Origin of the sequence: Klebsiella sp. 141161 (assembly GCF_050600815.1) — a bacterium.
GTDB classification, from domain to species: Bacteria; Pseudomonadota; Gammaproteobacteria; order Enterobacterales; family Enterobacteriaceae; genus Klebsiella; species Klebsiella aerogenes.
In genome coordinates, this window is record NZ_JAQIRN010000006.1 from 112,959 (window position 1) to 170,629 (window position 57,671).

The following is a 57,671-nucleotide window of genomic DNA, read 5'->3' on the forward strand; positions in this document are numbered from 1 at the left end:
GGCGCAGGCCTTTCAGTCGCTTAATCAGCAGCCCATCAACGCCAACATCAGCGGCATCAGGAAAATGCGCAATGAGTATCGCGTCTATCTGACGGATGCGCAGGGGAAAGTGGTGTTCGATTCCAGCGGGCAGGCGGTGGGCCAGGATTATTCACGCTGGAATGACGTCTGGCTAACCCTGCGAGGCCAGTACGGCGCCCGTAGCTCGCGCAGCGACCCCGAGGATGATAATAGCTCAGTCATGTACATTGCCGCGCCGGTGATGGATAACGGCCGTATCATCGGCGTGGTGAGCGTCGGTAAACCTAATCTGGCGATGACGCCGGTGATTAATCGCAGCGAACGGCGGATCCTGTGGGCCGGTGGCGCGCTGCTGGGGATTGCTTTACTGATTGGCGGCGGGATTGTCTGGTGGATTAACTTCTCCATTGGCAAACTGGTACGTTACGCCGATTCGGTGACTGCCGATCGTCCGCTACCTCTGCCGAACGTCGGCAGTAGCGAGTTAAGCAAGCTGGCGCAGGCACTGGAGAGCATGCGCGTGAAGCTAGAAGGTAAAAACGCGATCGAAAACTATGTCTACGATCTCACCCATGAACTCAAAAGCCCGCTGGCGGCAATTCGCGGCGCGGCGGAGATCCTGCGCGAGGGGCCGCCGCCTGAGATCGCTGCGCGTTTCACCGCAAATATTCTTGCGCAGAATACGCGCATGCAGCTGTTGGTGGAAAAGTTGCTGCTGCAGGCGCGGCTGGAAAATCGGCTGGAGATAACGCCGCAGTTGGTTTCGGTTGATGCGCTTTTCCAACGTCTGGCGGAAGACCGGGACATTGCGCTGGCGGCGAAAGCCATCACCCTGCGCTGGCAGAAGAGCGGAGTAACGGTGAATGGCGATGGCGAACTACTGGCGCAGGCGCTGGGCAATCTTATCGACAATGCGATTGACTTTACCCCTCATGGCGGTGAAATCGCTCTGGCGGTGGAGATGTGCCACGAAGAAGCGCTGCTAAGCGTGACGGACAACGGTCGCGGTATTCCTGACTTTGCGCTGACGCGCGTCTTTGAACGCTTTTACTCGCTGCCGCGGGAAGACGGCCACAAGAGCAGCGGTCTGGGACTGGCGTTTGTTCGTGAGGTGGCGCGCCTGCATCAGGGCGATATCAGCCTGCGTAATCGCCCTGAAGGCGGCGTTGTCGCGACGCTACAACTTCACCGTCCCTTCACATAGCTTCAAATACACTGCACATAGCCACCCTACAGTGAACCCATCACCATTGGGAGAAGAAGGCTATGATGAAATCACCGTTATTCTGGAAAATTAGTACGCTGTTGGGCTGTATTTTGCTGTTGTCCGTACCGCTGATGATGGTCAGAGTGCTTATCGCCGAGCGCGCGGACTATCGCAGCGATGTAGTGGATGCGATAGAGCGCAGCACCAGCGGTTCACAAAAGCTGACCGGGCCGCTGGTTGCCATCCCGGTGACCGAGACGCTGACCCGCATGGAGAATCAAAAAGAGGTCGAATATCAGCGTAGTTGGATCTACTACTGGCTACCGGAATCGCTGGCGGTCAACGGCGTGCAAAATGTGGAGTCGAGAAAAGTCGGCATATACAGTGGGCAGGTCTGGCATAACGCTCTGCAAATTCAGGCGCAGTTCGATCCCGCGCGGCTTAAGGAACTGAAAAAGGCGAATACCGCTTTAGGGAAACCTTTTTTAGTCCTTAGCGTGAGCGATGCCCGCGGCATAGGCGTCATCAACGCGCCGGTAATTGATGGTACGACGCTGACCGTTGAACCAGGGGTGGGGTTGAACGGCGGCGGTATGGGCATTCATATGCCGATGCCCGCGTTAACCGCAGACAATAAACCGCTGAATATTGCATTTTCCCTCGGCCTTAACGGTACCGGCGACTTCTCCGTTGTACCGCTGGGACGTAACAGCGAGCTGCAGTTAACCAGTAACTGGCCGCATCCTGGTTTCCTTGGCAACTTCCTGCCCACGAAACGCGAAGTGAGCGCTTCGGGTTATATCGCCCACTGGCAAAGCAGTTGGTTTGCCAACAATATGGGCAACTATTTCACCGATGACACCGATATTGAGTGGTCGCGTTTACCCGCTTTTAGCGTGGAGGTGATGTCGCAGGCCGATCAATATCAGCTGACTGACCGGGCGACCAAATATGCCATCCTGCTAATCGCATTGACTTTTATGGCCTTTTTCGTCTTCGAAAGCCTGACGCATCGTCGTCTGCATCCGATGCAGTATCTGCTGATAGGGTTATCACTGGTGATGTTCTACCTGGTGTTGCTGGCGCTCTCTGAGCATATTGGCTTTACCCAAGCCTGGACAGTGGCCAGCTTGATTGGCGCGGTGATTAACGGTGTTTATTTACAGGCGGTATTGAAAGGATGGCGTAATAGCCTGCTGTTCGTAATGGCGTTACTGCTGCTGGACGGCGTGATGTGGCTGTTACTGCGCTCAGAAGATAGCGCGCTGCTGCTTGGCTCCGGGGTGTTACTGCTGGCGTTGTGCGCGCTAATGTTCCTGACTCGCCGCGTGGACTGGTACGCCTTATCACTACCGCAGAGCAAGCCGGAAAAGCCGCAAAGCAAGGATGACGACACGTTTCGTATCTGGAAGTAAAATAGCTATAAAAAAACGGCGCCAGAAGGCGCCGTTTTGCATTATGACAGCAGGAAAAGCGAAATTATTCCTGCAGATCGCCACAGAAACGGTAACCTTCACCGTGAATTGTAGCGATGATTTCCGGGGTATCCGGCGTGGATTCGAAATGCTTACGAATGCGACGAATGGTCACGTCCACGGTACGGTCATGCGGCTTCAGCTCGCGACCGGTCATTTTCTTCAGCAGCTCTGCGCGTGACTGGATTTTGCCCGGGTTTTCGCAGAAGTGCAGCATCGCGCGGAATTCACTGCGCGGCAGCTTGTACTGCTCGCCGTTTGGGCTCACCAGCGAACGGCTGTTGATATCCAGTTCCCAACCGTTGAACTTGTAGCTCTCAACGCTGCGACGCTCTTCGCTCACGGTACCGAGGTTCATGGTACGGGAGAGCAGGTTGCGCGCGCGGATAGTCAGTTCACGCGGGTTAAACGGTTTAGTGATATAGTCATCGGCGCCGATTTCGAGGCCAAGAATTTTATCAACTTCGTTGTCGCGGCCGGTAAGGAACATCAGCGCGACGTCAGCCTGTTCACGCAGTTCACGCGCGAGCAGAAGACCATTTTTACCTGGCAGGTTGATATCCATGATCACCAGGTTGATATCATTTTCAGACAGGATCTGATGCATTTCCGCGCCATCGGTCGCTTCGAATACATCATAACCTTCTGCTTCGAAAATACTTTTTAACGTGTTGCGTGTTACCAACTCGTCTTCAACGATAAGAATGTGCGGGGTCTGCATGTTTGCTACCTAAATTGCCAACTAAATCGAAACAGGAAGTACCAAAGTCCCTGACCTGCCTGGTACATGCCACAAATTAACATGTCCGGCGTAACATGACTAAAGTACGTAATTGCGTTCTTGATGCACTTTCCATCAACGTCAACAACATCATTAGCTTGGTCGTGGGTACTTTCCCTCTGGACCCGACGGTGTCAAAAACGGCTGTCATCCTAACCATTTTAACAGCAACATAACAGGCTAAGAGAGGCCGAACACCCAATAAAACTACGCTTCGTTGACATATATCAAGTTCAATTGTAGCACGTTAACAGTCTTGTGAAATCATTGCATCGATTTGCGAATTATCGTCACATTTCTTACACAGCTCAATTAGTTGCAGCTATGAATTAATAAATGCAATGAATCCAAAGTCTGTGGACGAATGAAAACTGAAATATCATTGCCAAACATATGGATAAATGCGTTCTGTTAACATACTCCGTATTGGTGTCCAATGTGAACAGTTTAGTTTTTTTTAAGAGTAATAAAGCCCATTTTTAGTGATTTTTGTTGCAAATTTGTAAATTTTCGCCGCGTAAAATGAGGGCGACCGCAGATTAGCGCCGCGTAAGAGGATAAGAGAAGCACAATGCGTTTATCGATTATTTTGGTGGCCCCCGCGAGGGCGGAAAACGTCGGCGCGGCGGCGCGGGCGATGAAAACCATGGGATTCAGCGAATTGCGGATTGTCGATAGCGAGGCGCATCTGCAGCCCGCCGCGCGCTGGGTGGCGCATGGTTCGGGAGATATTTTAGATAATATAAAAACCTACCCGACGCTTGAGCAGGCTTTGCACGATGTCGACTTTACCATCGCTACCACCGCCCGTAACCGCGCGCGTTTTCACTACTACGCCACGCCGCAGGAGTTACTGCCGCTGCTGGAAGAAAAAGCACAATGGATGAAGCATACGGCGCTGGTCTTTGGCCGTGAGGATTCCGGATTAACTAACGATGAACTGGCGCTGGCCGATGTGCTTACCGGCGTGCCGATGGTTGCCGATTATCCCTCCCTGAATCTTGGGCAATCGGTGATGGTGTATTGCTATCAACTGAGCTCACTACAGCAGCAGAGTGCTGTTCAGGCGCCTGAAACCGACGAAAAACAATTGCAGGCGCTACGCCAGCGGACGCTTTCGCTACTTGGACGGTTGGGGGTGGAGGACGACATCAAACTGGCCGACTGGCTACAGCAGCGTATTGGCCTCTTACAGCAGCGCGACACCGCCATGTTGCATCGATTGCTGCATGATATTGAAAAAAATCTACCTGAATAAAATCCTGCGATAAGTTTTTTTTATAGTTGAATATACTAATTTCAACGGCAACCGTCCGGCAATGCGGCGGAATTATCGGGGCGTTGTGGCGTAATGACGGTGTTGGCTAAAAAGTCGCCATTTTAGAAATTCGTTGACTTAAGCAGGCAGATACTTTAACCAATATAGACAGGACACAAGACAGATAAAAATACAGAGTACACAACATCCATGAATCGCATCGGCATGATTACCACCATTATCACCACCACCATTACCACAGGTAACGGTGCGGGCTGACGCGTACAGGAAACAACAGAAAAAAGCCCGCACCTGAACAGTGCGGGCTTTTTTTTTGACAAGAGATCAAGGGGTAAGAACCATGCGAGTGTTGAAGTTCGGCGGTACATCAGTGGCAAATGCAGAACGTTTTCTGCGGGTTGCCGATATCCTGGAGAGCAATGCCAGGCAGGGGCAGGTTGCGACCGTGCTGTCTGCCCCGGCGAAAATCACCAACCATCTGGTCGCGATGATTGAAAAAACCATCAGCGGTCAGGACGCTCTGACCAATATCGCCGACGCCGAACGTATCTTTGCCGACCTGCTGCAGGGGCTGGCCGACATTCAGCCTGGCTTTCCGCTCGCACAACTGAAAACTTTCGTAGACCAGGAATTCGCGCAGATTAAACACGTGCTGCACGGTATCAGTCTGTTGGGCCAGTGCCCGGACGGCGTTAACGCCTCGCTGATCTGCCGCGGTGAAAAGCTCTCTATCGCTATCATGGCGGCGCTGCTGGAAGCGCGCGGTCACAAGGTCAGCGTGATTAATCCGGTCGAAAAACTGCTGGCCGTCGGCCACTACCTTGAATCCACTGTCGATATTGCTGAATCTACTCGCCGTATCGCCGCCAGCCAAATCCCGGCAGACCACATGGTGCTGATGGCCGGCTTTACCGCCGGCAACGAAAAGGGTGAACTGGTGGTGCTGGGGCGTAATGGCTCTGATTACTCCGCTGCCGTGCTGGCCGCCTGTATGCGCGCCGACTGCTGCGAAATCTGGACCGACGTCGATGGCGTCTATACCTGCGACCCGCGTCAGGTACCGGATGCGCGGCTGCTGAAATCCATGTCGTATCAGGAAGCGATGGAACTCTCCTATTTCGGCGCTAAAGTGCTGCATCCGCGCACTATCGCCCCTATCGCCCAGTTCCAGATCCCATGCCTGATTAAAAATACCGGTAATCCGCAGGCGCCGGGGACGCTCATCGGCGCCAGCCTTGATGAAGACGGCCTGCCGGTAAAAGGGATCTCGAATCTCAACAATATGGCTATGTTCAACGTTTCCGGTCCGGGAATGAAAGGCATGGTCGGCATGGCTGCGCGCGTTTTCGCCACCATGTCTCGCGCCGGTATCTCTGTGGTGTTGATTACCCAATCTTCATCGGAATACAGCATCAGCTTCTGCGTGCCGCAAAGTGATTGCGCGCGGGCGAAGCGGGTGATGGAAGAAGAATTCTATCTCGAATTGAAAGAAGGACTGCTGGAGCCGCTGTCAATCATGGAGCGCCTGGCAATCATTTCCGTCGTGGGAGATGGGATGCGCACGCTGCGCGGCATCTCGGCGAAATTTTTCGCCGCGCTGGCGCGCGCCAATATTAATATCGTGGCGATTGCCCAAGGTTCTTCCGAGCGTTCAATCTCGGTGGTCGTCAGCAATGATGACGCGACCACTGGCGTGCGCGTCACGCATCAAATGCTGTTTAACACCGACCAGGTCATTGAAGTCTTCGTGATCGGCGTCGGCGGCGTGGGCGGCGCGTTAATCGAACAGATTAAACGCCAGCAGAGCTGGTTAAAGGGCAAGCATATCGATCTGCGCGTATGCGGCGTCGCCAATTCGCAGGCGCTGCTGACCAACGTCCATGGCTTGAATCTGGAAAACTGGCGTAGCGAACTCGCGGAAGCGAAAGAGCCCTTTAATCTGGGCCGTTTAATCCGCCTGGTGAAAGAGTATCACCTGCTGAACCCGGTTATCGTCGATTGTACCTCCAGCCAGGCGGTGGCCGATCAGTACGCTGACTTCCTGCGTGAAGGTTTCCATGTGGTGACGCCGAATAAAAAGGCCAACACCTCTTCGCTGGATTACTACCACCAGTTACGCCACGCCGCCAGCAGCTCACGACGTAAGTTTCTCTATGACACCAACGTTGGCGCGGGTCTGCCGGTCATTGAAAACCTGCAGAACCTGCTGAATGCCGGCGATGAACTGCTGCACTTCTCCGGTATCCTGTCTGGTTCGCTTTCATTCATTTTTGGTAAGCTGGATGAGGGTATGAGCCTCTCCGAAGCCACTAAACTGGCGCGCGAGATGGGCTATACCGAACCGGATCCGCGCGACGATCTTTCCGGCGTGGATGTGGCGCGCAAGCTGCTGATCCTTGCCCGCGAAACCGGGCGCGAACTGGAGCTCTCGGATATTATCGTTGAGCCTGCGCTGCCTGCCGACTTCGACGCCAGCGGCGATGTCGAAAGCTTTATGGCGCGCCTGCCGACGCTTGACGATCAATTCGCCTCGCGGGTTGCTAAAGCGCGCGACGAGGGTAAAGTCTTACGTTACGTCGGCAATATTGAAGAAGATGGCGTCTGCCGGGTGAAAATCGCTGAAGTGGACGGTAACGATCCGCTGTATAAGGTGAAAAACGGCGAGAACGCGCTGGCGTTTTACAGCCACTATTATCAGCCGCTGCCGCTGGTGCTGCGCGGCTATGGCGCGGGTAACGACGTCACCGCGGCTGGCGTGTTCGCCGACCTGTTGCGTACCCTGTCATGGAAGTTAGGAGTTTAAGATGGTCAAAGTATACGCCCCGGCTTCCAGTGCCAATATGAGCGTCGGGTTTGATGTGCTGGGAGCCGCGGTGACGCCGGTCGACGGCACGTTGCTGGGGGATAACGTCTCGGTAGAGGCGGCGGCGGAGTTCAGCCTGCGTAACGTAGGCCGCTTCGCCGGCAAATTACCCTCGGCGCCGCAGGAAAATATCGTTTATCAATGCTGGGAAGCCTTTTGCCGCGAGATCGGTAAAACGGTTCCGGTGGCGATGACCCTGGAAAAAAATATGCCGATTGGCTCGGGTCTTGGCTCCAGCGCCTGTTCGGTGGTCGCCGCGCTGGTGGCGATGAACGAACACTGCGGTAAGCCGCTGAATGAAAATCGGATGCTGGCGCTGATGGGCGAGATGGAAGGGCGCATTTCCGGCAGCGTTCACTATGATAACGTGGCGCCATGCTATCTTGGCGGTATGCAACTGATGATTGAAGAGCAAGGCATCATCAGCCAGCAGATCCCGGGCTTTGATGAATGGTTGTGGGTGCTGGCCTATCCGGGCATTAAGGTCTCTACCGCCGAAGCGCGCGCGATTCTTCCGGCGCAGTATCGCCGTCAGGATTGCATCGCCCACGGTCGCCATCTGGCAGGGTTTATTCACGCCTGCTATAGCCGTCAGCCGCAGCTGGCGGCAAAGTTAATGAAAGATGTTATTGCCGAACCGTACCGTACCAAACTGCTGCCGGGCTTCAGCGAAGCGCGTCAGGCGGCGATGGAAATCGGCGCGCAGGCTTGCGGTATTTCCGGCTCCGGCCCGACGCTATTCGCGTTGTGCGATAAACCGGACACCGCGCAGCGCGTCGCCGACTGGCTGGCCGCGCATTATCTGCAAAATCAGGAAGGCTTCGTTCATATTTGCCGGCTGGACACGGCGGGCGCTCGAGTAGTGGGATAAGTGATGAAACTGTATAACTTAAAAGATCATAACGAACAGGTCAGCTTTGCGCAGGCCGTGACGCAAGGGCTTGGCAAACAACAGGGGCTGTTCTTTCCGCACGATCTGCCGGAATTCAACCTGATCGAAATCGACGAAATGCTGGAACAGGATTTCGTAACCCGCAGCGCGAAAATCCTGTCGGCCTTTATTGGCGACGAGATCCCGCAGAATGAACTGCAATCCCGCGTTGCCGCGGCGTTCGCCTTCCCGGCGCCGGTCACTCAAGTACAGGATGATATCGGCTGTCTGGAGCTGTTCCATGGCCCTACGCTGGCGTTTAAAGACTTTGGTGGCCGTTTTATGGCTCAGATGCTGACGCATATTGCGGGCGATAAGCCGGTGACGATTCTGACCGCTACCTCCGGCGACACCGGCGCTGCCGTGGCGCACGCCTTCTACGGTCTGCCAAACGTCAAAGTGGTGATTCTCTACCCGCGCGGTAAGATCAGCCCGCTGCAGGAGAAGCTGTTCTGTACCCTGGGCGGCAACATCGAAACCGTGGCGATTGACGGCGATTTCGACGCCTGTCAGGCGCTGGTTAAGCAGGCGTTTGATGATGAAGAGCTGAAGGTTGCGCTCGGTCTCAACTCCGCCAACTCTATTAACATCAGCCGCTTGTTGGCGCAGATCTGCTACTACTTCGAGGCGGTCGCGCAGCTGCCGCAGGAAGCCCGTAATCAGCTGGTGGTGTCGGTGCCAAGCGGCAACTTCGGCGATCTTACCGCCGGCCTGCTGGCGAAATCGCTGGGGCTGCCGATTAAGCGTTTTATTGCCGCTACCAACGCCAATGACACCGTGCCGCGCTTCCTGCAGGATGGCAACTGGGCGCCGAAGGCGACGCAGGCGACCCTGTCTAACGCGATGGACGTCAGCCAACCGAACAACTGGCCGCGCGTGGAAGAGCTGTTCCGCCGCAAAATCTGGCGTCTTAATGAGCTGGGATACGCCGCGGTTGATGATGAAACCACCAAAGCAACCATGCGTGAACTGAAGTCCATCGGCTACACCTCTGAACCGCATGCGGCAATTGCTTATCGCGCGCTGCGCGACCAACTGCAGCCGGGCGAGTACGGGTTGTTCCTTGGTACCGCGCATCCGGCTAAATTCAAAGAGAGCGTAGAAGAGATTCTGCAGGAGACGCTGCCGTTGCCGAAAGAACTGGCCGACCGCGCCGACCTGCCGCTGCTGTCGCATAATCTACCGGCCGATTTCGCCGCGCTGCGTAAGCTGATGATGGGCTAGTATTGCTATTCTACCGTTCGTTGAACCGGGCTCCGCGCCCGGTTTTTTTACGCCCGAAAATGGAGAAATTGTGTATAACCGACCAATAAATGCGGAAGAGAATAAATTCGGATTGCGGAGAATAAACAGGATAGTTTTGCGGGGTTAATATTTCGTTATCGACCCATAATGGGGGCGAATAGAAGAGGTTACTTATGACGATGCTGAAACCTGTTTTGCTGGCGCTTTCTCTGCTGCTGGTCGCTCCTGCGTTGGTTCATGCAGATGAAATTACCCTGATCCCGGCGGTGAAGCTGCAAATCGGCGACCGGGATGATTATGGCCGCTACTGGGACGGCGATCGCTGGCGCGATCATGGCTGGTGGGCGAGCCATTATGACTGGCGCGACGATCGCTGGCGCCCGCATGATGATTATCGCCGCCACGATCGTGATGACGATGACGATCAAGGCCATCATGGTCATGGCCACGAGCGGCATCACCACGACGACTGATCGTTCTTGCCCCCGGCGCCAGGCTGGGGGCATTCAGGCTTACTGCTCGTGGCGTTTAAACACCAGTTCACCTTTCTCCGATGCCTGCGCATCAAAGAAATAGCCTTCGCTATCAAACTTCTGCAGCTGTTCCGGACGGGTTAAACGATTTTCTATGATGTAGCGGCTCATCAGGCCGCGCGCTTTTTTGGCATAGAAGCTGATCACCTTGAATTTGCCGTTTTTCTCATCGAGGAATACCGGCTTAATCAACTGTCCCTGCAATTTCTTCGGTTTTACCGATTTAAAATACTCATCGGATGCCAGATTGATAACGATATCGTCGCCCTGCGCCTGCAGCGCCTGATTGATCTTATCGGTAATGACATCGCCCCAGAAATGATACAAATCCTTGCCCTGCGAATTTTCCAGCTTAATGCCCATCTCCAGACGGTAGGGCTGCATCAGATCCAGCGGGCGCAATACGCCGTAAAGCCCGGAAAGCATACGCAGATGCTGCTGGGCGAAATCGAAATCCGCTTCGCTAAAGGTTTCGGCCTGCAGGCCGGTATAAACGTCGCCTTTGAACGCCAGTATCGCCTGACGGGCATTCTGCGGGGTAAAGTCCGGATGCCAGTCGTGAAAACGGGTGGCATTGAGGTCGGCCAGCTTATCGCTGATGCTCATCAGCTTACCGATTTGCGGCGCCGTCAGCTGACGGGCGATACCGATAAGCTGTTGAGAATACTCCAGGAGTTCGGGCTGGGTATAGCGAGTCGTTGCCAGCGGGCTTTGATAATCGAGCGTTTTTGCAGGTGAAATCAGAATCAGCATATCCAGTCCTTGCAGGGAATTTCGACGAATTTTAACAAAAAAAGCGCATGGTGGGATCGATTGCTGCGATTACCGCGCTATTCGCGCGGTATCTCATCCCAGGCGCCGGGCGCCAGATGTTGCTGAATTTCCGGATAGCGAGCGGGATCGAAGACCGGCTGCACGCCGAGTTTACGCTGGCGCAGATAATCGCTGGCGAGGATGCGTACCGTTGGCGAAAGCAGCAAAATCGCCGTTAAGTTAGTGATGGCCATTAACGCCATAATAATATCCGCCAGCTGCCAGACCACCGGCAAACTCACCAGGGTGCCTGCCATCACCATTAATACGGTGATAACCCGGAGCGTCCAGATATGCAGCGGCTTATTGAGCCGCAGGAAGATCAGATTATTTTCGGCATAAATATAATTGGCGACAATCGAACTGAAAGCGAAAAGCAGCAGCACCGTGGCGACCAGACCCGGCCCCCAGCTACCAATGAGATCGCCCATCGCGTGCTGCATGGTTTGAATACCGCTGACCACATTATCGCGGTTTTCGCGCGGCGCCAGCAGGATAATTACCGCGCTGGCCGTACAGATAACAATGGTATCTATAAAGACGCCAATCATCTGTACGATGCCCTGCGCCGCCGGATGCGGAGGCCATGAGGCCGCGGCTGCGGCGGCGTTTGGCGTTGAACCCATCCCCGCTTCGTTGGAAAACATCCCGCGCTGAAACCCGCCGGTAAGCGCCTGGCTAATGGTATAGCCCACCGCGCCCGCCGCCGCTTCCTGCCAGCCGAAAGCGCAGCGGAAGATGGTTTCAAAAACCGCCGGCAGGGCAGCGAAGTGCCAGAGGCCAATCAACAGGCTGGCGCCGACCCACAGCAGGGCCATCAGCGGGACAAACCACTGCATCAATCGCGCCACGCCGCGTAAACCGCGGACGATAATCAACAGCGTCGCGGCTGCCAGCGCGGCGCCGACGGCGACCATCGGTAAATCGAAAGCATAGGCCATGGCGTGCGCCACCGAGTTAGCCTGCACGGTATTGAAGATAACCCCATAGGCCAGCAGCAGCAGGATCGAGAAGACCACGCCCATCCAGCGCATCTCAAGTCCGCGGGCCATATACCACGCCGGGCCGCCGCGGAACTGGCCTGCGCTATCGCGCTCTTTGTACAGCTGGGCAAGCGAGCATTCGGCGAAGCTACTGGCCATGCCGAGTAGTGCGGAGACCCACATCCAGAACACGGCGCCGGGTCCGCCAGCGGCAATCGCTAACGCCACGCCCGCCAGGTTACCGCTGCCGACGCGAGCCGCCAGGCTGGTGCACAGCGCCTGAAAAGACGTTAATCCGCCGGGCTGCGGACGAAGGCTTTTTTTAAGACTTTTGCCAAACTGGCGAATATAACGGAACTGAATAAACTCCGTTCGCCAGGTGAACCAAATACCGGCGCCCAGTAACAGATAAATCATTACCGAGCCCCAAAGTATTTCATTGATAAACGAGAGAAAATCAGGCATTAAACGTCCTCTTGTCCATGCCGGCGCGCGGTGTAAGCGCTACCACTCCGGTGACAATCCTTTAGCATTCAGATAATTAATATGTCGAGTTTATCACACTCTGCGCTCTTGCATTGTCGGCGGTTGCGCTGACCCTATGGCGTGTTATCATCTTGGCAGACCGGTTACATCCCCTTAACTGCTGTTTAAGAGAAACACTATCATGACGGATAAATTGACTTCTCTGCGTCAGTACACCACTGTCGTAGCTGACACCGGAGATATCGCGGCAATGAAGCTGTATCAGCCTCAGGATGCCACCACCAACCCTTCTTTGATCCTCGGCGCGGCTCAGATCCCTGAGTACCGTAAGCTGATTGACGACGCTGTTGCCTGGGCTCGCGGCCAGAGCAGCGATCGCGCGCAGCAGATTATCGATGCTTCCGACAAACTGGCGGTGAACATCGGTCTCGAAATCCTTAAACTGATCCCGGGCCGTATTTCTACCGAAGTTGATGCCCGTCTGTCCTACGACACCGACGCCTCTATCGCGAAAGCGAAACGCCTGATCAAACTGTATAACGATGCCGGTATCGGCAACGATCGTATCCTGATCAAACTGGCTTCGACCTGGCAGGGCATTCGCGCCGCTGAGCAGCTGGAAAAAGAAGGCATCAACTGTAACCTGACCCTGCTGTTCTCCTTCGCTCAGGCTCGCGCTTGCGCTGAAGCGGGCGTCTTCCTGATTTCTCCGTTCGTTGGCCGTATCCTCGACTGGTACAAAGCGAACACGGATAAGAAAGAGTACGCGCCGGCAGAAGATCCGGGCGTGGTTTCCGTTAGCGAAATCTACGAGTACTACAAGCAGCACGGTTATGAAACCGTCGTGATGGGCGCAAGCTTCCGTAACGTTGGCGAAATCCTTGAGCTGGCCGGTTGTGACCGTCTGACCATCGCCCCTGCGCTGCTGAAAGAGCTGGCAGAAAGCGAAGGCGCTGTCGAACGTAAACTGGCGTTCAGCGGCGAAGTGAAAGCGCGTCCGGAACGCATTACTGAATCCCAGTTCCTGTGGCAGCACAACCAGGATCCGATGGCGGTAGACAAACTGGCGGAAGGTATCCGTAAGTTTGCCATCGACCAGGAAAAACTGGAAAAAATGATCGGCGACCTGCTGTAATCATCCCAGCGTGACCGGGCTACCGGTCACGCTACTTCTTTTGAATCCTGTCTGTAATTCTCTCCAGCGTGTATCATTCCGCTTAATTGCACTATTTGAACGGAATGAATATGAATAAATTACGCATCGGCTTAGTTTCTATTTCTGACCGCGCCTCCAGCGGCGTTTACCAGGACAAAGGTATTCCTGCGTTGGAAGAGTGGCTGTCGCGTGCGCTGACAACGCCCTTTGAACTACAGACACGCCTGATCCCTGATGAACAGCCCATCATTGAACAAACGTTGTGCGAGCTGGTTGACGAGATGGGCTGTCATCTGGTGTTAACCACCGGCGGCACCGGCCCGGCGCGCCGTGATGTGACTCCGGACGCAACTTTAGCGATTGCCGATCGCGTCATGCCCGGTTTCGGCGAGCAAATGCGTCAGGTTAGCCTACACTTTGTGCCGACGGCTATCCTATCCCGGCAGGTTGGCGTCATCCGCAAGCAGGCGCTGATCCTCAATCTGCCTGGCCAACCGAAAGCGATTCAGGAGACTCTTGAAGGAGTTAAAGACGCGGAAGGTAAGGTGCTGGTGCATGGTGTTTTTGCAAGTGTACCTTATTGTGTACAGTTGCTTGAGGGGCCGTATGTGGAGACGGAAGCCAGCGTTGTAGCAGCTTTTCGCCCGAAAAGCGCACGACGTGAAACTTTATCCTGAATTTAATGCATTGCTGATATAACCTGCATTGCCGGTGGTGTGCTGTTTTATTTACGGTATAGTGTTTTTTACTTTACACATTGCGTAATATTACTGCGGACGAAGCGCCAGTTATGTCACAACACACCCGAGCACTGAATCGACAGGATTATAAAACTCTGACGCTGGCCGCCCTCGGCGGGGCGCTGGAGTTTTATGACTTCATTATCTTTGTCTTCTTCGCCGCCGTCGTCGGCGAACTGTTCTTCCCCGCCGATATTCCGGAATGGCTACGTCAGGTACAGACCTTCGGTATTTTCGCCGCGGGTTATCTGGCGCGTCCTCTTGGCGGCATTATCATGGCCCATTTTGGCGACCTGGTCGGTCGCAAGAAAATGTTTACGCTTAGCATTCTGCTCATGGCGCTGCCGACGCTGGCGATCGGTCTGCTGCCGACTTATGCCTCGATGGGCATCGTTGCGCCGCTGCTATTACTGCTCATGCGTATTTTACAAGGGGCGGCGATTGGCGGCGAAGTGCCGGGCGCCTGGGTCTTTGTAGCCGAACATGTCCCGGAAAAACGCATCGGTATCGCCTGCGGCACCCTGACCGCGGGGTTGACCGTTGGGATCCTATTAGGTTCGGTGGTGGCGACGCTTATCAACACCAGCATGACGCCGCAGGGTATCCACGACGGCGGCTGGCGTATTCCTTTCCTGCTGGGCGGCGTTTTTGGCCTGGTGGCGATGTACCTGCGTCGTTGGCTACAGGAGACGCCGATATTTCTTGAGATGCAACAGCGCAAAGCGCTGGCGCAGGAGTTGCCGGTGAAGGCGGTGGCGCTTAAGCACCAGAAGGCCGTCATCGTTTCGATGTTGCTCACCTGGCTGCTTTCCGCCGGCGTGGTGGTAGTGATCCTGATGTCGCCGGTCTGGCTGCAAAAACATTATGGCTTTGCGCCGGCGATTACCCTGCAGGCCAATAGCATCGCCACGATTATGCTGTGTATCGGCTGTTTACTCGCCGGTCTGGCGGCAGACCGATTCGGCGCCAGCCGCACTTTTATTGTCGGTAGTCTGCTGTTGGCGGCCGCCAGTTGGGCCTTTTACCACCTTTCCGGCGCCAGCCCGCAGCGGCTGTTCCTGCTGTATGGCACGGTTGGATTGTGCGTCGGCGTGGTGGGGGCGGTACCTTACGTAATGGTGCGAGCCTTCCCGGCGGAAGTGCGTTTCACCGGCATCTCGTTTTCCTACAATCTGTCATACGCCATTTTCGGCGGCCTGACGCCGATTGCCGTCACCATGTTGATGGGGGTCTCGCCGATGGCGCCGGCCTGGTACGTACTGGCGCTGTCTCTGATGGGGCTGGGTTTAGGTATCTGGCTGCGTCAGGGGTTGACGACGCAGGCGGTTTTACCGCAAGGAGAACTGCAGCGTTAAATTTAACGCCGCCGCCCGGTTTGCGGGCGGCGGCAGGCCATTAGCGTGGTTCGCCAATCGGCAGAACGGTGCGCCCGAACTGCTCGTTCAACACTTCGCCCATCGCCAGGTAAATAGCGCTCGCGCCGCATACCAGGCCAATCCAGCCGGCAATTTTAACAATGCCTTCGTTATCGACCAGGTGGCCAATCGCCAGCAGCGCGAACAGCACCGTGAGGCTCAGGAAGACGAACTGCAGCATGCGCGCGGCTTTCAGCGTGCCGAAGAACATGAACAACGTAAAGATACCCCACAGGCCAAGATACATGCCCAGGAAATGCGGGTTCGGCGCATCAGCCAGACCCATTTTCGGCATCAGGAGGATCGCGACCAACGTCAGCCAGAAGGAGCCGTAGGACGTAAAAGCGGTTAAACCAAAGGTGTTGCCTTTTTTATACTCGAGCAGGCCGGCAAAAATTTGCGCAATGCCGCCGTAAAAAATGCCCATCGCCAGGATAGCTACATCGAATGCGAAAAGGCCGCTATTCGCCAGGTTAAGCAGAATAGTGGTCATGCCAAAGCCCATAAGGCCCAGCGGTGCCGGATTAGCCAACTTAGTGTTGCCCATAATTCCTCAAAATAATGATTAGAAAGGGAAGCATTACCCCGCCGCTTGCGGTGGGGCGCGGCATAATAATGAGGCGCGTGGTTACTGTCTATGATCTGGCGGGGTATTTTTCAGCAATTTACCTTACGCCGCGATAATCGCGAACTCTTCGCCGAACATGTGCGATATCCGATGAATATGTTCTTATTTACTATTTATGTTTTGTATGAGTTATGGCGACTATTTTGCCCGGCTGGCGTGTTGTTTACTCTCGCGTCTGTGTTTTGCCATAAAAATTTTTTTTGGCTTGCCCCTTGATGAAAACCAGGGCGACCCCATCTTGTAGTCAACCGCAGTGAAGAACCTGAAAAAAAATGATGTCAGGGCAGTTGAAACCGCACGTTTCGCCCTTATTACAGGTTCACAACCACATGTTGATCGAATTTTTAGTGGAGACGTTTAGATGGGTAAAATTATTGGTATCGACCTGGGTACTACCAACTCTTGTGTAGCGATTATGGATGGCACTACCGCTCGCGTGCTGGAGAACGCCGAAGGCGATCGCACCACGCCTTCTATTATTGCCTATACCCAGGATGGTGAAACTCTGGTTGGTCAGCCGGCTAAACGTCAGGCAGTGACAAACCCGCAAAACACCCTGTTTGCGATTAAACGCCTGATTGGTCGCCGCTTCCAGGATGAAGAAGTTCAGCGTGACGTTTCCATCATGCCGTACAAAATCGTTGCCGCAGATAATGGCGACGCGTGGCTTGATGTGAAAGGCACCAAAACCGCACCGCCGCAGATTTCTGCTGAAGTGCTGAAGAAAATGAAGAAAACCGCTGAAGATTACCTGGGTGAGCCGGTAACTGAAGCTGTTATCACCGTACCTGCGTACTTCAACGATGCTCAGCGTCAGGCAACCAAAGATGCCGGCCGTATCGCGGGTCTGGAAGTCAAACGTATCATCAACGAACCGACTGCCGCTGCGCTGGCTTACGGTCTGGATAAAGAAGTCGGCAACCGTACTATCGCGGTATACGACCTCGGTGGCGGTACCTTCGATATCTCTATTATCGAAATCGACGAAGTTGACGGCGAAAAAACCTTCGAAGTTCTGGCAACCAACGGTGATACACACCTGGGTGGTGAAGACTTCGATACTCGTCTGATCAACTACCTCGTTGACGAGTTTAAGAAAGAGCAGGGCATTGACCTGCGCAACGACCCGCTGGCGATGCAGCGTCTGAAAGAAGCCGCAGAAAAAGCGAAAATTGAGCTGTCTTCCGCTCAGCAGACCGACGTTAACCTGCCGTATATCACCGCAGACGCGACCGGTCCGAAACACATGAACATTAAAGTGACTCGCGCGAAACTGGAAAGCCTGGTTGAAGATCTGGTTAACCGTTCCATCGAGCCGCTGAAAGTTGCCCTGCAGGATGCCGGTCTGTCCGTTTCCGATATCAACGACGTGATCCTCGTTGGTGGTCAGACTCGTATGCCGATGGTGCAGAAGAAAGTTGCTGAGTTCTTTGGTAAAGAACCGCGTAAAGACGTTAACCCGGATGAAGCTGTGGCTATCGGCGCAGCGGTTCAGGGTGGTGTACTGACTGGTGAAGTTAAAGACGTTCTGCTGCTGGACGTTACCCCGCTGTCGCTGGGTATTGAAACCATGGGCGGCGTGATGACCGCGCTTATCAGCAAAAACACCACGATCCCGACCAAGCACAGCCAGGTGTTCTCTACTGCGGAAGACAACCAGTCCGCGGTAACCATCCATGTGCTGCAGGGTGAGCGTAAACGCGCTTCTGATAACAAATCTCTGGGTCAGTTCAACCTGGATGGTATTAACCCAGCGCCGCGCGGTATGCCGCAGATCGAAGTAACCTTCGATATCGATGCTGACGGTATCCTGCACGTTTCCGCGAAAGATAAAAACAGCGGTAAAGAGCAGAAGATCACCATCAAGGCTTCTTCCGGTCTGAATGAAGAAGAAATTCAGAAAATGGTTCGCGAAGCGGAAGCTAACGCTGAATCTGACCGTAAGTTCGAAGAGCTGGTTCAGACCCGTAACCAGGGCGACCATCTGCTGCACAGCACTCGTAAGCAGGTTGAAGAAGCAGGCGACAAACTGCCGGCTGATGACAAAACTGCAATCGAGTCTGCGCTGACCGCACTGGAAGCTTCCCTGAAAGGTGAAGACAAAGCGGACATCGAAGCGAAGATGCAGGCGCTGGCCCAGGCTTCCCAGAAGCTGATGGAAATCGCTCAGCAGCAGCACGCTCAGCAGCAGGCTGGCGGCGCTGACGCTCAAGAGAACAGCGCGAAGGACGACGATGTTGTCGACGCTGAGTTCGAAGAAGTGAAAGACAAAAAATAATCGCCCTTTGAACGGGTAAAACACTGGCACGGGCGAAGAGGTTTCCTCTCCGCCCGTGCACGCATGTTAAGGGGCTGAAAAACACCAATGGCAAAGCAAGATTATTACGAGATTTTGGGCGTTTCCAAAACAGCGGAAGAGCGTGAAATCAAAAAGGCGTATAAGCGCCTGGCCATGAAGTATCACCCGGACCGTAACCAGGGTGACAAAGAGGCCGAAGCCAAATTTAAAGAAATCAAAGAAGCGTATGAAGTCCTGACTGATGCCCAGAAACGTGCAGCCTACGATCAGTACGGCCACGCCGCGTTTGAACAAGGCGGCATGGGCGGCGGCGGTTTCGGCGGCGGCTTCGGCGGCGGCGCGGATTTCAGCGATATCTTTGGCGACGTGTTCGGCGATATCTTCGGCGGCGGTCGTGGCCGTCAACGCGCGGCGCGCGGCGCAGATTTACGTTACAACATGGAATTAACGCTGGAAGAAGCGGTCCGTGGCGTCACTAAAGAAATCCGCATCCCGACGCTGGAAGAGTGCGATGTTTGCCACGGCAGCGGCGCCAAATCCGGCACTCAGCCGCAGACCTGTCCGACCTGTCATGGTTCCGGTCAGGTCCAGATGCGTCAGGGATTCTTTGCCGTTCAGCAAACCTGTCCGCACTGTCAGGGGCGCGGTACGCTTATCAAAGATCCATGCAACAAGTGTCACGGTCACGGTCGCGTTGAAAAAACCAAAACACTGTCGGTGAAAATCCCGGCTGGCGTCGATACCGGCGATCGCATTCGTCTGGCTGGCGAAGGTGAAGCCGGCGAGCATGGCGCTCCGGCGGGCGATCTGTACGTTCAGGTTCAGGTCAAACAGCACGCGATCTTCGAGCGTGAAGGGAATAATCTGTACTGCGAAGTACCGATCAACTTCACCATGGCTGCGCTTGGCGGCGAGATTGAAGTACCGACGCTGGATGGCCGCGTTAACCTGAAAGTGCCTGGCGAAACGCAAACCGGCAAACTGTTCCGCATGCGCGGCAAGGGCGTGAAGTCCGTACGCGGCGGCGCTCAGGGCGATCTGCTGTGTCGCGTGGTGGTGGAAACGCCGGTGGGTCTTAACGATAAGCAGAAGCAATTGTTGAAAGAGCTGCAGGAAACTTTCGGTGGTCCGACGGGTGAGAAAAACAGCCCGCGTTCCAAAAGCTTCTTCGATGGCGTAAAAAAATTCTTCGATGATTTAACGCGTTAATTGCGTTAAATTACGTTATTAGCACAAGCCTGAACATCCTGTTCAGGCTTTTTTCTGCCCTAGCCTCAGCCTTGAATAGAGACGCTATACTTTGTTTAGCATGTCCGGGTTTGATTTATTTTGAGTATTATCTATATTGCTTTTTTCGATAAAAGAGGCTGACAGTGGATGGGATCGAAAGGTGCCAATAAGGGCTTTGATTATAATTTAATCAAGGTTCTTGACGCTGTCATTTCGGCAGGTAATGCCGCGAAGGCGGCGAAAAAATTGGCCATTACTCCTGCCGCGGTCTCTCTGGCATTAAGACGACTACAAAACTTCTATCATCAGGAGCTGTTTGTCAGAAGTAAAGATGGTTTACTGCCAACAGCGAAAGCACTCGAGATCCACCATAGTTTTCGCCAGGCCATGTTGCTTGTCGATAATACCTTTCTGACAGAAAACAAGGATGATGATACCCGGATTACGATCCTTGGTAGCGACTTCATCGAAAGTTATTACCTTTCCCAACTGTACGGCAGCGCGCTTTTTGAACAGGGCGTGATCAATCATTTTTCATCCCGCAATATTAGCCGCGATAAAGCTAAAGAGCTTCTACTGACGGCACAATGCGATTTATCGATTGGTTCTGAGCCGTTGGTTGAACCTGGGCTCGATAATCAAATGATTGATAGCTTCAGAAATTTCGTCTGTATTTGTGCCAAGGGTCATTTGTTCAGCGAACTGTCGCAGCTTTCTTTACATCAGTTCTACTCTTCCCGCCATGCCATGTATCAACCCGGCATTTCTTCTCCTTCCATCATCACTGATAACGGATTATTTAAAGATGATGTTTATTATGACGGTTCACGTACCATGGGCTATTGCAGCGATTCTATCACCGGACTGGTTGGCATGGTAGAAAGAACCGCGTTGATTGCATTATTGCCTTTAAAGCTGGCGCTATTTTATAAAAATCAGCGTAAATACGATATAAATTTTATCCAACCACCACCTGAATTGATGTTTAAGTCCGTGCAGGTTTATGCTTCATGGAACAAAAATAGTAGAAATATATCAGCGATAAATGAAACAGTTTCCATGTTACATACGCTGTCATCATTCAGACGGTAAGTTCCATCATCTTACCGTCATTAATATGATGTGGTTAGTCTTGATATTCTTTGATTACCTTTCCCCAGTTACGCCACTTACACTCCTGATGAATCTTTTTTTACTTTAGTTATGCAGGAGCGATTATGTCTATACCTAATCATTTAGAAACAACGGAAGTTGTATTACTGGAAGTAGAGATACTTCTGACCATTATTTCTATCGGCGCCTGGGGGGGATTCGTCAGTTTCCTTCTCCGTAAAAATAAGGAGGACAGTGGCGAAGCACATCAGGGAATTATGAACTGCCTGACCCAGGTGGTGATATCTTGTTTTACCAGTTTTCTCCTTAGCGCTATCGCTATCGAAAAAGGATTTAGCTTTAATATGGTGCTGTTAGCCGCAGGGTTAGGCGGTGTTTTTGCCGGTCCAATTTTAAAAATACTGGGTGAGAAAGTAAAAAATACGCTTGGCGGTACTAAGCTCAAGTAGTATTACTACGTAATAAAAGGCTCATCCTTGAGTCTTTTATTACAGATTAGTGCGCCTCAACTATGTCACCCGGTTTTTAAGCCAGCCGTAAATGAACTCTTCATTTTGTCGATGATTCTCGCTGATCTCCAGGTAATAAGCCCCCTGGCTGCAGTTTAGCGCTTTGACTAACACCTGTTCTCCTTCTTTACCTCGTCGCGTTAAATAGCAATTCAGCGCATTCAGGGTTCGCGGGCCAATGTTGCCATCTGTTTTTATATCCGGGTAGTATTGCTGCTCGCGATTCATCACGTTAAGCCAGCGCTGTAGCCACATACAGGGGTGGTGAGGACCAATATTCACTGCCGCGTCGCACAGCTCAAATGCTACTGACCAGGAGAGTTGCGATACCTGCTCAAAGCCGGGTTTGATCCAGTAATCGGTCTCCAGAATCGCATAGGCCTCATTGTGAGAAAGTTCGCTCATCTTTCCCTGGTAACCGTGCGCTCGCGCCGTTGCTTCTGTGATGCCCCAGTTAGTCTCGCCGCCTTTATCCTTAGGATTGGCGCTATAGCCGCCTTCCAGTCCGAGGATTCCATCAATAATTGGATTCATTTTATTCTCCCTGAATTAATGAATGTGCATGTACATCATTGTACCCAGCGTGACGGAAAAGACGGTGGTTAGCGCCGCCAGCGTTTTACGGAAAAACTGCTTTCTGACTTTTGGTTTCCTGGGCTCGACTTTTTCAATGGTAATGTCTTTGTTGACCTGCAGCCCCTGGCGCGGGATGGTAATGAAAAGATCGTTTATACCGAGTGCTTTGAGATCTCGTCTGATTAAATACAGTATCTGCGTTAGATTGGCATCATTCACAAAATGACTTCTGCTACCCCATAACTCATTGGTGATTTTCTGCCGTTCGATAATCTCCAGATGAGCGTTTTCAATAATGAAACTAAGACATTTAGAACGCATTGCCGTCATTCGAATAACTTGCGAATTTGAGCTCGTTCTTAGTTCATATTTCTGTTCGTTGTAGATGCAGTTGTTATTGATGAGATAAGTTTTCATAACGTCTTCCTTTAGATTTGCACATCCTGATTGTCGTCGATGAATATATTGCACAAGAAATGGCTTAATCCATTTTTTGTCATCGGTTTTATTGTAGTGTTGTTTGTTGGGGAGACCTCTGTCACATAATCTCATGTAAGTTAAATGACAATTAATTACTATCTAAATTATATTTAATATGCTGTTTGTTTTTTATCCTTCAGGTAGGTTTGATGGCCTCTCTGACCCGATGATGTCGTGCTGATGTTCCTCATTGAGGTCTCAGTGAAATAATTATTTGGCGTTGATTAATTGCTGATGCTTTGTGATTAGCCAATTTTTCATGAGTCATGGATTATTGGTCTCGCAGAACGAACTGCGATAATTTTTAAACTTAAAAGGAAATTTAAAATGGCTACCAGCAAACTGATTAAAGGCGATACTCTTACCGAAACCAGCAACGCCGCTGATGGTTTTAATCCAGCAACTGAAGTGAGCAACTATAGCTATACTTCAGCGCGTGTCGCAAAGCCGGTCTATAACAAATATAAAGCAGCAACCACGAAGCCGAAGGTATTTGGCTATTATACCGACTGGTCTCAGTATGATGGTCGTCTGGAAGGGGATGACTCTAAAGATAACCGCGGTCGCGGCTATGACCTGACCAATATCTCACCGACCGCTTACGATAAAATTATTGTCGGCTTCGTTGGCGTGACTGGTTTCCATAAAATTGATGGCCAGTATCGCGACGTGGTGGCCGAAGGCGCTGAGAAGTGCGGCAAAGTCAAATATGAACCAACCTTCCTGGATCCGTGGGGCGACTTCCAGTCCTACATTAACGTTGGTCACAGCGTCAGCGGCTGGGATGTCGATCCGAAAACCGTAACCCAGGAGAACACCAAAGGCCTGCTCGGTGGCCTGCGTGACCTGCAGGCGAAAGCCAAACAGCAGGGCCACAACCTGGTGCTGTCCATGAGCATCGGCGGCTGGACCATGAGTAACGGCTTCCATGAAACCGCGGCATCTGATTCCGCACGTAAAACCTTCGCTAAAGGCGTGGTGAAGCTGTTCAAACAGTTCCCGATGTTCAGCGAAGTGGATATCGACTGGGAATACCCGAATGCCGAAGGCGCGGGCAACCCTTGCGGCCCGGAAGATGGCGAAAACTACGCCCTGCTGATTGGCGAACTGCGTAAGCAGCTGGATTCCGCCAACCTGAGCAACGTGAAAATCTCCATTGCCAGCTCCGCGGTGGTGAAGACTTTCGATTATTCCAACGTCAAAGCGCTGATTAAAGCTGGCCTGTACGGCATCAACCTGATGACCTATGACTTCTTCGGCACCCCGTGGGCGGAAACCGTTGCTCATCACACTAACCTAAAGGCGCTGGAAGAGGGCGGCTGGGGTGTAAACACTATTGTGGAACATCTGCTGTCTGAAGGTTTCCCGGCCGAAAATATCAACATTGGTTATGCCGGCTATACCCGTAACGGCCGTAACGTTGAGCTGGAGTCGCTGTCTCCGCTGAAAGGTACCTATAACCCGGGTAACGGGGATACCACGGGTACTTTCGAGTCCGGCACTAATGAATGGTATGACGTGATCTACAACTACCTGGATCTGGAAAACCAGAAGGGCCGTAACGGCTTCAACGTTTATACCGATCAGGTTGCTGACGCTGACTATCTCTACAACCCAGAATCCAAACTGTTTATGTCGCTGGATACGCCGCGCACCGTGAAAGCCAAAGGCGAATACGCGGCGAAGCTGGGTCTGGGCGGCATGTTCACCTGGACTATCGACCAGGACAACGGCGTGTTGGTCAATGCGGCGCGTGAAGGGCTGGGTTATGAAATTGAGTCAGAAACTATCGATATGGATCCGTTCTACTTCGACGGCATCAACGTTGAAAAAGATGAATCTGCTGAAGACGATAAGAAAACGGACGTCAACCATGCGCCGAAAGCGGCTATTGAGCTGCTGGTAGTGGGCGGTTCTACCGTTCAGCTGTCCGGCGCCGGTTCTTCCGATGAAGATAAAGACGAGTTGACCTTTAGCTGGGGCGTACCGTCTGAAATTAACGTCGCGGATAAAACGGCGGAAGTGATTGAGTTCGTCGTGCCTGAGGTAAGTGCGAAGACGGCGTTCCAGTTCACTCTTTTCGTACGTGACTGCTACAACGAACCTTCAACTCAACAGCGTTTTGTACTGACTGCGGTTCCGGCTGCTGCCCAGGTTGAACCAACACCGGCTGATGAAGAAGATGAAACCGACGTGATTCCGGTTCCCGACGAGGATACCAAACCGGCTGAAGATGACTCCTCTTCCGATGAGGCGGCTGACCATGATGCGCCATATGCGCTGTGGGATGCTAACACCGTATACGGCGCAAGCTGGGGTACCTTCGAAATTGTTAGCTGGAATGGTCACAACTACCAGGTGAAATGGTGGTCCCAGGGCGAACAGCCTGACCTGAACTGCGGTCAGAGCGGCACATGGACTGACTTAGGCGCCTACTAATACATCTCTCTTTTAATGGCGTATTGGGCTCTATAGCAAAGCCCCGGTTTACCGGGGCTTTTTTCCACCAGGGAATGAGGAATCGAGTTGATGACCGTTGTAATTAAAAATAGCCAGATTGATGTGAATAGTTGGTACCAGAAAGTCACGTTAACCTTCACAAACGAAAGTAATCGAACTGTTGATCTGAACCAGGCGGCGATTAGCTTTACTGCCTCCGGACATCCGGATCCGTGGGGGAATACGGGAGGCACGCTGAAAGGGGATCGTTCATTAACGTTGCGTGACACCGCCCAGGGAACCCTGGAATTCAATGAAATCATTATAAACAACAGCAGCGAGCTGCTACTGCCGGCTGGGGAAAGCGGTACTCTATTCTTTAGCCTGGCAGCCACCCAGGTACCGGTAAAATTATCTACCTTCGCTCTGACTCTGGCGGCTTCCGATAGCGATGACGCCGCTGATGAGCTTGAACCAGTCCCTGAAGCGCCCGCCGATGATTCAGCTGATGAGGTTGAACCAGAACCTGAAACGCCCGCCGATGATTCAGCTGATAAGGTTGAACCAGTACCTGAAGCGCCTGCGGATGATTCAGCTGATGAGGGTGAACCAGAACCTGAAACGCCCGCCGCCGACGCGATTACCGGTACAGGACTGACCCTGGTTTCCGGAGAGGTGAACGCGTCCAGCTGGTATCAACGCATGGCCCTGACGTTGACGAATCAGTATTCGCAGTCTGTCGATATTAATCAGCTGAAATTAGGCTTCACCGCGACAGCGCATCCCGATCCGTACAGCCCATTTAGCGGTACCATGCTGGGTAACCAGGCGGTAACGCTGGCCAGCGACGGTGGCTGGCCGACAGAAAAAAATACCATCACCATCAATAACGACGGCGAGTATCTGTTGGCTGCTGGCAAATCGGCGGTACTGGAGTTTTATCTTTCGGCCACACAAACGCCCGTCGTGCTGAGTGACCTGACGGCGACGCTGGCGCATGACCCGGGACGCCAGGGACAAATTATTGTTCAATTCCCGGCGCAGGCGCAGAGCACCTTGCTGAAGCCGGAAATTGAGCTGCGGTACTCTGATGGCCGTCAGCAGCGCTTCGCCGGGGAATGGGGCGCGACGCTAACCATCGGCGATCTGAGCGCCGGAAGCTACGGTATTACGGTACTGGAACTGTGTAACGACGAGATGAGAATTTCGCCCGTGACAGAAAGCTATACGCTGGAACTTGCTTCAGGTAACGCCGTTGAGCGTTGTCAGATTGCTTATCAGCCAGCGGTGACCTTTGCCGCGATCGAGTTGCTGCTGGCGGACGATGAACTGGAAGGCGCGGAAGTCGTTGTTGAGCTATGGTCGGAGGCGGGCGTGTGCGAAAGAACACTGACGCTGATGGCGAATCAACCGCAGCGCGTTACCCAGCTCCTGGCGAATCATCAATATGCTATCTGCCTGCAGCCGACGACCATGAACAACCAGTTGCTCACGACCGCAGCGCAGCCTGCAACCATTGTGCCGAAGGTCGGCATGACGATGCAGGTGAACGTAGCATTACAAAAAACGCCCGTTGCGAGCGACGCCTTTGTTGAGGTCGCGGTAACGGTATTAGGCTTACCACAGGGGACGGCCGCGCAGCGCTATCGTTTCTGCTGCGGCGGCTATCAGTATAGTTTCGTGCTGGAAAGCGATACTCGTCAGCAGAAACTACCGCTGCGTTTATCTGCCGGGGAATATAGCGTACAGGTAGCGGATGTATATATCGCCGGTACGCCTTGGCGTTGCGACGTCAGCGCGCCATTGCGTTTACTACAAAGCGTCAATAACGTCGCGCTTGAGTTTATCCAGGGCGTTCCGCTGCAGGTAAAAGGCTGGCCGAATTATCTGGCGCACGGCGGCGTGACGGTGAATGCGGCAGAGACGACCGATCTGTATCGCAATGTGCCTTGCAGCGCGCTGTTTAAATACGATGGTTTTGATGGCGGCGGCGATCCGATTCCGGCGGCGGAAGTGGACAGCAATGGCGATGGTTTCCTGGATTATGCTTCGCTACCGATCCACAAAACCGTGCCGCTGGTTCGCGAGATAGAAGCCGAAGCGGGTCGCGCGGTGATGCCGGTGATGGTGGTCTATACCGCCAATGCCAGCGGCGGCAGCGCGGTATCGGATCTGCAGGATGAGCAGCGTTTACGCAACCACTTTGGTAACTTCATTACCCAGTGTCTGGCGGCACAATCCTGGAAAGATGACCAGCATCCGGTTCCGGCAACCTTCGTCCTGAATCCGGACTTCCTGGGCGCTATGCAGCAGGAGCCTTATGGCTATACCGCGTTGCGTAAAGCCAATAGCGTGCAGGTGAATGTACAACTGGCGGCGGCGATCAATGCGCTCCCTGCGATTCCAGGTTTCAGCGCGCCGGCGCTGCCGACCTTCAGCAACGATTTGTATGGCTACGTACAGGCGATTAACTATATCGTTCGCCAGTTCGCGCCTGATATCGCTTTTGGCTGGCAGACCAACGTTTGGGCGACGGGCACGGCAGATTGGCTGCTGCGCGCCAACGCCGCACCGCGTGAACAAGGGGCGGCGATTGCTGAATTCATTAATGAATTGGGCGTATACAGCGGCGATTATGCGCCAGACTTTATCGCATTTGATAAATTCGAACGCGACTGCTTCAGCCCGGATGCCCTGGCCCACTACGGCTGGAACGCCAGCTGCTGGTTTAACTATCTGGGCATGGTGAAGGAGGCCGCCAGAGCGTTGCAAAAACCGGCGATGCTGTGGCAGATACCCGGCGGCCATATGCCGACGGTTGCGGAAGGGACCAGTAAAATCGCTGCGGCGCATTTTGCATCCGGCGGTACGTTCTTCATGGGGGACTCGCGGATTGGCAGCGATATCAATGCCATTACCCCGGCGCTGTTAAATACCGCGGTGAACAGCACGACGTATGGTGTTGCGACGGTGGGGGATTTTCTGCGCCAGGATGAGGGATACGATTGGAGCCAGATGCAGGCGCTAAATCTGCCGGACTATAACGTTTTTGCCGTGCTGTGGGGCGGCGGTTCGACGGTCAGTATCACCACTATTCATTCCAACGGTGAAGATGGCGGTTGGCTGGCGGAGAAAATGGCGGAGTACTACGCGGCCCCGCGATATTTTAGTTAATTGATCTTTATTTCATGTAGCGTAAAGGCGGTGATTCAGTGGAGGTACTATTCTGGATCGCCGCCTTTTCTCTTTCTTGTTATATCATAAGAAATAATTTCATTTGTTATAGTGTGTAATGTTAAAAATGCTTAATAATATTTTGAGATCTTTGTTGGTTATTTGTTTGAGGATTATCTTATTTGATTAATGATTGATTATTTGTGCTTTCATTATACATTTATTCTATATTTAGTATTTATTTATTATTAATTGCAGGCTAACTAATGTGCGTATATCTTTATTTCTCATATGATTATGGATTTTTAATGAAGATATAATGAAATTAAATGGTTTCGAAAATGATAATGAGAATGCCTTGCACTCATATATTTTCTCCCAGCAGGCTAAACCTCATGCGGCGATTGATGCTTTATTTTCTGCACTCTTGCCCTTCGGCAAACCTTTCGTCGTGCAACCGGGTGAAGAGTTTTCGCTGTATACGAAACAAAGTAGCCGCATTGTGTTGCTGGAGTCCGGTATCTTCTCAATTTGCCGCAGCGACAGAGGGCTGAATGTGTTGTCGGTTTTTGCCCCGTCAATCGCAGGACTGATTGATAGCTACGGTCTGACTTACGATGTTCCCACTCGCCCGGAACATTTTTTGATTGCGGAAACAGAATGCTGTGGTCGCGCGGTTTCGCTAGCGGATTTTATTAAGGTGACGGACGAATGCAATCTTTGGCACGATGTGGCTCGTTTTCTCGCCTATCGTCTGATGGTGATGAACGTTCGCGATCGGGAACTGGTTGGCGTTGACTCTTATCTCAAGGTTCGTGCGTTATTAATCGAAATTGCCGCCTATAGCGACGAATATCGCCAGAGCATTAATGTCCTGAATTTTATTCAACGACGAACCGGAATATCACGAAGCCGTACCATGAAGTTACTTTCTGAATTGAGGAAGGGCGGTTATATCAATATAGATGGTGGGCGTTTGTTAGGGGTTAAGAAACTACCGTTGGCTTACTAATTGCCGCTTTAAATAACAAAGTAAATAAATTATTTGCTGCAAAAACATGTAGTTAAGATGAGTCCTATAAAAACAGCCATTGTAGATTGCAACTCCCTGGCCAATTTATAATAATTAAATAACGGCAGAAATTTACTTCCCATTAGCGCTTATAAATCAGTGCAGGGCTTGCTATTCATTGAATATAGTATTTCTGTACGCTACAACTTTTAACGTTTTTTGCGCCCGGTACCAGCAAGAGATCTCTGTGAAGAGGGCTCGGTACTAAAATTCGTTATTAATTCTATTTTCGACTTGTGTATTTAAAAGGTTATTTATGAAAAAACATCTTTTAGCGATGGCAATAACCGCCATGGCGGCGGGCGGTATGACCTGCGCAGCTAATGCGGATACTTCGACGGTTTCCGGCGGTACGGTGAATTTTACGGGGCAGGTTGTGAATGCTGCATGCTCCGTTTCTGCTGACTCTATCGATCAGACCGTAATCCTGAGCCAGGTTCGCACCAGCAAACTGACGGCATCTGGAATGGTTGCCAATCAGAAAGAAGATTTCTCAATCAAACTGGAGGACTGCGACACCACGGTCAGCCAGAACGCGGCGGTTATTTTTAATGGTCAGCAGGACAGTACGCTCGCGGGTTCGCTGGCGAATACCGCTGGCGCGGGTGCGGCGACTAACGTTGCGCTGCAGTTATACGGCCCGGATGGACAGGTTCTGAATATCGGCGATACCTCCGGCACCATCACCCTGATTGATGGCGAAAACACCGTACCGCTGAGCGTGGATTATGTCGCTACCGGCGCGGCCACTGCAGGTAACGTTGCGGCGACCGCGACCTTCAGCATGGTCTATTCCTGATTGGTATCCGCATCTCCTCCGTTGCTGGCAGCGGAGGGATGCATTTCATCTCCTCCCTGGTTATCAAAAGAATGAGTACGCGAATTACCCCGATTTTATTTTCGTTATTGCTGCTGGCGGCGCTGGGAATGACTCAGTTGGCTCATGCTGGCGGTATCGCGCTGGGCTCGACCCGGGTTATTTATCCGCAGGGTGATAAGCAGGTCTCTCTGCCGGTAATTAACTCTTCCAGCAATAATGTATTTTTAATTCAGTCGTGGGTGTCGAACGCCGATGGCGGCAGAAGCGCCGATTTTGTCGTGACGCCGCCGCTGTTCGTCATTCAGCCGGGAAAAGAAAACCTGCTGCGTATTATGTACGTTGGCCCTTCGTTGCCGGAAGATCGCGAAAGCGTGTTTTATCTCAACAGCAAAGCCATTCCCTCGGTTAATAAAAGCAAGTTGGCGGCGAATTCGCTGCAAATCGCCACGCAAAGCGTTATTAAACTGTTTATTCGCCCTAAACATTTGCCCATTGCCTCGGTAGACGCGCCGGCGATGTTACGCTGTCAGCGTGCCAGCGAGCGTCTGAGCATCGCCAATCCTTCACCGTATTATGTTTCGCTGGTTGATATTCATGTTGGCGGGCAGAAATTGGCCAATGCGATGGTGCCGCCGAAAAGCGAGATAACCTTGCACGGCGGGGCAGGACAGGTGACTTTCCAGTCGATTAACGATTTCGGCGCCACTACGCCGCAGCAAACCTGTCTGAGCCAGTAAGATTGTGTTGAAACTCGATGTCACCGCTCGCCAGTTGACGGTGGGTAGACTGCCTGCGCTTATCAGCCTGGCTCTAATCTCGGCAAATGCGTTTATGCTGCCGCGCGGCTGGGCCGAAAACTATTTTAACCCTGCCTTTTTATCTGACGATCCGTCGAAAATCGCTGACCTTTCGCATTTTGAGGGTAACGGTCAGGCGCCGGGGGTTTATCGGGTCGATGTCTACCTTAATGGCGCATTATTGACGACGCGCGATATCGCTTTTCGGGCCAACAACCAGGCCGCCGATGGCTCAGGTCTGCGCGCCTGCGTAACGCCTGAAATGCTCAACGGCATGAACGTGAATCTAAGCGCCTTTCCACCGTTGGCGAAGGCCAGTGCCGGCGACTGCGTCGATCTTGCGGCGGCTATCCCGGCAGCCTCTACCGCTTTTGACTTTAGTCAGCAGCGGCTAAATATCAGCATTCCGCAGGCGGCGCTGAACAACCAGGCTCGAGGCTATATTCCGCCACAAAACTGGGATGAAGGTATTAATGCATTGTTGCTCAACTATACGTTTACCGGCGCGAATAGCCGGGACCGTAGCGCTGGCGGCACCAATAGCGACAACGACTTCCTCGGCCTCAATAGCGGATTAAATCTCGGCGCCTGGCGTTTGCGTGATTACTCGACATGGAACTACAACAGCGATAATCAGCAACATAAAAGCGACTGGCAGCACATCAGTACCTATGTGGAGCGTGATGTGGCGGCGCTAAAAGGCGAATTGACGGCGGGCGATAGTTATACCCCTTCTGGCGTTTTCGATAGCCTGCCGTTTCGTGGGCTCCAGTTGGCGTCTGATGACAATATGCTACCGGACAGCATGAAAGGCTTCGCGCCGACTATCCACGGCATCGCCAAAAGCAATGCCCAGGTGACGATTCGCCAGAACGGCTACACCATCGACCAGCGCTATGTATCGCCTGGCGCCTTCACCATTGACGACCTCTATCCGACCTCCTCCAGCGGCGATCTCAACGTTGAGATCAAAGAGTCCGACGGCAGCGTCTCCAGCTATAGCGTGCCCTATGCCGCCGTACCGGTTCTGCAACGCGAGGGGCGGGTGAAATATGCCGCCACCGCGGCGAGCTATCGCGGCGATAGCAGCCAGAAGCGGGAGATGAGTTTCGGCCAGGCGACCCTGATGTGGGGGTTGCCGCACGGCTTTACGCTGTACGGCGGAACGCAGTTTTCCTCCGATTACCGCGCGCTGGCGCTGGGAACTGGAGCTAACTTCGGTGACTGGGGGGCGATTTCCGTCGATCTTACGCAAGCCTACAGTACGCTGGCGGATGACAGCGAACACCAGGGGCAATCGCTGCGCTTTTTATATGCTAAATCGTTAAACGACCTGGGCACCCATTTTCAACTGTTGGGCTATCGCTACTCGACCTCTGGTTTTTATACGCTCGATGATACCGCGTGGAAGCAGATGTCCGGCAATAGCGGCCAGCAGGAGGATGACAGCGATCGCGATGTCGGCGATGACTACAACCTGTATTACACCAAACGCGGCAAGGTACAGATCAACCTCTCTCAGCAGTTCGGTCATTTTGGCTCACTGTACGTCACCGGTAGCCAACAGAGCTATTGGCACACCGATGAAACCAATAAATTACTGCAAATTGGCTACAGCGACACGCTGGCCGGGGTCTCGTGGAGCCTGTCATATAGCAGCAGCCGCGCCCCCGGCGAGGAGGAACGCGATCGGACGCTGGCGCTCAATATCTCACTACCGCTCAGCCAGTGGCTTAGCCACGGCGACGACATTACCCAACGGCGTCATAACGTTTATGCGACGTTCTCCACCAGTAGCGACGGGCACGGCGGCGTGACGCAGAATAGCGGTATCAGCGGCACGTTGTTGGATCAAAACAACCTGAGCTACAGCGTGCAGCAGGGCTATCAGAATCAGGGGGTTGGTGCGAGCGGCTCCGCCAGCCTCGAATACGACGGGGCAAAGGGCAACCTGAATGTCGGCTACAACAACAGCAACCATGGCGATTATCGGCAACTGAACTATGGCCTCAGCGGCGGCATGGTCGCGCATGCCCATGGTCTCACCCTCAGCCAGCCGTTGGGCGATACCAATGTCCTTATCGCCGTGCCGGGGGCTGGCGACGTCAATATTGAAGATCAGCCGGGGATCCACACCGATGGCCGCGGCTACGCGGTGGTGCCGTACGCCACTACTTACCGCCAGAACCGCATGGCGTTGGACGTCAATTCGCTAAAAGAAGATGTCGATATTGATGATGCGGTGATCAATGTGGTTCCCACCCAAGGAGCAATGGTGCTGGCGAACTTTACCGCACGGGTCGGCGAGCGCGCGCTGTTGACGCTAAACCATGACGGAAAACCGCTACCGTTCGGCGCCACGGTCTCTATTGCAGGCGTGGCTGAAGAAGGCATCGTTGGCGACGACGGCGAAGTATATCTCTCCGGTCTTAGCCCGCAGGGCACGCTGAAAGCGCAGTGGGGGCCACGGCCAGGCCAACAATGCCTCACCCATTATCATCTCCCTGACGTGAGCCAACCGCTGGCGCGTCAGCATCTGGAATGTCGCTAAATGAAGCTTGTCTCTTTTCTTTTTCTGTTAATGGGGCTGTTGCTGGCACGCGGTGGTCTGGCGGCCGTTTGCCAGAATACCAATGGCTCGCCTGCGACGGTCGATTATGACCTGACGACGACGCTGACGGCGGCGCAAAATCAGGCCGGTTCGACCACGCAGCTCAGCAAAAACCAGGATGTAAACGTACAGGCGATTTGTCCCGCCGGTTCTTCGGATTCCGGGCGGACGTATCGTTCGTATGTCGCTTCTTCATCGATAGTGGAAACCAACGGCGACTGGAAATATATGCAGCTGGATGGCACCTATCTTGAAGGGGCGATGCGCATCGAAGACTCGGCGGCCGGGGTGTTTTATCCTCCAATGGATTATGTCTATATGGGCTATGATGCCAACGTTAACAATGGCTCACCGTTTCCGGTACATGATTCAAATCTGGTTTTTCAACTTAAGGTTGTGAAGCCATTTATTGGCACGGTAAATATCGAGCCGAAGACCATGTTTAACGTCTATGTCACCACCACCGGGAACGATCCGCTGAGTACCGTGGTATACAGCATTGTCTACAGCGGCAGCGTGACCGTGCCGCAAAGCTGCGAGATTAATGCCGGGCAAACTATCCTCGTTGATTTTGGCTCGCTGTACAGCGGCGGTTTCAATCGCGCCGGAGAAAAACCAACCGGCGTCCGCAATAAAAGATTCACCGTGCCGGTGAAGTGCAGTGGGGTGGATTCACAGGTTAACCTGAGCCTGCGGCTGATAGCCACCGCCGATAGTCACTTAAGCCAGTCTATCGCCACCGATAATCCTGATGTTGGCGTGGTGGTCGAAAGCAGCGATGGCACGGTATTAACGCCCAATGACGCCAGCAGCGTCGAGCCTTTTACTACCGATCAAAACGGACAGGCGACCCTTTCCCTGCAAGCGTATCCGGTCAGCACCACCGGCCAGACGCCGGCGGAAGGCGCTTTTACCGCGTTGGCTAACTTACGGGTGGATTTCGATTAATGCGCCTGTTTCAGTACTTCATCTTACTTATCCTGCTGTGCGGTAACGGCTGCTACGCCGACGATAGCGGTTACAACCTGGAATTTACCGGCACGATTGTCGCGCAAACCTGCGATGTCGAAATTTCCAGCCTTAGCCAGAGTATCGATTTAGGTCAGTTCTCGGTGGCAGATTTTCCCTCCACCGGTACGACGACGAAGTTTAAACCGTTCAACATCAACCTGAAGAACTGCTCGCGCGGCATTACCGGCAGCAAAATCTGGTTTACCGGCACTGCCGACAGCGACAATCCGGCGCTGCTGGCGCTGAGCGACACCGGGATGGGTAGCGAAAAAATGCTGGCAGGCGGCGTTGGCGTGGAGATCCTTGATGAGGATCAGGATGCCGTCAGCATCAATAACACCAGTTCGGTGGTCTATCCGCTGAAAACGGGCCGCAACACCTTATCGTTTTATATTCGCTACAAATCTACCCGGCCAACCGTGACCTCCGGAAATGCGACGGCGGTGATGTATTTCGATCTGCAATATGAATAGGCGCGCGGCAATGATCAAACCACTGTTTTTCTGCTGTGGACTCCTTCTGGCGGTGAACGGCGCGCTGGCCCATGACGGTAGGGTCTATGTGACGGGCACGATTACCGACAACACCTGCACGCTATCGCCGGATTCCGAGAATATTCAGGTCGATATGGGAACCGTCAGCAACCGCCAGTTTTATCAAGCGGGGGCCGGCGCGGAGTGGCAGCCATTTTCGATCACCCTACAAAATTGCGGCAGCACCGCCAGCGGCGTGACGGTGAGCTTTAGCGGTACCAGCGACTCGCAAAGCGGCGATCTTTTCGCTTTGGATAGCGGGGCGAACGCGGCCTCCGGTATCGGGATTGCGTTATACGACAAGAACAAACAACAGGTAGCGCCGGGGGCGCAAAGCGATGTGCTCGCGCTAACCGCGGGCGCCGCGTCCGAACGTTTACAGTTTTATGCCCGCTATGTGGCTGATGGCGCTCCGGTGGCGCCGGGTGTAGCCGATGCTTCCGCGACTTTTGTGCTGAGTTATGAATAGACGACTTTTCTGCTGGTTTTGGCTCTGGCTGTTGCCCTTTGGGATAGGCCATGCGGGCGTGGTGATTGGCGGCACGCGTTTTATTTTTCACGCTGAGCGGACGACGCTGAGCGTTCCGCTGCGCAATACCTCGGAGAGTGACTGGCTGGTGGACAGCCACGTGCTGAGCGGTGGACGCTGGCCAGGCGCCGATGATTTGTCGACCCGTAAAACACCATTCGTGGTCACGCCGCCGCTCTTCTTATTACGTGCAGGGCAGGAGAACACGCTGCGCGTCGCGTGGAGCGGCGAGGCGCTGGCGCAGGATCGTGAAAGTTTGTTCACCCTGAGTATTGCCGCTATTCCATCGGGAAAAACCGGCGCCAATAGCGTGCAGATGGCTTTTCGCTCGGCGTTAAAGCTGATTTATCGGCCTGTAGGGCTAACCGGCGATCCACAGCAGGCTTATCGCCAACTGGCCTGGAACTTAACGGCGGATGGGCTGACGGTACGCAATGCTGGACCCTACTACATCACCCTCTTTTCCACCCGCGTCAACGGTAAGCCTATAGACGCCGCGGGGGTGGTCGCGCCGTTTTCTACCCGCCGTACATCGTGGTGTCGACAGGCGAAAAGCTGCGCCGTGCGCTGGCAAAGCCTCAACGATGCCGGGGGCGTAATGCCGCCTGTCACGGTAACGGCGCAACGGCGATGACGATTTTACTCTGCCCCTGCGGGCATCCCCTGAACTTAATAATGAGAACTCAATAATGCGCAAACTTTCCTGTAAATCGGCGGTGTGTATGGCGGTTGGCGGCGTCATCTCTTTTTCCGCGTTGGCCGTGGATACACAACCCGTTGCCAGCGATATTGGACCGGCCGCGGAAGCCTATATCGCCAGCCATCCGGATAAAGTCGGCGAAGCGGTGGCGACGTATCTGGCGGATCATCCGGAATTCCTTATCGCCGCCAGCGAAACGCTACATCAGCGTCAGCAGGTGGCCCAGAAGCAGGCTTATGCGCAGCTGGCGCTGCAGTACCGCTCTGAGTTGCTGAGCGATAGCTCTCCCTCTGTTGGCCCGGCGGATGCTAAAGCGGCGGTGGTGATGTTTTTTGACTACCAGTGTTCCTGGTGCAGCAAGATGTCGCCCGTGGTGGAAGAGCTGGTGAAATCGAATCCTGATACGCGTTTTATCTTTAAAGAGTTTCCTATCTTTTCATCCCGCTGGCCGGTGTCAGGTTTGGCGGCGAGGATCGGCGAACAGGTGTGGTTGAACGATGGCGGCGCGAAGTATTTGGCCTGGCATAATGCCCTGTACGCCACCGGCAAAGTGGAGGGGCAGCTAACCGAGAAGGAGGTTTACGCGCTGGCGTCGCATTATCTCACCCAGCCGCAAATGACGGCGGTAAAAACCGCCCAGCAGAGCGGGGCGGTGCATGACGCGCTGCTAAGTAATCAGGCGCTGGCTCAACATATGAATTTTTCCGGTACTCCGGCTTTTGTGGTGATGCCACAGGCTACCGCCCCGGATGCCGGGCGTATCTCGGTCGTGCCGGGCAGTACGTCGCAGGATGCGTTGCAGATGGCGATTCAGAAAGCTAAAGGTTAAGTCTCAGCGACCGGGGCGCGGACCCCGGTTACCTGCTTCCTCCGAACGAGGGTTTCGCGTATGCAGTCCAGGCACAGATGGTTAGTGTTGGCGGCCGTTCCACTGTTCGCCATCGGCGGCGTTCAGGCGCACTCTGCCGGTAATATCCAATTTTTTGGCAATGTTGTTACTGAAAGCTGCTGGAACGAAACGGAAAGTAGCGAGATTTTGTGCCAGCGCGCCGATCGTATCGAACGCCATGTGATCGTGGAAAATATCACGACATCGCTGGCCTCGGCTTACGCGACGGTAGAGAAAAGCTATCTCGATGCTGACAAGCAGCTCACCCTGCTACGGGTGGTCTATGATTAATGAGCGGACAAGATAGCTCGGAAAAAATGAGTGTAATGGCAATTTAAATCTGATTTTTTCGATGTGTTGTCGGCTGTATCATACTTTTATCGAGTTATTGACCAACAAGGTGAGAGTAAAAGTGAAACATCTGCAACGATTTTTCAGTAGCGATGCTTCCGGGGGCATTATCTTAATCTGCGCCGCCGCGCTGGCGATGATTATGGCCAATAGCGGCGTCACCAGCGGTCTGTATCATGCCTTTTTGGAGACGCCGGTGCAGCTGCGCGTTGGCGCGCTGGAAATTAACAAAAACATGCTGTTGTGGATCAACGATGCGCTAATGGCGGTGTTTTTCCTGTTAATTGGCCTGGAAGTGAAGCGTGAGATGATCCAGGGGGCGCTTGCCAGCCGCCGTCAGGCGGTGTTCCCGGTGGTCGCCGCGATTGGCGGCATGGTGGTGCCGGCGCTTATCTATTTAGCTTTCAATGCCCAGGATCCCGTTGCGCGGGAAGGGTGGGCGATCCCGGCGGCGACTGATATCGCCTTTGCGCTTGGCGTTTTGGCGCTATTAGGCAACCGTGTACCAACAGCGCTGAAAATTTTCCTGATGGCGCTGGCTATCATTGATGACCTCGGGGCGATCGTGATTATCGCGCTCTTTTATACCAACGATCTGTCGGTGCTATCGCTGGCGGTCGCTGCTGGCGCGATTGTGGTACTGGCGGCGCTCAATCTCAGCGGCGTACGGCGCACCGGTATCTATATCCTGGTTGGTGCGGTGCTATGGACGGCGGTACTGAAATCCGGCGTACATGCGACCCTGGCGGGGGTTATCGTCGGTTTTATGATTCCTTTGAAGGAGCAGAATGGCAAATCGCCGGCGAAACAGCTTGAGCATGTACTGCATCCGTGGGTCGCGTTTCTTATCCTACCGCTGTTTGCTTTTGCCAATGCCGGGGTTTCGCTGCAGGGCGTTACCTTCGCGGGGCTGACCTCGCTGCTGCCGCTTGGGATCATTGCCGGACTGTTTATCGGTAAGCCGCTCGGAATTAGCCTGTTCTGCTGGCTGGCGCTGAAGTTTAAGTGGGCCTCGTTGCCGCCGGGAACCCGCTTCCCGCAGATTATGGCGGTCGGCGTACTGTGCGGAATCGGCTTCACCATGTCGATTTTCATCGCCACGCTCGCTTTTAGCAGCGTGGATCCCGGATTGATCAACTGGGCTAAGCTGGGCATTCTGATAGGGTCTATCCTGTCTGCCGTCATCGGCTACATGATTCTGCGTAAGCGCGTAACGGATCTTACTCACAGCGTGTAACTTCATCGGGAGGGCCTGTGGGCCCTTCCGGACATATCAGGGAGGGATGTATGTCGCACATCAATTACAACCATCTGTACTATTTCTGGCACGTCTACCGTGAGGGCTCGGTTGTCGGCGCCGCCGAGGCGCTCTATTTGACGCCGCAGACGATCACCGGGCAGATAAAAGCGCTGGAAGAGCGCTTACAGGGGAAGCTCTTTAAACGCAAAGGACGCGGCCTGGAACCCAGCGAGCTGGGAGAGTTGGTGTTTCGCTACGCGGATCGCATGTTCACCCTGAGCCAGGAGATGCTCGATATCGTCAACTACCGCAAAGAGTCGAACCTGCTATTTGATGTCGGCGTCGCCGACGCGCTTTCCAAGCGATTAGTGAGCGGCGTTCTGGATGCGGCGGTAGTTGAAGATGAGCAAATTCACCTGCGCTGCTTTGAATCCACCCACGAGATGCTGCTGGAGCAACTGAGCCAGCATAAGCTGGATATGATTATCTCGGATTGCCCGATTGACTCCACCCAGCAAGAGGGGCTGTTTTCGGTGAAAATCGGCGAGTGCGGGGTGAGCTTCTGGTGTATGAATCCGCCGCCGGAAAAAGCGTTTCCCGCCTGTCTTGAGGAGCGTCGCCTGCTCATTCCCGGTCGCCGTTCAATGCTCGGGCGCAAGCTGCTGAACTGGTTTAATTCGCAGGGGCTGCAGGTGGAAATTCTCGGCGAGTTCGACGATGCGGCGCTTATGAAAGCCTTCGGCGCGGCGCATAATGCCATTTTTGTGGCGCCAACCCTCTATGCTCACGATTTCTATGCCGATGAGTCGATTGTCGAAATTGGCCGCATGGAGAACGTCATGGAGGAGTATCACGCTATTTTTGCCGAGCGAATGATTCAGCATCCAGCGGTACAGCGTATCTGCAATCGCGATTATTCATCACTGTTTGCGCAACCGCAAAGTTAAGTATCGGCAAACAACAGACATAAAAAAACCCGCTTTCGCGGGTTTCTTTAACAAAGTTCAGCAAGCGGGCGATTAAGCCAGTTTGTTGATCTGTGCAGTCAGGTTTGCTTTATGACGCGCAGCTTTGTTTTTGTGGATCAGACCTTTAGCAGCCTGACGGTCCACGATTGGTTGCATTTCGTTAAATGCTTTCAGTGCAGCAGCTTTGTCGCCAGCTTCGATAGCTGCGTATACTTTCTTGATGAAAGTACGCATCATAGAGCGACGGCTTGCGTTGTGCTTGCGAGCCTTTTCAGACTGAACGGCGCGCTTCTTAGCTGATTTGATATTAGCCAAGGTCCAACTCCCAAATGTGTTCTATATGGACAATTCAAAGGCCGAGGAATATGCCCGTTTAGCCTTCTTTTGTCAATGGATTTGTGCAAATAAGCGCCGTTTAAGATAACGAGGCTTCATTACGTAGTGATGGCGCAAGATTCTACCAGCTTGTTGTAGTCGAATACAGTCTTTCCACCATAAAAATCGACGGCCGCGTATAGTTTTTCCTGCATTCTTACGCTGAGTGAATGAATTAGCAGGATCTTTCGTAATCGAGGTGCAATCGCTGGTTAACGTCGCCTGTTGTACAAGGTATACTCGGACGATTTTCACTGTTTTGAGCCAGACATGAAGCTGATACGCGGCATACATAATCTCAGTCAGGCCCCGCACGGGTGCGTGCTGACCATTGGAAATTTCGACGGCGTGCATCGCGGGCATCAGGCGCTGCTGCAGCGCCTGCGCGCAGAGGGCCGCCGGCTCGGTCTGCCGGTTGTGGTGATGATTTTTGAGCCGCAGCCGCTGGAGCTGTTTGCCGCCGATAAAGCGCCGGCGCGGATCACGCGGCTGCGTGAAAAACTGGGCTATCTGGCGGAAAGCGGTGTCGACTACGTGCTGTGTGTCCGTTTTGACCGGCGTTTCGCAGCGCTGACGGCGCAAGATTTTATTAGCGAGCTGCTGGTGCGCCAGCTGGGCGTACAGTTCCTTGCCGTGGGTGATGATTTCCGCTTTGGCGCTGGTCGTCAGGGGGATTTCTTGTTATTACAGAAGGCCGGGGCGGAGTACGGTTTTGACGTCACCAGCACCCAAACCTTCTGCGAAGGCGGCGTACGTATCAGCAGCACCGCGGTGCGTCAGGCGCTGGCCGATGATGACCTCGCGCAGGCGGAAAACCTGCTGGGGCATCCGTTTACCATTTCTGGCCGCGTCGTGCACGGCGATGAGCTGGGGCGCACCATAGGTTTCCCGACGGCGAACTTACCGCTGCGTCGTCAGGTTTCCCCGGTTAAAGGGGTCTTTGCGGTAGAAGTGGCAGGGCTCGGCGATAAGCCATTACCCGGCGTCGCCAACATTGGCACGCGTCCAACGGTCTCCGGCGTGCGACAGCAGCTGGAAGTTCACCTCCTGGACGTTGTAATGGACCTCTACGGTCGCCATATAGATGTAATACTGCGTAAAAAAATACGTAACGAGCAGCGTTTTGCGTCGCTGGATGAGCTAAAAGCGCAAATCGCACGAGATGAGTTAACGGCCCGCGAGTTCTTTGGGCTCACCAGGCAGGGATAATCCTACTGGTATTTATCAAACCGAAATAACGGAACCGAGAATCTGATGAGTGACTATAAATCCACCCTGAATTTGCCGGAAACAGGGTTCCCGATGCGTGGCGATCTCGCCAAACGCGAACCGGGAATGCTGGCGCGTTGGACCGATGATGACCTGTACGGCATCATCCGTGCGGCGAAAAAAGGCAAAAAAACCTTCATTCTGCATGATGGCCCTCCTTATGCGAATGGCAGCATTCATATTGGTCACTCGGTTAACAAGATTCTGAAAGACATTATCGTTAAGTCCAAAGGACTGACGGGCTTTGACTCGCCGTACGTTCCGGGTTGGGACTGCCACGGTTTGCCGATCGAACTGAAAGTCGAGCAACAATACGGTAAGCCGGGTGAGAAATTCACCGCTGCAGAATTCCGCGCCAAGTGCCGTGAATATGCCGCCGAGCAGATCGACGGCCAGCGTAAAGACTTTATCCGCCTGGGCGTACTGGGTGACTGGTCGCGTCCGTACCTGACCATGGACTTCAAAACTGAAGCCAATATCATCCGCGCGCTGGGTAAAATCATCGGCAACGGTCACCTGCATAAAGGCGCTAAGCCGGTGCACTGGTGCGTGGACTGCCGTTCCGCGCTGGCGGAAGCGGAAGTTGAGTATTATGACAAAACGTCTCCGTCTATCGATGTGGCGTTCCACGCGGTAGATAAAGCCGCGGTTTTGGCCAAATTCGGCGTAGCCGACGTCACTGGCCCGGTTTCGCTGGTTATCTGGACCACGACGCCGTGGACCCTGCCGGCTAACCGCGCCATCTCTCTGTCGCCTGAGTTCGACTATGCGCTGGTGCAGGTTGACGGCCAGGCGCTGATCCTGGCGAAAGACCTGGTGGAAAGCGTGATGCAGCGCATTGGCGTGGCGGATTACACCATCCTGGCGGCGGTGCAGGGTTCCGAGCTTGAACTGATGCGCTTTAAGCATCCGTTCCTCGATTTTGACGTGCCGGCTATCCTTGGCGACCACGTGACGCTGGACGCGGGTACCGGTGCGGTGCATACCGCCGGCGGCCACGGTCCGGACGACTACACGATCAGCCAGAAATACGGTCTGGAAATCGCCAACCCGGTTGGCCCGGACGGCTCTTACCTGCCAGGTACTTATCCGTCTCTGGACGGTATTAACGTCTTCAAAGCCAACGACATCATCGTTGAGATGCTGCGCGATAGCGGCGCGCTGCTGCACGTGGAAAAAATGCAGCACAGCTATCCGTGCTGCTGGCGCCACAAATCGCCGATCATCTTCCGCGCTACCCCGCAGTGGTTCGTCAGCATGGATCAGAAAGGCCTGCGTGCCCAGTCTCTGAAAGAGATCAAAGGCGTGCAGTGGATCCCGGACTGGGGCCAGGCGCGTATCGAATCGATGGTGGCCAACCGTCCTGACTGGTGTATCTCCCGTCAGCGTACCTGGGGCGTGCCGATGTCGCTGTTCGTGCATAAAGAAACCCACGAGCTGCACCCGCGTACCCTCGAACTGATGGAAGAAGTGGCGAAACGCGTTGAAGTCGACGGCATCCAGGCGTGGTGGGATCTCGATTCCCGCGACATCCTTGGCGATGACGCTGACAGCTACGAAAAAGTGCCGGATACCCTCGACGTGTGGTTTGACTCCGGGTCTACCCACTCTTCTGTGGTTGATGTGCGTCCGGAATTCGCCGGTCACGCCGCGGACATGTATCTGGAAGGCTCCGATCAGCATCGCGGCTGGTTCATGTCTTCACTGATGATCTCCACGGCGATGAAAGGCAAAGCGCCATATCGTCAGGTACTGACCCACGGTTTCACCGTCGACGGCCAGGGCCGCAAAATGTCCAAGTCTATCGGTAACACCGTTAGCCCGCAGGACGTGATGAACAAACTGGGCGCCGATATTCTGCGCCTGTGGGTGGCTTCCACCGACTATACCGGCGAAATGGCGGTCTCCGATGAGATCCTCAAACGCGCCGCGGACAGCTATCGTCGTATCCGTAATACCGCGCGCTTCCTGCTGGCGAACCTTAACGGTTTCGATCCGGCAAAAGATATGGTTAAACCGGAAGAGATGGTCGTTCTGGACCGCTGGGCGGTCGGCTGCGCGCAGGCGGCTCAGGAAGATATTCTCAAAGCCTACGAATCCTACGACTTCCACGAAGTGGTGCAGCGCCTGATGCGCTTCTGCTCCATCGAAATGGGCTCGTTCTATCTCGACATCATCAAAGACCGCCAGTACACCGCGAAAGCGGACAGCGTGGCGCGTCGCAGCTGCCAGACCGCGTTGTTCCACATCGTGGAAGCGCTGGTGCGCTGGATGGCGCCGATCATGTCCTTCACCGCGGACGAAATCTGGGGCTATCTGCCGGGCGAGCGTGAAAAATACGTCTTCACCGGCGAGTGGTATGAAGGCCTGTTCGGCCTGGCCGACGACGAAGCGATGAACGACGGTTTCTGGGATGAACTGCTGAAAGTGCGCGGCGAAGTCAACAAGGTGATCGAACAGGCGCGTGCTGATAAGAAAGTCGGTGGTTCTCTGGAAGCGGCGGTTACGCTGTATGCCGATGCCGAACTGGCGGCCAAGCTCAACGCGCTGGGCGAAGAATTACGATTTGTCCTGTTGACCTCCGGCGCTAACGTTGCCGATTATGCACAGGCGCCGGCAGATGCCTGGCAGAGCGATCTGCTGAAAGGGCTGAAAGTGGTCCTGAGCAAAGCCGAGGGCGAGAAGTGCCCACGCTGCTGGCATTACACCAGCGATGTCGGCAAGGTGGCGGAACACGCGGAAATCTGCGGTCGCTGTGTCAGTAACGTCGCCGGTGACGGCGAGCAACGTAAATTCGCCTGATGAGTAAATCGATCTGTTCAACGGGGCTACGCTGGCTGTGGGTCGTCGTAGCTGTGCTGATTATCGATCTGGGCAGCAAATTCCTGATCCTCCAGAACTTCGCTCTGGGGGAGACGGTTTCGCTGTTCCCGTCGCTTAATCTGCATTATGCGCGCAACTACGGCGCGGCCTTTAGCTTCCTCGCCGACAGCGGCGGCTGGCAGCGCTGGTTCTTCGCCGGGATTGCCGTCGGCATCTGCGTGGTGCTGGCGGTGCTGATGTACCGTTCGAAGGCGACGCAAAAGCTGAACAATATTGCCTACGCGCTGATTATTGGCGGCGCGCTGGGTAACCTGTTCGATCGTCTGTGGCACGGCTTTGTTGTCGATATGATCGACTTCTACGTCGGCGACTGGCATTTCGCCACCTTCAACCTTGCCGATAGCGCTATCTGTATCGGCGCGGCGCTGATCGTGCTGGAAGGCTTCTTGCCATCCAGCGATAAAAAAGCATCATAAAAAATTGCCGGATAAGACGCTAAAGCGTCTTATCCGGCCTACAGTATACATCGGCCTTTGTAGGCCCGGTAAGCGCAGCGCCACCGGGCAAACAAGCGGCGGTAATGTAAAAGAGCAAACCTGCATGTCTAACTCTGTACAGAGCAACAGCGCGGTGCTGGTGCACTTCACGCTGAAACTGGATGACGGCTCCACCGCCGAATCCACGCGCGGTAACGGTAAACCGGCGCTGTTTCGTCTTGGCGATGCCTCGCTTTCCGAAGGGCTGGAGCAGCATCTGCTGGGACTGAAAGCTGGCGATAAAACCACGTTCTCGCTGGAACCTGATGCCGCGTTCGGGGTACCGACGCCGGACCTGATCCAGTATTTCTCTCGCCGCGAGTTTATCGACGCCGGCGAGCCGGAAATTGGCGCAATTATGCTCTTTACCGCAATGGATGGCAGCGAAATGCCCGGCGTGATCCGCGAAGTGAACGGCGATTCCATCACCGTCGACTTCAACCATCCGCTGGCCGGGCGCACCGTTCATTTTGATATTGAAGTGCTGGAAGTCGATCCGGCGCTGGAGGGGTAAGATGCAGATCCTGTTGGCTAACCCGCGCGGTTTTTGCGCCGGCGTTGACCGCGCTATCAGCATTGTAGAAAACGCGCTGACGTTGTACGGCGCGCCAATCTACGTTCGTCACGAAGTCGTCCATAACCGCTACGTCGTCGATAGCCTGCGCCAGCGTGGGGCGATTTTTATCGAACAGATTAGCGAAGTGCCGGACGGCGCGATCCTGATTTTCTCCGCCCACGGCGTTTCGCAGGCGGTACGCAACGAAGCGAAGAGTCGTGACCTGACGGTTTTCGACGCCACCTGTCCGCTGGTGACCAAAGTCCATATGGAAGTCGCCCGCGCCAGCCGCCGCGGCGAAGAGTCGATTCTGATCGGCCACGCCGGGCACCCGGAAGTTGAAGGCACCATGGGCCAGTACAATAACCCGGAAGGGGGTATGTACCTGGTGGAGTCGCCGGAAGACGTGCTGACGCTGGAAGTGAAAAACGATGCCCGACTGTCGTTCATGACCCAGACCACGCTCTCGGTCGATGATACGTCTGATGTTATCGACGCGCTGCGCGAGCGCTTCCCGAAAATCGTCGGCCCGCGTAAAGACGATATCTGCTACGCCACCACCAACCGTCAGGAAGCCGTACGCGCGCTGGCGGAGCAGGCTGACGTGGTGCTGGTGGTCGGTTCGAAAAACTCCTCTAACTCCAATCGCCTGGCTGAACTGGCGCAGCGGATGGGGAAAGCGGCTTATCTCATCGACGATGCCACTGATATCCAGGAACAATGGGTTAAGTCTGCGGCCTGCGTTGGCGTAACGGCGGGCGCGTCGGCCCCGGATATCCTGGTGCAGAACGTAATTGCCCGCCTGCAGGAGCTGGGCGGCGGCGAAGCGGTGCCGTTGGAAGGCCGTGAAGAGAATATCGTTTTCGAAGTGCCGAAAGAGCTGCGTGTGGATGTCCGTGAAGTAGAGTAAGTTCTTTCCCCCAGCAGTATGAGAAGATGCCAGACTTAACGTCTGGCATTTTTTTTGGGAGAAAACCATGCGCTTACCGATTATTCTCGACACCGATCCGGGTATTGACGACGCGGCGGCGATTGCTGCCGCGCTCTTCTCGCCGCAGCTGGATCTGCAACTAATGACGACGGTCGCGGGCAATGTCTCGGTAGAGAAGACGACCCGCAACGCGCTGCAGTTACTGCATTTCTGGAATGCAGATGTCCCGCTGGCGCAAGGGGCATCGATGCCGCTGGTGCGTCCGCTGCGCGATGCCGCCTCGGTGCATGGCGAATCCGGCATGGAGGGCTATGATTTCGTCGAACATAACCGCCAGCCGCTGGCTAAACCGGCTTTTCAGGCGATTCGCGATGCGCTGATGCACGCAGCGGAACCCGTGACCCTGGTGGCCATTGGCCCGCTAACCAATATTGCCCTACTGATTACGCAGTATCCTGAGTGCCTGTTTAATATTCGTCGACTGGTGCTGATGGGCGGCTCGGCCGGGCGCGGTAACTTCACCCCCAACGCCGAGTTCAATATCGCCATCGATCCGGAAGCCGCCGCGAAAGTCTTCCAGAGTGGGTTGGACATTGTGATGTGCGGGCTGGATGTCACCAATAAGGCGATGCTGAGCGCGGACTATCTGGCAACCCTACCGACGCTCAATCAAACCGGTAAAATGCTTCATGCGCTATTTAGCCACTATCGTAGCGGCAGCATGAGTAGCGGCCTGAGAATGCACGATCTCTGCGCTATCGCGTGGTTGGTTCGCCCGGATCTGTTTACGCTCAAACCCTGCTTTGTGGCGGTGGAGACGCAGGGGACCTGGACGGCCGGCACCACCGTGGTGGATATTGAAGGACGTCTGGGACAGCCGGCCAACGCGCAGGTAGCGCTGGATTTAGATGTCGCGGGTTTTCAACGTTGGGCGGCGGAAGTTTTCGCTCTCGCGCCGTGACCGTTATAGCTGCTGGTGTGAATCGACCACATTGCACCATAACTCGCTCGCTTCATCCGTCCACATGAGTAGCAATAATGAAGCGAAGCGTTCAGCCGCAGCGGAAAGCGGGCGGTTTTTAACGCGAATCATGCCAAGCGTGCGTCTGATGACCGGTTCAACCAGCGGCACGCTGACGACTGCGCTGTTGGCGTGATGCGGCATGGCCAGGCAGGGCAGAGCCGATATGCCAAGCCCCGCCTCGACCAGCCCCAGAGAGGTGGATAAATGTCTGACTTCGTAAAACCAATCCAATTTCCATGGTTTATCCTGCAGGCAACTTTCAATAAGTTGCCGATTACCGCTTGAGCGTCTGACGCCAATTAATCTCTGCGAGACGAGCTCGCGCCATTCCACTAATTTTTTACCGGCCAGCGGATGATCCTGTCGGCAAGCCAGGACGAAGGGTTCGTTGACCAGCGGGCTAAATTCGATATCGGGATGTGTGATGAAGTTCATATTTATTCCAAAATCGACTTCGCCTTTTCTCACCGAAGCCATGCAATTTTCTATACCTTGTTCATAAATTCGAACTTTGATGTGCGGGTAGCGCTGATTAAATTGAACGATGGCGCGAGGTAAAAAATAAAATACCGCCGTCGGGATACAAGAAAGCGTTACCGTATCATGCACATTAGAAGTCAGGTTGCTGAGATTAAAAATGGCGGCATCGAGGCTGGCAATCAGTGACTTTGCCTTGGGAAGGAGTATTTGTCCTGCTTGGGTGAGCATGATTTTTCGGGTGGTTCGCTCGAACAGGGGGGTATTAAGGTTACTTTCTATTTTCTGTATTTTTCGAGTTAGTGCGGGTTGCGTCAGGTTAAGCACTTCAGCGGCTTTGCTAAACGACCCCAGTTCGGCAACAGTGACGAAGGCTTTCATTCCGGATAGTTCATTATTCATTGTTACTCCGTAGTCTGAAATAAATATATTAATATGCAGAATGACCTTGTTAATTATTATTGTGCCGATAGCTATTATTAATGCTTTGTAGGTATAAGTCTTATTTTTATATTTTATCAATCACTATCCGCCTTGCAAGTAGAATCAGATGATAAACGGTTGTGCGAGCAAATGAATAATAAAGTAAATAAAAAACTTTAAATGCATTAAGTGCATTAAATTCACGCCCCGTTTATTTGTTCTTTTTCTTCTATATTTGTAAGGAGGGTGTTATGAAACAAATTCCGTGTGTTCTCATGCGGGGAGGAACATCAAAAGGGGCTTTCCTTTTAGCGGATGATCTACCTGAAGATATTCAAAAACGCGATGAAGCGTTATTAACCATCATGGGTTCTGGTCATGAACTGGAAATTGATGGTATTGGCGGCGGTAGTCCGCAAACCAGTAAAGTGGCGATTGTCAGTCGCTCGGCCAGCCCACAAGCTGACATTGACTATTTATTTGTGCAGGTCATTGTCAATGAACGACGGGTTGATACCACGCCGAATTGCGGCAATATGCTGTGCGCGGTAGGTGGATTTGCTATCGAAAAAGGGCTTATCGCGGCGAATTCCCCGGTAACACGGGTGCGTATCCGAAACGTCAATACCAACACCTTTGTCGATGCTGACATTCAAACGCCGGACGGCCAGGTCGTTTATGACGGGGATACCCATATTGACGGCGTTCCCGGGCATGCAGCCCCTGTTGCGCTGACGTTTTTAAACGCCGCCGGGGCGAAATCTGGCCAGCTTTTTCCAACCGGCAACCGAGTTGATTTTTTTGATGATATTCGCGTCACGTGTATCGATATGGCGATGCCAATGGTCATTATTCCAGTGCATAGCTTGGGTAAAACCGGATATGAATCGGCCGCTGAATTAGATAAGGACAGCGCATTTTTCCAGCGCCTTGAGTCTATACGTCAACAAGCCGGCGCGGCAATGGGGTTTGGCGATGTATCCAACATGGTTATCCCTAAACCAGTACTTGTTGCTCCACCGCAACACGGCGGGACAATGAGCGTGCGTTATTTCATGCCCCACAGCTGCCATAAGTCGCTAGCGATTACGGGCGCTATCGGCCTGGCGAGTTCGTGTGTTATTGCCGACACCGTGGTTAACGAGCTTACGCGAATGTCGGGTGAAGGGTTAATTAACGTTGAACACCCAAGCGGCAGCATTGAGGTGAACTTAAGTAACGCTAACGGAAATCCTGAAAATATTCGCGCATCGGTTATTCGTACCGCGCGTAAGATTCTTTCTGGCATGGTTTATCTCCCTGAATAATTTTATTACTGCTCTTATATTATTCATTCAGGTAAGGGATCAAAATGGATAAAAAAACAGTATGCAAGCTATTAGTGCTTGTAGCCATCCCATTGCTTATTAGTTTATTCCCGGCCCCGGCTGGGCTGACTAAACTGGCATGGGTGCTATCAGGAATTTATCTGGCAGCAATCGTCGGTTTGGTGATTAAACCCTTTTCAGAACCAGTAATATTGTTAGTGGCGGTTGCCACATCAATGGTCGTTATTGGTAATTTAGGTGATGGCGTAATAAAATCATCGAGCGTATTAAGTGGCTATGCGTCGGGGACGACCTGGCTGGTTTTCTCAGCGTTTACCTTAAGTGCCGCCTTTGTTATTACTGGTTTAGGTAAACGAATTGCTTATATTCTTATCGGCAAGATAGGGAGTACCACGCTCGGCTTAGGTTATGTTACCGCCTTTCTTGATCTCATCCTTTCCCCCGCGACACCGTCGAATACGGCTCGCGCCGGTGGTATCGTCTTACCTATCATCAATAGCGTGGCCGTCGCGTTAGGCTCGGAACCGGAGCATACGGCAAAACGTGTTGGCCATTATTTGATGATTAACGTCTATATGGTCACCAAAACGACCAGTTATATGTTCTTTACCGCCATGGCTGGGAACATACTGGCGCTCAAAATGATTGAAGATATTTGTCACATCAAACTGAGTTGGGGCGGATGGGCATTAGCCGGAATATTACCTGGCATTATTATGCTATTACTGACACCGCTCATTACCTATAAGTTATATCCACCTGAATTAAAAAAAGTTGATAATAAAGCCATTGCAAAGAAAGGTCTTGAGTCTTTAGGACCGATGACCTTGCGCGAAAAGATGCTCTCCTGCCTGTTTGTCATGGCATTGGCAGGTTGGGTGTTTAGTAAATCGCTTGGCGTCAACGAATCAACGGTAGCGATTTGCGTCATGGCGTTGATGCTGGTGTTAAAAATAGTCAGCTGGGATGATGTTATAAAAAATAAAGGGGGCTGGAATACCCTTATTTGGTACGGCGGTATCATTGGTTTAAGTTCTTTGCTTTCTAAAGTTGGTTTTTTCTTGTGGTTGGCCGGGTTACTGAAGGATAACATTTCATTTGGCAGTCATAGCACGCTGGCTTTCGTTGTCATCGTCGCACTGAGTATACTGGTTCGTTATTTCTTTGCCTCGGGTAGCGCCTATATTGTGGCGATGGTTCCGGTCTTTGCCATGCTGGCGAATGTTTCCGGCGCGCCGGTTATGTTAACTGCGTTAGCTCTGCTGTTTAGTAATTCCTATGGCGGCATGGTCACCCATTATGGTGGCGCGGCTGGCCCGGTTATATTTGGGGTTGGTTATAATGATATTAAATCCTGGTGGATTGTTGGCGGCATATTAGCACTGTTGACTTTTATCCTACATATCACCGTAGGAGTCTGGTGGTGGGAATTATTAATGTACTGGAAAGTTATTTAACTATAACTTGAAATTTATAAAACGCTGCATCACCTGCTTAGACTGATTGTTGAACCCACACACTGAAGAGGTGTTATATATTTATGTCACCAGTAGCAATTACATTGTCACTGTTGTTATTTTCAATTGTGATGTTTGTTTGGGAAAAAATTCCTTTAGCCGCTACGGCTATGATCGTCTGTATTACTTTAGTCGTAACAGGCGTTTTTGATGTAAAAACGGCTTTCGCGGGGTTTATTAACCAGAACGTCATTTTGTTTGTCGCCATGTTTGTGGTCGGCGGCGCCTTATTTGAAACTGGCGTCACGGACAAAATTGGCGGAATAGTGACCCGCTACGCCCGCTCGGAGCGGCAACTTATCGTTATTATTATGTTGGTGTGCGGGGCCCTCTCCGGCTTTTTGTCGAATACGGGAACGGCTGCGGTACTGATTCCTGTAGTCATCGGCGCCGCTATTAAGTCGGGCTATGCGCAATCTCGTTTGCTAATGCCATTAGCGTTCGCTTCGGCGCTGGGCGGAAACTTATCGCTTATTGGTTCACCGGGTAATCTGATCGCCCAGTCGGCGCTGGAACAAGTTGGGCAACGCTTAGGTTTTTTCGAGTATGCCAAACTGGGCATCCCCATGCTGCTTTGCGGAATCATCTACTTTTTGACCATCGGTTATAAACTGCTGCCAGCGCAATCTGTCAATCTCAAAGACAAAGCTGAAAAAAGTAGCAAAAATGATTGTCCTAAATATAAGCAGGTGATTGCTGTTTTAGTGCTGGTATTTACCGTACTGGGGATGATTTTTGAGAATGTTATTGGCTTGCCGATTGCGATTATCGGTTCAATTGGCGCGTTATTTTTGGTTATTACGCGAGTGATCACAGAAAAACAGGCCTACCAGTCAATTGACTCCCAGACGATTTTTCTTTTTGGCGGCACATTAGCTTTAGCAAAAGCGCTCGAAACCACAGGCGCGGGTGCAATCATGGCTCGCTCAATTATCGATCTGCTTGGTCAACAGGCTTCACCGTTCTTATTATTAAGTGCCGTTTTAATAATTTCCTGCATATTAACCAATTTTATGTCGAATACCGCAACGGCGGCTCTACTTATTCCCATTGGCTTGTCTATTGCACATTCAATGGGCGCTGACCCGCGAGCGGTGCTGATGGCTATAGTCATTGGCTGTTCATGTGCTTATGCGACTCCGGTTGGAACGCCGGCGAATATGATGATTTTTTCCGCCGGGGGATATCGGTTTATGGATTATGTCAGGGTCGGATTACCGCTGATTATTATATCTGTGGTGGTGAGCTTTATTTTACTACCGATATTTTTTCCTTTTTATCCGTAATAATACGGATAAAAGTATCGCCTAATTATTTAATCTATCTTAAGGACACACGTCATGATTAAATTACACGATCGTGGGATATATTTATCCCATCAGCATGGGATTATCCCAGAACAGGAATGCGCCACTCCTGTTGCCAAAGAGATTGCGCGGAAGGGAACCATCGCCTGGTCAATATTGTCATCGCATAATACTTCTGGCGATGAACGGAAATTAAAAATTAAATATGATTCCATGACCTCCCATGATATCACCTTCGTGGGCATCATCCAGACGGCCAAGGCCTCTGGAATGACGCGCTTTCCCTTGCCGTATGTTTTAACCAATTGTCACAATTCACTTTGTGCAGTGGGCGGAACCATTAACAGCGACGATCATATTTTTGGTCTTACATCAGCACAGAAATATGGCGGAATTTATGTACCGCCGCATATTTCGGTTATTCACCAGTACATGCGGGAGATGATGGCCGGCGGCGGCCAAATGATACTGGGCTCGGATAGCCATACGCGTTATGGCGCGCTGGGGACGATGGCCGTCGGTGAAGGCGGCGGTGAGCTAGTTAAACAACTATTGGGAAGCACCTGGGATATTGATTACCCCGAAGTTGTCGCCGTTTATCTAACCGGTAAACCTGCCGCTGGCGTTGGCCCTCAGGATATTGCGCTGGCATTAATTAGCGCGGTATTCAAAAACGGTTTTGTGAAGAACAAAGTGATGGAATTCGTTGGTCCCGGCGTGGCCAGTATGTCGACCGACTACAGAAACAGTATTGACGTCATGACTACTGAGACCACCTGTCTGACTTCTATCTGGCAGACCGATGAAGAGACGCGGCATTTTTTACGGCTTCATGGTAGAGAGAAAGATTATCGTGCGCTGTCAGCACAAGAGATGGCTTACTACGATGGCTGCATCGAGATCGATTTAAGCACTATCAAGCCGATGATCGCGCTACCGTTTCACCCAGCCAATGTCTATGAAATTGATACGCTTAATCAGAATTTGCCGGACATTTTACGTGAAGTTGAAATTGAATCTGAGAAAATATCGCTGGGGCGCGCGAAGCTGTCTCTGTTGGACAAAATAGAGAATGGCAAATTACGCGTTCAGCAGGGAATCATTGCGGGTTGCGCCGGGGGGAACTATGTCAACGTGGCGCAGGCGGCTAATGCCCTGCGGCATCATTCCTGTGGCGACAATATTTTCTCGCTTTCAGTTTACCCTTCCTCGCAACCGGTGCTGATGGCGTTAACGAAACAGGGAATGATCAATGATTTAATGAGCGCGGGCGCCATTATTCGTACCGCATTCTGCGGCCCTTGCTTTGGCGCCGGCGATACCCCGATGCATAACGGCTTGAGCATCCGCCATACGACGCGTAACTTTCCCAACCGTGAGGGTTCCAAGCCAGGAAATGGGCAAATGTCGGCGGTGGCATTGATGGATGCGCGTTCAATTGCCGCGACGGCCGCTAACGGGGGATTGTTAACCTCGGCGGCGGAGCTCGATTGTTGGCACGAAGCGCCGGAATATGAATTTGATGTTTCCCCCTATAAAAACCGGGTATACCAGGGGTTCGTTAAAGGCGCTACACAGCAGCCGCTAATCTATGGACCGAATATAAAAGACTGGCCGGAAATGAATGCTTTAACGGATAACATTCTGTTAGCCGTTACTTCAAAAATAATGGATCCGGTGACCACTACCGACGAACTGATACCATCAGGTGAAACATCATCGTTTCGTTCAAACCCGTTAGGCCTGGCTGAATTTACGCTCTCTCGCCGCGATCCGCAGTATGTGGAGCGGGCTAAAAAAATTGCCGCCATCGAGCAACAACGCGTTAAGGGTGAAGATCTTTGCCGTTTAAATCCACAGCTGGAAAATATATTTTCCCAGATACGGCTGCTGCCGGGTCAGGAAAATATTACCGCGGCACAGACTGAGATAGGTAGCATGATCTATGCGGTTAAACCCGGTGATGGTTCGGCGCGAGAGCAGGCCGCCAGCTGCCAGCGCGTGCTTGGCGGGCTGGCAAATATTTGCCAGGAGTTCGCGACCAAGCGTTATCGTTCTAATGTAATTAACTGGGGAATGCTGCCGCTGCAGATGAAAGAGGCGCCTGATTTTGAGGTCGGTGATTTTATCTATATCCCGGCAATAAAATCTGCGTTAGCGGGCGATCTGAGCGATATTACCGCATTTATCGTTAGCGCTAAAAAACCTATTCAGCGGATTAGCCTCTATATGGAGAAATTAACCAGCGCAGAGCAAGATATTATTAAGGCCGGGAGTCTTATTAATTATAATAAAGATCAACCAGCAGGTAGCCTTTAATTAATTTTTACTCATCTCTTGCTGGCAGTTTGAATGCTGTCAGCATTTTACCTGGTTGTTGGCAATGTGCTGCCTGCGTTCAACGCCGGCACCGTCTCGCTAAGAAAATCAATCATTGCCCGCATTCTGGCGGGCATATGCTTATGGCCTGCCCATAACAGCCACAGATTGCCGGAGTAGCTGCTGATAAACTCCCACTCCGCCAGCACCTGCACGATTTCACCCTTTGCCAGCGCTTCGCGGGCGGTAAACAGCGGCAGGCTTCCGATACCCAGATGCTGTTTAACCGCATCAAGACGCACGGCAGTGTGGTTAGCGGCGTAGCGTCCATGCGTCTGCACCGTTTCGTTTTTGCCTTCGCGACGAAATTTCCACCGCGCGTCGGCGGGCGTTTCGCCAAGGCTGATACAGCTATGCGCGCGCAGATCCTGCGGAGTCCGCGGCATTCCGTGGCGCTGTAAGTACTCTTTGGTGGCGCAGATGACATGAACAATCGGCATCAGCGGTTTGCCATGTAGTCCAGGGGAAGGGGTATGGGTAATACGCAGCGCGAGATCGATGCCGTCATCAATAAAGTCGAGGTCGCGATCTTCTAAGCGTAAACAGACGTCAACCTGCGGATAACGGTTGAAAAAGTCGATCATTAGCGGATGGATGACAAAGCGCCCGACGGCTTTCGGTACGCTCAGCGTGAGTTTACCTTGCGCCACCGTCTGGGTACTTCCGGCGCAGTCCATAGCCTGGCGCGCCGCTTCCAGCATTTCCAGCGCATGTTCATACACCGCTTTCCCGGCATCGCTCAGCCGCAGCTTGCGGGTGGTTCGGTGCAACAGCTTGCACCGCATCTCCTGTTCCAGCCGCGAGACGCTGCGACTGACGGCGGATGGCGTAATCCCGCTCTGACGGGCGACGGCGGAAAAGCTGCCTTGTTCGACAATCTGTACGAAGAGGGCGAGGTCGGGGAGAAGGTTTAGATTCATTTGTGCCCTCAAGGCAAAAGTGCATTGGTTGTGGAGGCCATTATCGCGGCCAATATTATCAATATACTGTGCTGACAGAGAGGAGAACAATCATGACTGAACGTGTTTATTACGCCAGCGACGCCACCGAAGGGCGCGCGCAGATTATCAGCTGCAGCGCTGAAGCCGATGGCCGTTATGCGATTGAACTGGACCGCACGTTGTTCCATCCGCAGGGCGGCGGCCAGCCCTCCGATCGCGGCTGGATCGATGAGCAGCCCGTAATGGCGGTCACGACGCGCGGCGATAGCGTGTTGCATATCGTTGCCCAGCCGCTGCCGCTTGGTGAGGTGGGGATGAGCATTGATGCGCCTGTGCGACAGTTACATGCCCGTCTGCACTCCGCCGGTCATTTGCTGGGGTTGGCCGGCGAGCAGTTCGGCTGGCGGCCGGTGAAGGCGCATCACTGGCCGGGAGAGGGGAGGATTACGTTTGCTGCCGACGCCGGCGCCGCGTTACCGGAAGCCAGCGCCCTGCTGGCGCAGGTGAAAGCGTGGCAGATACAGGATTTACCGCGCCAGGTCATCTTTGACAACGGTTTGCGCAGCGTGGGATTCGGCGAACTACCGGCTTATCCCTGTGGCGGTACCCATGTTGCCAGTCTGGCGATGCTGGGGAATATTGTCATCAGCCAGTTGAAAATGAAAAAAGGGCAGATGATCGTCAGCTACACCCTCGAATAAGCATTTCAGACGTGCTCAGGGTAGGGATGTTTGCCGCGATAAATGCGCTCCGGCCTACCGACTTTGCCATAACTGATCTCTGCTTCCAGAAAATCGTTTTTAACGCCTTGTTCCAGATAGCGGCGGGCGGTGGTTTTACTGCTGCCGAGGATGCGGGCCAGAGAGTCGGCGGTATGCACCACTTCCGGGTCTGAGAATAGCTGAAGCACGCGGTGAAAGGTGCTTTCATCGATCCCGCGCAGCGGCGCGTCAGCAGGCTCAGTGTGCTCGCGAGCCTGGATATTAAACAGGGCGTCGACGTGGGTCTGGCTGGCCTGTTCACTCGAACGCAAGGAACTGCGGTAGCGGGCGAAACGCTCGAGCGTATGCTGTAAACGTTGATAGTGCACGGGCTTAATCAGGTAATCGAATACCCCCAGACGTAGGGCCTCGCTGATGGTCTCCATATGATTATCGGCGGTAATAAAAATGATTCGTCCTTTGTAGTTCGTGCTGACAGCGTGGCGAATCAGATCCAACCCCTTGCCGTCAGGGTGAAAGTTATCCAGCAGGATCAGCTGCGGCTGGTAGAGACGCATCAGTTTTTTCGCGCTTTCCAGTTTATCCGCGATGCCGATAACGTTGAACTGGGGGAACTGTTTGATGGTATCGACCAGGATTTCCGCCAGCATAGGTTCGTCTTCAACGATTAGAGTAGTAATGCTATCCATGATGTTCATCTCGGGTCAGGGGGATATAAAGGGTAAAGATGGTGCCAAAGGGAATGTTATTTTCGACGACGATAGTGCCGCCTGCTTGTTCTACGTAACTGCGCACCAGCCAGAGTCCAATACCGTGCTCGGCGCTGGCGCTACTGGTGACGCCGCGCTCGAAGATGCGGTCGCGTAGCGTCTCGTCAATGCCGCATCCCTGATCGGCGATCTCGACGATCAGTTCATGGCCGTCGCTATTTATTAAACACTCGATCTGCTTCGATCCCAACGGCTGGCGTAACGAGGCATTGTAGGCGTTGTCGAGAAGATTCCCCACGATCGAGATCCATTCGCTGGGAGAAAGCTCGGTGGGAAGGATATCGACGAAACAGGCGGGATCGAATACCAGTTCAAGACCGAGCTCCTTGGCCCGGTAATATTTACCGATCAATAGCCCGGCAAGGTGGTTATCCTGGAAATTACGCGCAATAAAAT

At 53.2% G+C, this 57,671-nt stretch carries 52 protein-coding genes and 1 other annotated feature (2 of these 53 cut by a window edge); of the genes, 41 read left to right on the plus strand and 11 right to left on the minus strand.

What is annotated here, in order from left to right; translation table 11 throughout:
* Positions 1-1,225, plus strand: partial view of a two-component system sensor histidine kinase CreC gene (gene creC / locus PGR79_RS16610; protein ID WP_113374557.1) — the 3' portion only. It extends 200 nt beyond the left edge of the window; only the last 1,225 of its 1,425 coding nucleotides appear in the window; its start codon lies beyond the left edge, outside the window; its stop codon occupies positions 1,223-1,225.
* Between the two features lie 62 nt (positions 1,226-1,287).
* Positions 1,288-2,643, plus strand: a complete 1,356-nt coding sequence (gene creD / locus PGR79_RS16615) for a cell envelope integrity protein CreD (RefSeq protein WP_271031583.1) — start codon at positions 1,288-1,290, stop codon at positions 2,641-2,643.
* A 64-nt stretch (positions 2,644-2,707) separates the two neighbouring features.
* Here creD and arcA read toward each other — a convergent pair whose 3' ends face one another.
* The gene (arcA, locus tag PGR79_RS16620) at positions 2,708-3,424 is read right to left on the minus strand and encodes a two-component system response regulator ArcA (RefSeq protein WP_002887843.1); all 717 of its coding nucleotides are present in this window, start codon (positions 3,422-3,424) and stop codon (positions 2,708-2,710) included.
* Between the two features lie 95 nt (positions 3,425-3,519).
* On the opposite strand from arcA, the gene yjjY reads away from it, so the two are divergent.
* The 7 genes from yjjY to PGR79_RS16655 all read left to right on the plus strand — a co-directional run bounded on the left by yjjY (position 3,520) and on the right by PGR79_RS16655 (position 10,275).
* Positions 3,520-3,660, plus strand: coding sequence for a protein YjjY (gene yjjY, locus PGR79_RS16625; RefSeq protein ID WP_001541509.1), 141 nt, complete (start codon positions 3,520-3,522; stop codon positions 3,658-3,660).
* 395 nt (positions 3,661-4,055) lie between these two features.
* Positions 4,056-4,742, plus strand: coding sequence for a tRNA/rRNA methyltransferase (locus tag PGR79_RS16630; protein WP_213317877.1), 687 nt, complete (start codon positions 4,056-4,058; stop codon positions 4,740-4,742).
* 210 nt (positions 4,743-4,952) lie between these two features.
* Entirely contained in the window at positions 4,953-5,021 is a 69-nt protein-coding gene (gene thrL, locus PGR79_RS16635; protein WP_004222578.1) for a thr operon leader peptide, read from the plus strand.
* Positions 4,960-5,078: a sequence feature (Thr leader region), on the plus strand. It overlaps the preceding gene by 62 nt.
* 25 nt (positions 5,079-5,103) lie before the next feature.
* Positions 5,104-7,566, plus strand: a complete 2,463-nt coding sequence (gene thrA / locus PGR79_RS16640; RefSeq protein ID WP_087858203.1) for a bifunctional aspartate kinase/homoserine dehydrogenase I — start codon at positions 5,104-5,106, stop codon at positions 7,564-7,566.
* Between the two features lies 1 nt (position 7,567).
* Complete coding sequence (gene thrB / locus PGR79_RS16645; RefSeq protein WP_020079659.1) at positions 7,568-8,497, plus strand: homoserine kinase; 930 nt, start codon at positions 7,568-7,570, stop codon at positions 8,495-8,497.
* A gap of 3 nt (positions 8,498-8,500) precedes the next feature.
* On the plus strand, positions 8,501-9,781 hold the full coding sequence (gene thrC, locus PGR79_RS16650; RefSeq protein WP_430922077.1) for a threonine synthase: 1,281 nt from the start codon (positions 8,501-8,503) through the stop codon (positions 9,779-9,781).
* A 194-nt stretch (positions 9,782-9,975) separates the two neighbouring features.
* Positions 9,976-10,275, plus strand: a complete 300-nt coding sequence (locus PGR79_RS16655) for a DUF2502 domain-containing protein (RefSeq protein ID WP_087858200.1) — start codon at positions 9,976-9,978, stop codon at positions 10,273-10,275.
* 39 nt (positions 10,276-10,314) lie between these two features.
* Here PGR79_RS16655 and yaaA read toward each other — a convergent pair whose 3' ends face one another.
* Both yaaA and PGR79_RS16665 read right to left on the minus strand, forming a co-directional pair.
* Complete coding sequence (gene yaaA, locus PGR79_RS16660) at positions 10,315-11,088, minus strand: peroxide stress protein YaaA (protein ID WP_087858199.1); 774 nt, start codon at positions 11,086-11,088, stop codon at positions 10,315-10,317.
* Between the two features lie 77 nt (positions 11,089-11,165).
* On the minus strand, positions 11,166-12,596 hold the full coding sequence (locus PGR79_RS16665; protein ID WP_087858198.1) for an alanine/glycine:cation symporter family protein: 1,431 nt from the start codon (positions 12,594-12,596) through the stop codon (positions 11,166-11,168).
* A gap of 202 nt (positions 12,597-12,798) precedes the next feature.
* Between PGR79_RS16665 and tal the strand changes: the two genes are divergently transcribed.
* The 3 genes from tal to PGR79_RS16680 all read left to right on the plus strand — a co-directional run bounded on the left by tal (position 12,799) and on the right by PGR79_RS16680 (position 15,868).
* The gene (gene tal / locus PGR79_RS16670; RefSeq protein ID WP_015368356.1) at positions 12,799-13,752 is read left to right on the plus strand and encodes a transaldolase; all 954 of its coding nucleotides are present in this window, start codon (positions 12,799-12,801) and stop codon (positions 13,750-13,752) included.
* Between the two features lie 110 nt (positions 13,753-13,862).
* Positions 13,863-14,450 carry a molybdopterin adenylyltransferase gene (gene mog, locus PGR79_RS16675; protein ID WP_047078005.1) on the plus strand — a complete coding sequence of 196 codons (588 nt, stop codon included), beginning with the start codon at positions 13,863-13,865 and terminating at the stop codon, positions 14,448-14,450.
* A 113-nt stretch (positions 14,451-14,563) separates the two neighbouring features.
* On the plus strand, positions 14,564-15,868 hold the full coding sequence (locus PGR79_RS16680) for an MFS transporter (protein ID WP_087858197.1): 1,305 nt from the start codon (positions 14,564-14,566) through the stop codon (positions 15,866-15,868).
* Positions 15,869-15,908: 40 nt separating this feature from the next.
* Here PGR79_RS16680 and satP read toward each other — a convergent pair whose 3' ends face one another.
* Positions 15,909-16,475, minus strand: a complete 567-nt coding sequence (satP, locus tag PGR79_RS16685) for an acetate uptake transporter (protein WP_045395854.1) — start codon at positions 16,473-16,475, stop codon at positions 15,909-15,911.
* A 442-nt stretch (positions 16,476-16,917) separates the two neighbouring features.
* Between satP and dnaK the strand changes: the two genes are divergently transcribed.
* The 4 genes from dnaK to PGR79_RS16705 all read left to right on the plus strand — a co-directional run bounded on the left by dnaK (position 16,918) and on the right by PGR79_RS16705 (position 21,647).
* Positions 16,918-18,834, plus strand: coding sequence for a molecular chaperone DnaK (gene dnaK / locus PGR79_RS16690; RefSeq protein WP_045395850.1), 1,917 nt, complete (start codon positions 16,918-16,920; stop codon positions 18,832-18,834).
* An 87-nt stretch (positions 18,835-18,921) separates the two neighbouring features.
* A complete protein-coding gene (gene dnaJ, locus PGR79_RS16695; RefSeq protein WP_020079653.1) occupies positions 18,922-20,064 on the plus strand; it encodes a molecular chaperone DnaJ in 1,143 nt (380 codons plus the stop codon).
* Between the two features lie 168 nt (positions 20,065-20,232).
* The gene (locus PGR79_RS16700; protein ID WP_087858196.1) at positions 20,233-21,177 is read left to right on the plus strand and encodes a LysR family transcriptional regulator; all 945 of its coding nucleotides are present in this window, start codon (positions 20,233-20,235) and stop codon (positions 21,175-21,177) included.
* 125 nt (positions 21,178-21,302) lie between these two features.
* Positions 21,303-21,647: a phage holin family protein gene (locus PGR79_RS16705; protein ID WP_087858195.1), complete on the plus strand. Its 345-nt coding sequence runs from the start codon at positions 21,303-21,305 to the stop codon at positions 21,645-21,647.
* Between the two features lie 60 nt (positions 21,648-21,707).
* Here PGR79_RS16705 and PGR79_RS16710 read toward each other — a convergent pair whose 3' ends face one another.
* A complete protein-coding gene (locus PGR79_RS16710) occupies positions 21,708-22,241 on the minus strand; it encodes a glycoside hydrolase family 108 protein (RefSeq protein ID WP_087858194.1) in 534 nt (177 codons plus the stop codon).
* 15 nt (positions 22,242-22,256) lie between these two features.
* On the minus strand, positions 22,257-22,700 hold the full coding sequence (locus PGR79_RS16715; protein WP_087858193.1) for a winged helix-turn-helix domain-containing protein: 444 nt from the start codon (positions 22,698-22,700) through the stop codon (positions 22,257-22,259).
* A 390-nt stretch (positions 22,701-23,090) separates the two neighbouring features.
* Between PGR79_RS16715 and PGR79_RS16720 the strand changes: the two genes are divergently transcribed.
* From PGR79_RS16720 to nhaR, 14 genes are all read left to right on the plus strand, one after another.
* Positions 23,091-25,202 (plus strand): glycosyl hydrolase family 18 protein, encoded by a 2,112-nt coding sequence (locus PGR79_RS16720; RefSeq protein WP_113374564.1) that lies wholly within the window; start codon positions 23,091-23,093, stop codon positions 25,200-25,202.
* Between the two features lie 90 nt (positions 25,203-25,292).
* On the plus strand, positions 25,293-28,376 hold the full coding sequence (locus tag PGR79_RS16725) for a chitinase (RefSeq protein ID WP_430922080.1): 3,084 nt from the start codon (positions 25,293-25,295) through the stop codon (positions 28,374-28,376).
* 319 nt (positions 28,377-28,695) lie between these two features.
* Entirely contained in the window at positions 28,696-29,388 is a 693-nt protein-coding gene (locus PGR79_RS16730; protein WP_087858190.1) for a winged helix-turn-helix transcriptional regulator, read from the plus strand.
* Between the two features lie 316 nt (positions 29,389-29,704).
* A complete protein-coding gene (locus tag PGR79_RS16735; RefSeq protein ID WP_087858189.1) occupies positions 29,705-30,247 on the plus strand; it encodes a fimbrial protein BcfA in 543 nt (180 codons plus the stop codon).
* Between the two features lie 71 nt (positions 30,248-30,318).
* Complete coding sequence (locus tag PGR79_RS16740; protein WP_430922082.1) at positions 30,319-31,005, plus strand: fimbria/pilus periplasmic chaperone; 687 nt, start codon at positions 30,319-30,321, stop codon at positions 31,003-31,005.
* Positions 31,006-31,012: 7 nt separating this feature from the next.
* A complete protein-coding gene (locus tag PGR79_RS16745) occupies positions 31,013-33,616 on the plus strand; it encodes a fimbrial biogenesis usher protein (protein ID WP_430922163.1) in 2,604 nt (867 codons plus the stop codon).
* Positions 33,617-34,624, plus strand: a complete 1,008-nt coding sequence (locus PGR79_RS16750) for a fimbrial protein BcfD (RefSeq protein WP_430922084.1) — start codon at positions 33,617-33,619, stop codon at positions 34,622-34,624. It abuts the gene before it with no gap.
* Positions 34,624-35,160, plus strand: a complete 537-nt coding sequence (locus PGR79_RS16755) for a fimbrial protein BcfE (protein WP_113374567.1) — start codon at positions 34,624-34,626, stop codon at positions 35,158-35,160. The genes PGR79_RS16750 and PGR79_RS16755 overlap by 1 nt, the downstream gene beginning before the upstream one ends.
* Before the next feature lie 10 nt (positions 35,161-35,170).
* A complete protein-coding gene (locus PGR79_RS16760) occupies positions 35,171-35,689 on the plus strand; it encodes a fimbrial protein BcfF (protein WP_113374579.1) in 519 nt (172 codons plus the stop codon).
* A complete protein-coding gene (locus PGR79_RS16765; protein ID WP_213317886.1) occupies positions 35,682-36,383 on the plus strand; it encodes a pili/flagellar-assembly chaperone in 702 nt (233 codons plus the stop codon). Before PGR79_RS16760 ends, PGR79_RS16765 begins: the two co-directional genes overlap by 8 nt.
* Positions 36,384-36,438: 55 nt before the next feature.
* Complete coding sequence (locus PGR79_RS16770) at positions 36,439-37,278, plus strand: DsbA family protein (RefSeq protein ID WP_113374569.1); 840 nt, start codon at positions 36,439-36,441, stop codon at positions 37,276-37,278.
* A 60-nt stretch (positions 37,279-37,338) separates the two neighbouring features.
* On the plus strand, positions 37,339-37,629 hold the full coding sequence (locus tag PGR79_RS16775; protein WP_087858183.1) for a hypothetical protein: 291 nt from the start codon (positions 37,339-37,341) through the stop codon (positions 37,627-37,629).
* A 121-nt stretch (positions 37,630-37,750) separates the two neighbouring features.
* Positions 37,751-38,926, plus strand: coding sequence for a Na+/H+ antiporter NhaA (gene nhaA, locus PGR79_RS16780; RefSeq protein WP_087858182.1), 1,176 nt, complete (start codon positions 37,751-37,753; stop codon positions 38,924-38,926).
* A gap of 50 nt (positions 38,927-38,976) precedes the next feature.
* The gene (gene nhaR, locus PGR79_RS16785; protein ID WP_045395806.1) at positions 38,977-39,876 is read left to right on the plus strand and encodes a transcriptional activator NhaR; all 900 of its coding nucleotides are present in this window, start codon (positions 38,977-38,979) and stop codon (positions 39,874-39,876) included.
* Between the two features lie 72 nt (positions 39,877-39,948).
* Here the strand turns inward: nhaR and rpsT are convergent, their stop codons facing one another.
* Complete coding sequence (rpsT, locus tag PGR79_RS16790; RefSeq protein WP_001518655.1) at positions 39,949-40,212, minus strand: 30S ribosomal protein S20; 264 nt, start codon at positions 40,210-40,212, stop codon at positions 39,949-39,951.
* A 330-nt stretch (positions 40,213-40,542) separates the two neighbouring features.
* On the opposite strand from rpsT, the gene ribF reads away from it, so the two are divergent.
* The 6 genes from ribF (at position 40,543) to rihC (ending at position 47,348) form a co-directional block, all read left to right on the plus strand.
* Positions 40,543-41,481 (plus strand): bifunctional riboflavin kinase/FAD synthetase, encoded by a 939-nt coding sequence (gene ribF / locus PGR79_RS16795; RefSeq protein WP_087858180.1) that lies wholly within the window; start codon positions 40,543-40,545, stop codon positions 41,479-41,481.
* A 45-nt stretch (positions 41,482-41,526) separates the two neighbouring features.
* Positions 41,527-44,343 carry an isoleucine--tRNA ligase gene (gene ileS / locus PGR79_RS16800; protein WP_047043960.1) on the plus strand — a complete coding sequence of 939 codons (2,817 nt, stop codon included), beginning with the start codon at positions 41,527-41,529 and terminating at the stop codon, positions 44,341-44,343.
* Complete coding sequence (lspA, locus tag PGR79_RS16805) at positions 44,343-44,840, plus strand: signal peptidase II (RefSeq protein ID WP_087858178.1); 498 nt, start codon at positions 44,343-44,345, stop codon at positions 44,838-44,840. The genes ileS and lspA overlap by 1 nt, the downstream gene beginning before the upstream one ends.
* 124 nt (positions 44,841-44,964) lie before the next feature.
* Positions 44,965-45,414 (plus strand): FKBP-type peptidyl-prolyl cis-trans isomerase, encoded by a 450-nt coding sequence (gene fkpB, locus PGR79_RS16810; protein ID WP_047043962.1) that lies wholly within the window; start codon positions 44,965-44,967, stop codon positions 45,412-45,414.
* A 1-nt stretch (position 45,415) separates the two neighbouring features.
* The gene (gene ispH, locus PGR79_RS16815) at positions 45,416-46,366 is read left to right on the plus strand and encodes a 4-hydroxy-3-methylbut-2-enyl diphosphate reductase (protein WP_015368325.1); all 951 of its coding nucleotides are present in this window, start codon (positions 45,416-45,418) and stop codon (positions 46,364-46,366) included.
* 67 nt (positions 46,367-46,433) lie between these two features.
* Complete coding sequence (gene rihC, locus PGR79_RS16820; RefSeq protein WP_113374570.1) at positions 46,434-47,348, plus strand: ribonucleoside hydrolase RihC; 915 nt, start codon at positions 46,434-46,436, stop codon at positions 47,346-47,348.
* Between the two features lie 3 nt (positions 47,349-47,351).
* Here rihC and PGR79_RS16825 read toward each other — a convergent pair whose 3' ends face one another.
* Positions 47,352-48,290: a LysR family transcriptional regulator gene (locus PGR79_RS16825; protein WP_087858176.1), complete on the minus strand. Its 939-nt coding sequence runs from the start codon at positions 48,288-48,290 to the stop codon at positions 47,352-47,354.
* A 272-nt stretch (positions 48,291-48,562) separates the two neighbouring features.
* Between PGR79_RS16825 and PGR79_RS16830 the strand changes: the two genes are divergently transcribed.
* From PGR79_RS16830 to PGR79_RS16845, 4 genes are all read left to right on the plus strand, one after another.
* Positions 48,563-49,618, plus strand: a complete 1,056-nt coding sequence (locus PGR79_RS16830) for a 4-oxalomesaconate tautomerase (RefSeq protein ID WP_213795039.1) — start codon at positions 48,563-48,565, stop codon at positions 49,616-49,618.
* Positions 49,619-49,662: 44 nt separating this feature from the next.
* Entirely contained in the window at positions 49,663-51,096 is a 1,434-nt protein-coding gene (locus PGR79_RS16835; protein ID WP_430922087.1) for an anion permease, read from the plus strand.
* Between the two features lie 83 nt (positions 51,097-51,179).
* Positions 51,180-52,442: an SLC13 family permease gene (locus PGR79_RS16840; protein WP_430922089.1), complete on the plus strand. Its 1,263-nt coding sequence runs from the start codon at positions 51,180-51,182 to the stop codon at positions 52,440-52,442.
* Positions 52,443-52,496: 54 nt separating this feature from the next.
* Positions 52,497-54,782 (plus strand): hydratase, encoded by a 2,286-nt coding sequence (locus tag PGR79_RS16845; RefSeq protein ID WP_430922091.1) that lies wholly within the window; start codon positions 52,497-52,499, stop codon positions 54,780-54,782.
* A 47-nt stretch (positions 54,783-54,829) separates the two neighbouring features.
* Here the strand turns inward: PGR79_RS16845 and PGR79_RS16850 are convergent, their stop codons facing one another.
* Positions 54,830-55,762, minus strand: a complete 933-nt coding sequence (locus PGR79_RS16850; protein WP_271031575.1) for a LysR family transcriptional regulator — start codon at positions 55,760-55,762, stop codon at positions 54,830-54,832.
* Between the two features lie 92 nt (positions 55,763-55,854).
* On the opposite strand from PGR79_RS16850, the gene PGR79_RS16855 reads away from it, so the two are divergent.
* Positions 55,855-56,484 carry an alanyl-tRNA editing protein gene (locus PGR79_RS16855; RefSeq protein ID WP_113374575.1) on the plus strand — a complete coding sequence of 210 codons (630 nt, stop codon included), beginning with the start codon at positions 55,855-55,857 and terminating at the stop codon, positions 56,482-56,484.
* 5 nt (positions 56,485-56,489) lie between these two features.
* On the opposite strand, the gene citB is transcribed toward PGR79_RS16855, so the two are convergent.
* Positions 56,490-57,194 (minus strand): citrate response regulator transcription factor CitB, encoded by a 705-nt coding sequence (gene citB, locus PGR79_RS16860; protein ID WP_430922093.1) that lies wholly within the window; start codon positions 57,192-57,194, stop codon positions 56,490-56,492.
* Positions 57,187-57,671, minus strand: partial view of a citrate sensor histidine kinase CitA gene (gene citA, locus PGR79_RS16865; protein WP_430922165.1) — the end only. The gene runs 1,144 nt beyond the window's last position; the window shows 485 of its 1,629 coding nt (coding positions 1,145-1,629); its start codon lies beyond the right edge, outside the window; its stop codon occupies positions 57,187-57,189. The genes citB and citA overlap by 8 nt, the downstream gene beginning before the upstream one ends.

Bases quoted from the DNA above. Each gene is read 5' to 3' on its own strand.
- yaaA (WP_087858199.1), bottom strand. From the start codon at position 11,088: ATGCTGATTCTGATTTCACCTGCAAAAACGCTCGATTATCAAAGCCCG.
- creD (WP_271031583.1), top strand. From the start codon at position 1,288: ATGATGAAATCACCGTTATTCTGGAAAATTAGTACGCTGTTGGGCTGT.
- PGR79_RS16855 (WP_113374575.1), top strand. From the start codon at position 55,855: ATGACTGAACGTGTTTATTACGCCAGCGACGCCACCGAAGGGCGCGCG.
- PGR79_RS16680 (WP_087858197.1), top strand. From the start codon at position 14,564: ATGTCACAACACACCCGAGCACTGAATCGACAGGATTATAAAACTCTG.
- PGR79_RS16655 (WP_087858200.1), top strand. From the start codon at position 9,976: ATGACGATGCTGAAACCTGTTTTGCTGGCGCTTTCTCTGCTGCTGGTC.
- PGR79_RS16840 (WP_430922089.1), top strand. From the start codon at position 51,180: ATGTCACCAGTAGCAATTACATTGTCACTGTTGTTATTTTCAATTGTG.
- PGR79_RS16700 (WP_087858196.1), top strand. From the start codon at position 20,233: ATGGGATCGAAAGGTGCCAATAAGGGCTTTGATTATAATTTAATCAAG.
- nhaR (WP_045395806.1), top strand. From the start codon at position 38,977: ATGTCGCACATCAATTACAACCATCTGTACTATTTCTGGCACGTCTAC.
- arcA (WP_002887843.1), bottom strand. From the start codon at position 3,424: ATGCAGACCCCGCACATTCTTATCGTTGAAGACGAGTTGGTAACACGC.
- PGR79_RS16835 (WP_430922087.1), top strand. From the start codon at position 49,663: ATGGATAAAAAAACAGTATGCAAGCTATTAGTGCTTGTAGCCATCCCA.
- PGR79_RS16710 (WP_087858194.1), bottom strand. From the start codon at position 22,241: ATGAATCCAATTATTGATGGAATCCTCGGACTGGAAGGCGGCTATAGC.
- dnaJ (WP_020079653.1), top strand. From the start codon at position 18,922: ATGGCAAAGCAAGATTATTACGAGATTTTGGGCGTTTCCAAAACAGCG.
- PGR79_RS16725 (WP_430922080.1), top strand. From the start codon at position 25,293: ATGACCGTTGTAATTAAAAATAGCCAGATTGATGTGAATAGTTGGTAC.
- thrA (WP_087858203.1), top strand. From the start codon at position 5,104: ATGCGAGTGTTGAAGTTCGGCGGTACATCAGTGGCAAATGCAGAACGT.
- thrC (WP_430922077.1), top strand. From the start codon at position 8,501: ATGAAACTGTATAACTTAAAAGATCATAACGAACAGGTCAGCTTTGCG.
- yjjY (WP_001541509.1), top strand. From the start codon at position 3,520: ATGACTAAAGTACGTAATTGCGTTCTTGATGCACTTTCCATCAACGTC.
- PGR79_RS16750 (WP_430922084.1), top strand. From the start codon at position 33,617: ATGAAGCTTGTCTCTTTTCTTTTTCTGTTAATGGGGCTGTTGCTGGCA.
- mog (WP_047078005.1), top strand. From the start codon at position 13,863: ATGAATAAATTACGCATCGGCTTAGTTTCTATTTCTGACCGCGCCTCC.
- citB (WP_430922093.1), bottom strand. From the start codon at position 57,194: ATGGATAGCATTACTACTCTAATCGTTGAAGACGAACCTATGCTGGCG.
- thrB (WP_020079659.1), top strand. From the start codon at position 7,568: ATGGTCAAAGTATACGCCCCGGCTTCCAGTGCCAATATGAGCGTCGGG.
- PGR79_RS16845 (WP_430922091.1), top strand. From the start codon at position 52,497: ATGATTAAATTACACGATCGTGGGATATATTTATCCCATCAGCATGGG.
- PGR79_RS16715 (WP_087858193.1), bottom strand. From the start codon at position 22,700: ATGAAAACTTATCTCATCAATAACAACTGCATCTACAACGAACAGAAA.
- PGR79_RS16825 (WP_087858176.1), bottom strand. From the start codon at position 48,290: ATGAATAATGAACTATCCGGAATGAAAGCCTTCGTCACTGTTGCCGAA.
- ispH (WP_015368325.1), top strand. From the start codon at position 45,416: ATGCAGATCCTGTTGGCTAACCCGCGCGGTTTTTGCGCCGGCGTTGAC.
- satP (WP_045395854.1), bottom strand. From the start codon at position 16,475: ATGGGCAACACTAAGTTGGCTAATCCGGCACCGCTGGGCCTTATGGGC.
- PGR79_RS16830 (WP_213795039.1), top strand. From the start codon at position 48,563: ATGAAACAAATTCCGTGTGTTCTCATGCGGGGAGGAACATCAAAAGGG.
- PGR79_RS16705 (WP_087858195.1), top strand. From the start codon at position 21,303: ATGTCTATACCTAATCATTTAGAAACAACGGAAGTTGTATTACTGGAA.
- dnaK (WP_045395850.1), top strand. From the start codon at position 16,918: ATGGGTAAAATTATTGGTATCGACCTGGGTACTACCAACTCTTGTGTA.
- PGR79_RS16760 (WP_113374579.1), top strand. From the start codon at position 35,171: ATGATCAAACCACTGTTTTTCTGCTGTGGACTCCTTCTGGCGGTGAAC.
- rihC (WP_113374570.1), top strand. From the start codon at position 46,434: ATGCGCTTACCGATTATTCTCGACACCGATCCGGGTATTGACGACGCG.
- PGR79_RS16755 (WP_113374567.1), top strand. From the start codon at position 34,624: ATGCGCCTGTTTCAGTACTTCATCTTACTTATCCTGCTGTGCGGTAAC.
- PGR79_RS16775 (WP_087858183.1), top strand. From the start codon at position 37,339: ATGCAGTCCAGGCACAGATGGTTAGTGTTGGCGGCCGTTCCACTGTTC.
- lspA (WP_087858178.1), top strand. From the start codon at position 44,343: ATGAGTAAATCGATCTGTTCAACGGGGCTACGCTGGCTGTGGGTCGTC.
- PGR79_RS16665 (WP_087858198.1), bottom strand. From the start codon at position 12,596: ATGCCTGATTTTCTCTCGTTTATCAATGAAATACTTTGGGGCTCGGTA.
- PGR79_RS16740 (WP_430922082.1), top strand. From the start codon at position 30,319: ATGAGTACGCGAATTACCCCGATTTTATTTTCGTTATTGCTGCTGGCG.
- tal (WP_015368356.1), top strand. From the start codon at position 12,799: ATGACGGATAAATTGACTTCTCTGCGTCAGTACACCACTGTCGTAGCT.
- PGR79_RS16735 (WP_087858189.1), top strand. From the start codon at position 29,705: ATGAAAAAACATCTTTTAGCGATGGCAATAACCGCCATGGCGGCGGGC.
- PGR79_RS16630 (WP_213317877.1), top strand. From the start codon at position 4,056: ATGCGTTTATCGATTATTTTGGTGGCCCCCGCGAGGGCGGAAAACGTC.
- ribF (WP_087858180.1), top strand. From the start codon at position 40,543: ATGAAGCTGATACGCGGCATACATAATCTCAGTCAGGCCCCGCACGGG.
- ileS (WP_047043960.1), top strand. From the start codon at position 41,527: ATGAGTGACTATAAATCCACCCTGAATTTGCCGGAAACAGGGTTCCCG.
- PGR79_RS16765 (WP_213317886.1), top strand. From the start codon at position 35,682: ATGAATAGACGACTTTTCTGCTGGTTTTGGCTCTGGCTGTTGCCCTTT.
- fkpB (WP_047043962.1), top strand. From the start codon at position 44,965: ATGTCTAACTCTGTACAGAGCAACAGCGCGGTGCTGGTGCACTTCACG.
- PGR79_RS16730 (WP_087858190.1), top strand. From the start codon at position 28,696: ATGAAATTAAATGGTTTCGAAAATGATAATGAGAATGCCTTGCACTCA.
- PGR79_RS16720 (WP_113374564.1), top strand. From the start codon at position 23,091: ATGGCTACCAGCAAACTGATTAAAGGCGATACTCTTACCGAAACCAGC.
- PGR79_RS16850 (WP_271031575.1), bottom strand. From the start codon at position 55,762: ATGAATCTAAACCTTCTCCCCGACCTCGCCCTCTTCGTACAGATTGTC.
- PGR79_RS16770 (WP_113374569.1), top strand. From the start codon at position 36,439: ATGCGCAAACTTTCCTGTAAATCGGCGGTGTGTATGGCGGTTGGCGGC.